The 55,378-nt window shown below is 69.9% G+C and carries 53 protein-coding genes and 4 pseudogenes (1 of these 57 cut by a window edge); 34 read left to right on the top strand and 23 right to left on the bottom strand.

All coding sequences use genetic code 11. The features are described from left to right. Positions 1-25: 25 nt before the first annotated feature. Complete coding sequence (locus tag AC07EJ_RS11345) at positions 26-1,903, top strand: ABC transporter ATP-binding protein (RefSeq protein WP_389476932.1); 1,878 nt, start codon at positions 26-28, stop codon at positions 1,901-1,903. An 80-nt stretch (positions 1,904-1,983) separates the two neighbouring features. Here AC07EJ_RS11345 and argG read toward each other — a convergent pair whose 3' ends face one another. Next, entirely contained in the window at positions 1,984-3,432 is a 1,449-nt protein-coding gene (argG, locus tag AC07EJ_RS11340; RefSeq protein WP_389489848.1) for an argininosuccinate synthase, read from the bottom strand. A 124-nt stretch (positions 3,433-3,556) separates the two neighbouring features. After that, on the bottom strand, positions 3,557-4,141 hold the full coding sequence (locus AC07EJ_RS11335; protein WP_393581562.1) for a dihydrofolate reductase family protein: 585 nt from the start codon (positions 4,139-4,141) through the stop codon (positions 3,557-3,559). 316 nt (positions 4,142-4,457) lie between these two features. Between AC07EJ_RS11335 and AC07EJ_RS11330 the strand changes: the two genes are divergently transcribed. Beyond that, on the top strand, positions 4,458-5,699 hold the full coding sequence (locus AC07EJ_RS11330; RefSeq protein ID WP_478884260.1) for an MFS transporter: 1,242 nt from the start codon (positions 4,458-4,460) through the stop codon (positions 5,697-5,699). 88 nt (positions 5,700-5,787) lie between these two features. Here the strand turns inward: AC07EJ_RS11330 and AC07EJ_RS11325 are convergent, their stop codons facing one another. Further along, entirely contained in the window at positions 5,788-8,505 is a 2,718-nt protein-coding gene (locus tag AC07EJ_RS11325; protein ID WP_478884102.1) for a molybdopterin-dependent oxidoreductase, read from the bottom strand. A 6-nt stretch (positions 8,506-8,511) separates the two neighbouring features. Then, positions 8,512-9,330, bottom strand: a complete 819-nt coding sequence (locus AC07EJ_RS11320; protein WP_389489840.1) for an FAD binding domain-containing protein — start codon at positions 9,328-9,330, stop codon at positions 8,512-8,514. Between the two features lie 154 nt (positions 9,331-9,484). On the opposite strand from AC07EJ_RS11320, the gene AC07EJ_RS11315 reads away from it, so the two are divergent. Then, positions 9,485-10,447 carry an antibiotic biosynthesis monooxygenase gene (locus AC07EJ_RS11315; protein WP_478884101.1) on the top strand — a complete coding sequence of 321 codons (963 nt, stop codon included), beginning with the start codon at positions 9,485-9,487 and terminating at the stop codon, positions 10,445-10,447. Positions 10,448-10,724: 277 nt separating this feature from the next. Here the strand turns inward: AC07EJ_RS11315 and AC07EJ_RS11310 are convergent, their stop codons facing one another. Then, positions 10,725-11,174: a hypothetical protein gene (locus AC07EJ_RS11310; RefSeq protein ID WP_393581558.1), complete on the bottom strand. Its 450-nt coding sequence runs from the start codon at positions 11,172-11,174 to the stop codon at positions 10,725-10,727. 277 nt (positions 11,175-11,451) lie between these two features. Here AC07EJ_RS11310 and AC07EJ_RS11305 point away from each other — a divergent pair, with 277 nt between their 5' ends. The 4 genes from AC07EJ_RS11305 (at position 11,452) to AC07EJ_RS11290 (ending at position 14,197) form a co-directional block, all read left to right on the top strand. After that, the gene (locus tag AC07EJ_RS11305; RefSeq protein ID WP_389489833.1) at positions 11,452-11,754 is read left to right on the top strand and encodes a WXG100 family type VII secretion target; all 303 of its coding nucleotides are present in this window, start codon (positions 11,452-11,454) and stop codon (positions 11,752-11,754) included. A gap of 90 nt (positions 11,755-11,844) precedes the next feature. Beyond that, positions 11,845-12,138 (top strand): hypothetical protein, encoded by a 294-nt coding sequence (locus AC07EJ_RS11300; protein WP_389489831.1) that lies wholly within the window; start codon positions 11,845-11,847, stop codon positions 12,136-12,138. Between the two features lie 12 nt (positions 12,139-12,150). Then, positions 12,151-12,789: a hypothetical protein gene (locus tag AC07EJ_RS11295; RefSeq protein WP_393581557.1), complete on the top strand. Its 639-nt coding sequence runs from the start codon at positions 12,151-12,153 to the stop codon at positions 12,787-12,789. 43 nt (positions 12,790-12,832) lie between these two features. Next, positions 12,833-14,197: a putative T7SS-secreted protein gene (locus AC07EJ_RS11290; RefSeq protein WP_393581556.1), complete on the top strand. Its 1,365-nt coding sequence runs from the start codon at positions 12,833-12,835 to the stop codon at positions 14,195-14,197. A 71-nt stretch (positions 14,198-14,268) separates the two neighbouring features. Here AC07EJ_RS11290 and AC07EJ_RS11285 read toward each other — a convergent pair whose 3' ends face one another. Next, positions 14,269-18,672, bottom strand: coding sequence for an FtsK/SpoIIIE domain-containing protein (locus AC07EJ_RS11285; protein WP_478884100.1), 4,404 nt, complete (start codon positions 18,670-18,672; stop codon positions 14,269-14,271). A gap of 296 nt (positions 18,673-18,968) precedes the next feature. Between AC07EJ_RS11285 and AC07EJ_RS11280 the strand changes: the two genes are divergently transcribed. Then, complete coding sequence (locus AC07EJ_RS11280; protein ID WP_393581554.1) at positions 18,969-19,919, top strand: hypothetical protein; 951 nt, start codon at positions 18,969-18,971, stop codon at positions 19,917-19,919. 40 nt (positions 19,920-19,959) lie between these two features. On the opposite strand, the gene AC07EJ_RS11275 is transcribed toward AC07EJ_RS11280, so the two are convergent. Together AC07EJ_RS11275 and AC07EJ_RS11270 are read right to left on the bottom strand one after the other, a co-directional pair. Continuing rightward, entirely contained in the window at positions 19,960-20,613 is a 654-nt protein-coding gene (locus AC07EJ_RS11275; protein ID WP_478884099.1) for a sigma-70 family RNA polymerase sigma factor, read from the bottom strand. Positions 20,614-20,983: 370 nt separating this feature from the next. Next, a complete protein-coding gene (locus AC07EJ_RS11270) occupies positions 20,984-21,763 on the bottom strand; it encodes a LamG domain-containing protein (protein WP_389489819.1) in 780 nt (259 codons plus the stop codon). Between the two features lie 224 nt (positions 21,764-21,987). On the opposite strand from AC07EJ_RS11270, the gene AC07EJ_RS11265 reads away from it, so the two are divergent. The 3 genes from AC07EJ_RS11265 to AC07EJ_RS11255 all read left to right on the top strand — a co-directional run bounded on the left by AC07EJ_RS11265 (position 21,988) and on the right by AC07EJ_RS11255 (position 24,426). Beyond that, on the top strand, positions 21,988-22,749 hold the full coding sequence (locus AC07EJ_RS11265) for a DeoR/GlpR family DNA-binding transcription regulator (RefSeq protein ID WP_393581552.1): 762 nt from the start codon (positions 21,988-21,990) through the stop codon (positions 22,747-22,749). 111 nt (positions 22,750-22,860) lie between these two features. Beyond that, positions 22,861-23,157 (top strand): hypothetical protein, encoded by a 297-nt coding sequence (locus tag AC07EJ_RS11260; protein WP_478884098.1) that lies wholly within the window; start codon positions 22,861-22,863, stop codon positions 23,155-23,157. Between the two features lie 162 nt (positions 23,158-23,319). Beyond that, entirely contained in the window at positions 23,320-24,426 is a 1,107-nt protein-coding gene (locus AC07EJ_RS11255; RefSeq protein WP_478884097.1) for a hypothetical protein, read from the top strand. Here AC07EJ_RS11255 and AC07EJ_RS11250 read toward each other — a convergent pair. Further along, positions 24,392-25,165 (bottom strand): GNAT family N-acetyltransferase, encoded by a 774-nt coding sequence (locus AC07EJ_RS11250; protein WP_389489811.1) that lies wholly within the window; start codon positions 25,163-25,165, stop codon positions 24,392-24,394. The genes AC07EJ_RS11255 and AC07EJ_RS11250 overlap by 35 nt on opposite strands. 91 nt (positions 25,166-25,256) lie before the next feature. Beyond that, positions 25,257-26,102 carry a class I SAM-dependent methyltransferase gene (locus tag AC07EJ_RS11245; RefSeq protein WP_389489809.1) on the bottom strand — a complete coding sequence of 282 codons (846 nt, stop codon included), beginning with the start codon at positions 26,100-26,102 and terminating at the stop codon, positions 25,257-25,259. A 234-nt stretch (positions 26,103-26,336) separates the two neighbouring features. On the opposite strand from AC07EJ_RS11245, the gene AC07EJ_RS11240 reads away from it, so the two are divergent. Continuing rightward, positions 26,337-27,809, top strand: a complete 1,473-nt coding sequence (locus AC07EJ_RS11240; protein WP_478884096.1) for a N,N-dimethylformamidase beta subunit family domain-containing protein — start codon at positions 26,337-26,339, stop codon at positions 27,807-27,809. On the opposite strand, the gene AC07EJ_RS11235 is transcribed toward AC07EJ_RS11240, so the two are convergent. Continuing rightward, complete coding sequence (locus tag AC07EJ_RS11235) at positions 27,757-28,515, bottom strand: HAD family hydrolase (RefSeq protein ID WP_478884095.1); 759 nt, start codon at positions 28,513-28,515, stop codon at positions 27,757-27,759. The two genes, AC07EJ_RS11240 and AC07EJ_RS11235, sit on opposite strands and share 53 nt — an antisense overlap. Position 28,516: 1 nt before the next feature. Further along, positions 28,517-29,680 (bottom strand): serine/threonine protein kinase, encoded by a 1,164-nt coding sequence (locus AC07EJ_RS11230; RefSeq protein WP_393581548.1) that lies wholly within the window; start codon positions 29,678-29,680, stop codon positions 28,517-28,519. A 320-nt stretch (positions 29,681-30,000) separates the two neighbouring features. Between AC07EJ_RS11230 and AC07EJ_RS11225 the strand changes: the two genes are divergently transcribed. The 4 genes from AC07EJ_RS11225 (at position 30,001) to AC07EJ_RS11210 (ending at position 34,311) form a co-directional block, all read left to right on the top strand. Continuing rightward, positions 30,001-31,302: an extracellular solute-binding protein gene (locus tag AC07EJ_RS11225; RefSeq protein WP_389489803.1), complete on the top strand. Its 1,302-nt coding sequence runs from the start codon at positions 30,001-30,003 to the stop codon at positions 31,300-31,302. Further along, positions 31,292-32,278, top strand: coding sequence for a carbohydrate ABC transporter permease (locus AC07EJ_RS11220; protein WP_389489801.1), 987 nt, complete (start codon positions 31,292-31,294; stop codon positions 32,276-32,278). Before AC07EJ_RS11225 ends, AC07EJ_RS11220 begins: the two co-directional genes overlap by 11 nt. Continuing rightward, entirely contained in the window at positions 32,275-33,141 is an 867-nt protein-coding gene (locus AC07EJ_RS11215) for a carbohydrate ABC transporter permease (RefSeq protein WP_478884094.1), read from the top strand. Before AC07EJ_RS11220 ends, AC07EJ_RS11215 begins: the two co-directional genes overlap by 4 nt. Positions 33,142-33,213: 72 nt before the next feature. Continuing rightward, on the top strand, positions 33,214-34,311 hold the full coding sequence (locus AC07EJ_RS11210) for a radical SAM protein (RefSeq protein ID WP_478884093.1): 1,098 nt from the start codon (positions 33,214-33,216) through the stop codon (positions 34,309-34,311). Positions 34,312-34,361: 50 nt separating this feature from the next. On the opposite strand, the gene AC07EJ_RS11205 is transcribed toward AC07EJ_RS11210, so the two are convergent. The 3 genes from AC07EJ_RS11205 to AC07EJ_RS11195 are packed head-to-tail and all read right to left on the bottom strand — an operon-like array spanning position 34,362 to position 37,023. Then, positions 34,362-35,366 carry a mevalonate kinase family protein gene (locus AC07EJ_RS11205; protein ID WP_389489793.1) on the bottom strand — a complete coding sequence of 335 codons (1,005 nt, stop codon included), beginning with the start codon at positions 35,364-35,366 and terminating at the stop codon, positions 34,362-34,364. Continuing rightward, the gene (locus AC07EJ_RS11200; protein ID WP_389489790.1) at positions 35,363-35,857 is read right to left on the bottom strand and encodes an NUDIX domain-containing protein; all 495 of its coding nucleotides are present in this window, start codon (positions 35,855-35,857) and stop codon (positions 35,363-35,365) included. Before AC07EJ_RS11200 ends, AC07EJ_RS11205 begins: the two co-directional genes overlap by 4 nt. Positions 35,858-35,907: 50 nt before the next feature. Further along, complete coding sequence (locus AC07EJ_RS11195) at positions 35,908-37,023, bottom strand: NAD-dependent epimerase/dehydratase family protein (RefSeq protein WP_389489787.1); 1,116 nt, start codon at positions 37,021-37,023, stop codon at positions 35,908-35,910. A gap of 227 nt (positions 37,024-37,250) precedes the next feature. On the opposite strand from AC07EJ_RS11195, the gene AC07EJ_RS11190 reads away from it, so the two are divergent. The 5 genes from AC07EJ_RS11190 to AC07EJ_RS11170 all read left to right on the top strand — a co-directional run bounded on the left by AC07EJ_RS11190 (position 37,251) and on the right by AC07EJ_RS11170 (position 42,107). Next, positions 37,251-38,990 (top strand): hypothetical protein, encoded by a 1,740-nt coding sequence (locus AC07EJ_RS11190; protein WP_389489784.1) that lies wholly within the window; start codon positions 37,251-37,253, stop codon positions 38,988-38,990. 188 nt (positions 38,991-39,178) lie between these two features. Beyond that, positions 39,179-39,550: a hypothetical protein gene (locus AC07EJ_RS11185; RefSeq protein ID WP_389489782.1), complete on the top strand. Its 372-nt coding sequence runs from the start codon at positions 39,179-39,181 to the stop codon at positions 39,548-39,550. 11 nt (positions 39,551-39,561) lie between these two features. Continuing rightward, on the top strand, positions 39,562-41,145 hold the full coding sequence (locus tag AC07EJ_RS11180; protein ID WP_389489780.1) for a peptidoglycan-binding protein: 1,584 nt from the start codon (positions 39,562-39,564) through the stop codon (positions 41,143-41,145). Next, a complete protein-coding gene (locus AC07EJ_RS11175) occupies positions 41,105-41,647 on the top strand; it encodes a protease inhibitor I42 family protein (RefSeq protein WP_389489778.1) in 543 nt (180 codons plus the stop codon). Before AC07EJ_RS11180 ends, AC07EJ_RS11175 begins: the two co-directional genes overlap by 41 nt. A gap of 46 nt (positions 41,648-41,693) precedes the next feature. Further along, the gene (locus tag AC07EJ_RS11170; protein ID WP_478884092.1) at positions 41,694-42,107 is read left to right on the top strand and encodes a hypothetical protein; all 414 of its coding nucleotides are present in this window, start codon (positions 41,694-41,696) and stop codon (positions 42,105-42,107) included. 153 nt (positions 42,108-42,260) lie between these two features. On the opposite strand, the gene AC07EJ_RS11165 is transcribed toward AC07EJ_RS11170, so the two are convergent. The 4 genes and pseudogenes from AC07EJ_RS11165 to AC07EJ_RS11150 all read right to left on the bottom strand — a co-directional run. Continuing rightward, positions 42,261-42,878: a hypothetical protein gene (locus AC07EJ_RS11165; RefSeq protein WP_478884091.1), complete on the bottom strand. Its 618-nt coding sequence runs from the start codon at positions 42,876-42,878 to the stop codon at positions 42,261-42,263. Positions 42,879-43,040: 162 nt separating this feature from the next. Continuing rightward, the gene (locus AC07EJ_RS11160; protein WP_389489771.1) at positions 43,041-43,364 is read right to left on the bottom strand and encodes a lactococcin 972 family bacteriocin; all 324 of its coding nucleotides are present in this window, start codon (positions 43,362-43,364) and stop codon (positions 43,041-43,043) included. Beyond that, complete coding sequence (locus AC07EJ_RS11155) at positions 43,348-43,857, bottom strand: transposase (protein WP_389489769.1); 510 nt, start codon at positions 43,855-43,857, stop codon at positions 43,348-43,350. The genes AC07EJ_RS11160 and AC07EJ_RS11155 overlap by 17 nt, the downstream gene beginning before the upstream one ends. A gap of 67 nt (positions 43,858-43,924) precedes the next feature. After that, positions 43,925-44,119: pseudogene (locus AC07EJ_RS11150) on the bottom strand (transposase); the annotation flags it as partial. Between AC07EJ_RS11150 and AC07EJ_RS11145 the strand changes: the two are divergent. After that, positions 44,065-44,469: a DUF6000 family protein gene (locus AC07EJ_RS11145; RefSeq protein WP_389489767.1), complete on the top strand. Its 405-nt coding sequence runs from the start codon at positions 44,065-44,067 to the stop codon at positions 44,467-44,469. The pseudogene AC07EJ_RS11150 and the gene AC07EJ_RS11145 sit on opposite strands and share 55 nt — an antisense overlap. A 58-nt stretch (positions 44,470-44,527) precedes the next feature. Then, on the top strand, positions 44,528-44,803 hold the full coding sequence (locus tag AC07EJ_RS11140) for a hypothetical protein (protein WP_389489765.1): 276 nt from the start codon (positions 44,528-44,530) through the stop codon (positions 44,801-44,803). 334 nt (positions 44,804-45,137) lie between these two features. On the opposite strand, the pseudogene AC07EJ_RS11135 reads toward AC07EJ_RS11140, so the two are convergent. Then, a pseudogene (locus AC07EJ_RS11135) lies at positions 45,138-45,266 on the bottom strand (IS5/IS1182 family transposase); the annotation flags it as partial. Positions 45,267-45,375: 109 nt separating this feature from the next. Here AC07EJ_RS11135 and AC07EJ_RS11130 point away from each other — a divergent pair. The 5 genes and pseudogenes from AC07EJ_RS11130 (at position 45,376) to AC07EJ_RS11110 (ending at position 47,207) form a co-directional block, all read left to right on the top strand. Then, positions 45,376-45,720, top strand: a complete 345-nt coding sequence (locus AC07EJ_RS11130) for a VOC family protein (protein ID WP_478884090.1) — start codon at positions 45,376-45,378, stop codon at positions 45,718-45,720. Positions 45,721-45,971: 251 nt separating this feature from the next. Then, a pseudogene (locus AC07EJ_RS11125) lies at positions 45,972-46,229 on the top strand (transposase family protein); the annotation flags it as partial. Between the two features lie 76 nt (positions 46,230-46,305). Then, a complete protein-coding gene (locus AC07EJ_RS11120) occupies positions 46,306-46,707 on the top strand; it encodes a VOC family protein (RefSeq protein ID WP_389491647.1) in 402 nt (133 codons plus the stop codon). Then, positions 46,708-47,001 (top strand): annotated as a pseudogene (locus AC07EJ_RS11115) (mycothiol transferase); the annotation flags it as partial. Further along, positions 46,950-47,207 (top strand): mycothiol transferase, encoded by a 258-nt coding sequence (locus tag AC07EJ_RS11110; RefSeq protein WP_389491646.1) that lies wholly within the window; start codon positions 46,950-46,952, stop codon positions 47,205-47,207. The pseudogene AC07EJ_RS11115 and the gene AC07EJ_RS11110, both read left to right, overlap by 52 nt. 59 nt (positions 47,208-47,266) lie before the next feature. Here the strand turns inward: AC07EJ_RS11110 and AC07EJ_RS11105 are convergent, their stop codons facing one another. Continuing rightward, entirely contained in the window at positions 47,267-47,518 is a 252-nt protein-coding gene (locus tag AC07EJ_RS11105; RefSeq protein WP_389484437.1) for a hypothetical protein, read from the bottom strand. A gap of 340 nt (positions 47,519-47,858) precedes the next feature. Here AC07EJ_RS11105 and panD point away from each other — a divergent pair, with 340 nt between their 5' ends. From panD to AC07EJ_RS11085, 4 genes are read left to right on the top strand one after another with little or no spacing between them, the layout of a single operon-like run. Next, a complete protein-coding gene (panD, locus tag AC07EJ_RS11100; RefSeq protein WP_389484439.1) occupies positions 47,859-48,287 on the top strand; it encodes an aspartate 1-decarboxylase in 429 nt (142 codons plus the stop codon). Positions 48,288-48,316: 29 nt separating this feature from the next. Then, a complete protein-coding gene (locus AC07EJ_RS11095) occupies positions 48,317-48,673 on the top strand; it encodes a GNAT family N-acetyltransferase (protein WP_389484442.1) in 357 nt (118 codons plus the stop codon). Between the two features lie 4 nt (positions 48,674-48,677). After that, on the top strand, positions 48,678-49,328 hold the full coding sequence (locus AC07EJ_RS11090) for an aspartate/glutamate racemase family protein (protein WP_389484444.1): 651 nt from the start codon (positions 48,678-48,680) through the stop codon (positions 49,326-49,328). Between the two features lie 49 nt (positions 49,329-49,377). Beyond that, positions 49,378-49,836, top strand: a complete 459-nt coding sequence (locus AC07EJ_RS11085) for a nitroreductase family deazaflavin-dependent oxidoreductase (protein ID WP_389484447.1) — start codon at positions 49,378-49,380, stop codon at positions 49,834-49,836. A gap of 833 nt (positions 49,837-50,669) precedes the next feature. Here AC07EJ_RS11085 and gndA read toward each other — a convergent pair. Next, a complete protein-coding gene (gndA, locus tag AC07EJ_RS11080) occupies positions 50,670-52,109 on the bottom strand; it encodes an NADP-dependent phosphogluconate dehydrogenase (protein ID WP_389484449.1) in 1,440 nt (479 codons plus the stop codon). Positions 52,110-52,278: 169 nt separating this feature from the next. On the opposite strand from gndA, the gene AC07EJ_RS11075 reads away from it, so the two are divergent. Together AC07EJ_RS11075 and AC07EJ_RS11070 are read left to right on the top strand one after the other, a co-directional pair. Beyond that, entirely contained in the window at positions 52,279-53,250 is a 972-nt protein-coding gene (locus AC07EJ_RS11075; RefSeq protein ID WP_389484451.1) for an acetylxylan esterase, read from the top strand. Between the two features lie 131 nt (positions 53,251-53,381). Beyond that, positions 53,382-54,602 (top strand): transglycosylase family protein, encoded by a 1,221-nt coding sequence (locus tag AC07EJ_RS11070; RefSeq protein WP_478884089.1) that lies wholly within the window; start codon positions 53,382-53,384, stop codon positions 54,600-54,602. On the opposite strand, the gene AC07EJ_RS11065 is transcribed toward AC07EJ_RS11070, so the two are convergent. After that, on the bottom strand, positions 54,592-55,378 hold the 3' portion of the coding sequence (locus AC07EJ_RS11065) for a DMT family transporter (protein WP_478884088.1). 266 nt of this gene lie beyond the right edge of the window; 787 of the gene's 1,053 nt are visible here — the last part of the coding sequence; its start codon lies off the right edge, out of view; its stop codon occupies positions 54,592-54,594. The two genes, AC07EJ_RS11070 and AC07EJ_RS11065, sit on opposite strands and share 11 nt — an antisense overlap.

The following is a 55,378-nucleotide window of genomic DNA, read 5'->3' as shown; positions in this document are numbered from 1 at the left end:
AGGTCTTACCGTCTACTCCATGAGCATGGAGACCACGGCGTGGACGCAGCTGCACAGCGTCATGAACGCCCAGCAGGACACCCGACCTTTCGCCCGCGCCACCCTCAGCCGCATCGCCGCCTTCGCGCGTCCGCACCGGCGCCGGATCACCCAGTTCGTCGTCCTGAGCGTGGTCACCGCACTGACCGCCGTGGCGACCCCCCTGCTCGCGGGGCACGTAGTCGACGCCATCGTCGTCGGCAAGCACGAGGGCACCGTCATCCGCCTCGCCCTCCTCATCGCCGTGATCGCGCTCGCGGAGGCGGGCCTCGGCCTCGTCGCCCGCTGGCTCTCGGCCAATCTCGGCGAGGGCCTGATCCTCGACCTGCGCACGGCCGTCTTCGACCACGTGCAGCGCATGCCCGTCGCCTTCTTCACCCGGACGCGCACCGGCGCCCTGGTCAGCCGCCTCAACAACGATGTGATCGGCGCGCAGAGAGCGTTCAGCAACACGCTCTCCGGCGTGGTCGGCAACGTCGTGACCCTGCTCCTCACCCTCGCCGTCATGCTCACGCTCTCCTGGCAGATCACGCTCCTCGCCCTGGTGCTCCTGCCGGTGTTCGTGGTGCCCGCGCGGCGCATGGGTACACGGATGGCCCGCCTCCAGCGCGAGGCGGCCGCGCACAACGCGGCCATGGGAACCCGGATGACCGAGCGGTTCTCGGCGCCCGGCGCCACGCTGATCAAGCTGTTCGGCCGGCCCGGCGACGAGTCCGCCGAGTTCGCCGCCCGCGCCCGCCGCGTACGGGACATCGGCGTACGTACGGCCATGGCGCAGTCCGCGTTCATCACCGCGCTCACCCTCGTCTCGGCCCTCGCCCTCGCGCTCGTCTACGGCCTGGGCGGCTACTTCGCCATCGAGGGCACCCTCGAAGCGGGCACCGTCGTCACCCTCGCCCTGCTCCTCACCCGCCTCTACGCGCCGCTGACCTCCCTGGCCGGGGCACGCGTCGAGGTCATGAGCGCGCTCGTCAGCTTCGAGCGCGTCTTCGAGGTCCTCGACCTGAAGCCGCTGATCGACGAGAAGCCGGACGCCCGTGAGGTGCCCGAGGGCCCGGTCGCCGTGGAGTTCGACGACGTCCGCTTCGGCTACCCGTCCGCCGACAAGGTCTCCCTCGCCTCCCTCGAAGAGGTCGCCTCGCTCGACACCCGCGGGGGCGCCGAGGTCCTGCACGGCATCTCGTTCCGCGCCGAACCCGGCCAGACCGTCGCCCTCGTCGGAACCTCCGGCGCGGGCAAGTCGACCGTCGCCCAGCTCATGCCGCGTCTCTACGACACCGACGAGGGCGCCGTGCGCATCGGCGGGGTCGACGTCCGCGACCTGACCGCTGTCTCCCTGCGCGAGACCCTCGGCATGGTCACCCAGGACGGCCACCTCTTCCACGACACCGTCCGCGCCAACCTCCTGCTGGCCAGGCCCGGAGCGAGCGAGGAGGACCTGTGGGACGTGCTGCGCCGCTCCCGCCTGGAAGCCCTGGTCCGGTCCCTGCCCGACGGCCTCGACACCGTCGTCGGCGAGCGCGGCTACCGCCTCTCCGGCGGCGAACGCCAGCGCATGACGATCGCCCGCCTCCTCCTCGCCCGCCAGCGCGTCGTCATCCTCGACGAGGCGACCGCCCACCTGGACAACACGTCCGAGGCGGCCGTCCAGGAAGCGCTCGCGGAGGCACTCGAAGGCCGTACCGCCGTCGTGATCGCCCACCGCCTGTCCACGATCAGGTCCGCCGACCAGATCCTGGTGGTCGAGGACGGCCACATCGTGGAACGCGGCACCCACGAGACGCTCCTCGCCGAGGAGGGCCGGTACGCGGAGCTGTACCGGACGCAGTTCGCGAACCCGACGGACGTGGTGGAAGCCGCGTAGCCGCCTGGGCAGAAGCGAAGAGGAGGAGGGGGTGGCCACTGCGGCCACCCCCTCCTCCTCTTCGCTTCTGCCCGTCGGGGCTAGTCCGTGCCGGACTCCATCGCGGCGCGGTCCAGGAGCTCGTCGTCCTCGGAGACCTCGCCACGGGAGGCGATGACCTCGGCGCCACCCTCCGGCATCGCGCCGATCAGGCCCGTCGCCGCCGCCTGCGCGGCGCCGATCAGCTCGGGGTGCGTCGTGCCGACGATGCCGAGGCCCGCGTACTGCTCGAGCCGGGCGCGCGAGTCGGCGATGTCGAGGTTGCGCATGGTGAGCTGGCCGATCCGGTCCACCGGGCCGAACGCCGAGTCCTCGGTGCGCTCCATCGACAGCTTGTCCGGGTGGTAGCTGAACGCCGGGCCCGTGGTGTTGAGGATCGAGTAGTCCTCACCGCGCCGGAGCCGCAGCGTCACCTCGCCGGTGACCGCCGAGCCGACCCAGCGCTGCAGCGACTCGCGGACCATCAGCGCCTGCGGGTCCAGCCAGCGGCCCTCGTACATGAGCCGCCCGAGGCGCCGGCCCTCGTTGTGGTACTGAGCGAGGGTGTCCTCGTTGTGGATCGCGTTCACGAGACGCTCGTACGCGGCGTGCAGCAGCGCCATGCCCGGGGCCTCGTAGATGCCGCGGCTCTTCGCCTCGATGATCCGGTTCTCGATCTGGTCCGACATGCCCATGCCGTGGCGGCCGCCGATCGCGTTCGCCTCCATGACCAGGTCGACCGCGGAGGCGAAGGCCTTGCCGTTGATCGTGACCGGGCGGCCCTGGTCGAAGCCGATCGTCACGTCCTCGGCGGCGATCTCCACCGACGGGTCCCAGAACCGCACGCCCATGATCGGCTGGACGGTCTCCACGCCGGTGTCGAGGTGCTCCAGCGTCTTGGCCTCGTGCGTGGCGCCCCAGATGTTGGCGTCGGTCGAGTACGCCTTCTCGGTGCTGTCGCGGTACGGCAGGTCATGGGCGACCAGCCACTCCGACATCTCCTTGCGGCCGCCCAGCTCCGTCACGAAGTCGGCGTCGAGCCACGGCTTGTAAATGCGCAGGTGCGGGTTGGCCAGCAGGCCGTAACGGTAGAACCGCTCGATGTCGTTGCCCTTGAACGTCGAGCCGTCGCCCCAGATCTGGACGTTGTCCTCGAGCATCGCCCGGACCAGCAGGGTGCCAGTGACGGCACGGCCCAGCGGCGTCGTGTTGAAGTAGGCACGGCCGCCCGAGCGGATGTGGAACGCGCCGCACGCGAGCGCGGCCAGGCCCTCCTCCACCAGTGCCGCACGGCAGTCGACCAGGCGCGCGATCTCGGCACCGTAGGCCTTGGCGCGGCCGGGCACCGACGCGATGTCGGGCTCGTCGTACTGGCCGATGTCGGCGGTGTAGGTGCACGGGACGGCACCCTTGTCGCGCATCCACGCGACCGCGACGGAGGTGTCGAGGCCGCCCGAGAAGGCGATGCCGACGCGCTCGCCGGCGGGCAGGGAGGTAAGAACCTTAGACATGGGAAGAGTATGCATCCTAGAGAATGATTATGCAAAGGGGGGGGGTGTCCCTTTGTGACGCCTCCCTCATCGTGATCGCGGAGGAGGTGCGCCGCACCACGGGGCCCGCGACGAACCGCCCTCCCTATCCCTGGGAGTCCCGGACGATCTCGTAGGTGAGCGCCGCGAGGCCGTCGCCGACGGTACGGGTGTCCAGGAGGCTCAGAGACAGCTCGTCGCCGGTCTCACCGAAGAGACGCTCACCGGCTCCGAGCACAACCGGGTGGACGATCAGCCGCAGCTCGTCGGCCAGGCCGTGCGCGAGCAGCGTGCGCACCAGCCGGCGGCTGGCATAGACGACGATGTCCCCGGCCAGCTCCTGCTTCAGCTTCGAGACCGCGGCGACCACCTCGCCGTCGAGGACCGTCGAGTTGTTCCACTCGGGGTCGACGAGGGTCGAGGACACGACGTACTTGGGCAGGGTGTTCAGCCGCTCCGCCCACGCGCCGCTCCGGGACGGCCACCGCGCCGCGAACCACTCGTAGCTCCGCCGGCCGAGCAGCAGCGCCTGAGTGCCGAGCGCCTCGTCGAACTCGACCTTGGTCCACTCCAGCCGGTCCCTGTCCGCCATCCGGTCGAACCAGCCACCGTGCGAGAACCCCTCCTCGCCGGTCGGGTCCTGGACGACTCCGTCGAGCGAGACGTTCTCGCTGATGACGATTTTTCCCATGTCGGTCTCCTTCGGTACGGGCTAGTGTCGGGGCGGCGAGTGACCCTGCGAGGAGTGAGAGATGCCCGGTCGTACGAGCACGCTGTGACGCCTGAGGCCGTGACCGGCCCGTCATCGCGTGCTGCCCTTGTCGCGTGGCACAGCGAGCCCTCTCCTGCCTGAACCGCCGGTGCGCCTTCTGCTTGACCGGCGGCGGGCCTCGTCGTCTGCACCGCAAGGGATCCCAGTGCCCTCCGCGTCCTCTGCTTCCGCTGCGTCCTCTGATTCCTCCGCTTCCTCCGCCGGATCCGCTTCCGGCCGACCTGCTTCCCCAAGCCTGTGGCGGGACCGCGACTTCCGCCGACTCTGGGTGGGCCAGACGGTCTCCCAACTCGGCGAGCACACAACTCTGGTGGTACTGCCGCTCTGCGCCGTCCTGACACTCGACGCCGACGCCGGTGAGCTGGGTGTCCTGCGCGCGGTGGGGCAGGCGCCGATCCTGTTGCTCTCGCTCCTCGCCGGCGCGTGGGTGGACCGGTGGCGGACCCGCACAGTGATGGTGCGGGCGGACATGGGCCGGGCGCTGGCCCTGGGCGCCGCCGCCGCGGCGGGGCTCCTCGGCGCGCTCGGCCTGCCCGCGCTGCTCGTGACCGCCTTCGCCGTCGGCGCCCTCTCCGTGTTCTTCGACGTGGCCTACCAGGCGTCTCTCGTACGGCTGGTGAAACGCGACCAGCTGGTGCGGGGCAACAGCGCGCTGGAGGGCAGCCGCTCAGCCGCCCAGATCGCGGGCCCCGCACTCGGCGGCGTGCTGGTCTCCCTCCTGACGGCGCCGATCGCCGCCGCGTCCTGCGCGCTGCTCTTCGCGCTGTCGTTGCTGTCGATACGGCGGATGCGCCGCCGCGAGTCGATCCCGAAGGTCTCGCCACGTCCCCCGCGGGTGCGGCGGCGGATCCTTACGGGCCTCCGCTTCGTCGCCGGCGACTCCGCCCTGCGGGCCGTGTGCCTGGCCTCAGCCGCTTTCCAGTTCTCGCTGGCGGCCATGATGACCGTCTATCTGCTCTTCCTGCCGAGGGAACTGCACCTGTCCGGCCCCGAGGTCGGCCTCGCGCTCGCGGCCACGGGACCGGGCGCACTCCTGGGCTCGCTGCTGGCCGCCCGCCTGCCGGGCCGCTTCGGTCACGGCGTGGTGCTCGTCGCCGCCGCGGCACTCGGCGACGGCGCGTTCCTGGTCGTGCCCGCGCTGCACGGCTCCACCGCGGCGACGGTTCTCGCCCTCGTCGCGGTCAGTCTCGTTTTCGGGACCTTCGGGCAACTGGTGAACGTCACGGTGATGGGCGTACGGCAGGCCCTCACCCCGTACGGGATGCAGGGCCGCGTGGCTGCGACGATCACGTTCGCCGGCATGGGGCTGACCCCGGTCGGCTCGCTGCTCGGCGGTTTCCTCGCGGACCTGTGGGGCCTGCGCGTCAGCCTCGCGGTGACGGCGGCGGGGATGCTGCTGTCCCCGTCGCTGATGGCGCTGTCCCCGCTGGCAAGCCTGGGACGGACGCTTCCGGCCCGCGGGGACCTCATGGACTGATGCGGCCGCCCGGTTCCCTACTGACTGATGTGGCCGCCAGGTTCCCTACGGGCGGGTGCTGACCCCGAATCCTCGATGCGGGCGGGCCTCAGGCGGTCCGTATCGACCGGTTGTCCCTGAGCCGGTGGTAGATGCGTTCCGGAGTCAGGGGCAGCGCGCGGTAGCGGACGCCCGTGGCGTCGTGGAGCGCGTTCGCCAGCGCGGGAGCCACCGGGTTGATGCAGCATTCCGCCATCCCCTTCGACCCCATGGGCCCGAAGGAATCCGCCGAACTCACCAGGAGCAGTTCGGTCCGGGGGATGTCGGCGAAGGTGGGGATGCGGTAGTTGCGCAGGTTCGGGTTGACCATGGCTCCGCCCGCGTCGAGCTGATGGTTCTCGGTGAGGGTGAAGCCGATGCCCTGCGCGACCCCGCCTTCCACCTGACCCCGGACCTGCGCGGGGTTGACGACGACGGCCGCGTCCGTGGCGTGAACGCTGTAGAGGATGCGGATCTCGCCCGTCACCTGATGGACGGCGATCTTGAATCCCTGCGTGTTGGACACGACGCTTCGGGGCGATCCGTAGGCCTTGCGCGCGGCGGTGAACCGTATTCCGCGCGCCCGGGCCAGCGCGACGAGTCCGGCCAGCGGCACGTGCTGGTCCCCGCAGACGACTTCCCCGTCGCCCATCGAGCACATGACCACGTGGACACCCGTGTGCGCGGCGGCGAATTCCAGGATGCGGTCGCGCACGGCGTTGGCCGCTCGGAGCACGGCGTTGCCCGCCACGAAGAGGCCCGCGCTCGCGAAGGCGCCGGTGTCGAATCCCGTGCGGTCCGTGTCCGACTGCACCAGGCGAATGCGTGAGGGCGTCGTACCCAGCTGGTTGGCCGCGATCTGGACGTGCGCGGTCGACGTGCCTTCGCCGAACTCGACGGTACCGACGGCCAGTTCGTACACGAGGTCGTCGCCGAGCGTGACCCATGCCTCGGAGACGTGCTCGGTCGGCGGCGCGGTCTCGTGCAGGGAACTCGCGACCCCGGACCCCACGAGCCAGCCGGCGCCGGGCGGCGGCTCGTCGACCGCACGGGCCATGGCGTGCTCCACGAGATCGATGCACTTGCCGAGCCCGTCCTCGTTGAACACCACGTCGTCGGGGCCGTCGTGCGTGGCGACGAGCGGCTCGCCCGGCCGCACGATGTTGCGCCGTCGCAGTTCGAGCGGGTCGAGGTGCAGGGCGCGGGCCAGTTCGTCCATCGCCGATTCCACGGCGAACGCCGGCTGCGTCATCCCGTATCCGCGCAGCGCCCCGCTCGGAACGGTGTTCGTGTAGACGGAGAACCCGTCGTACTTCTTGTTGGGGCAGCGATAGATCATGACGGCCGCGCCGCCCGCGTACAGGGTCTCGCCACCGTGATTGCCGTAGGCGCCCGTGTTCGACACATTGCGGACCTGGAACGCCGTCAGCGTGCCGTCCGCCTTGGCGCCGAGCTTCACCGTCAGCGTCATCGGATGCCGCGGCGAAGCCGTGGTGAACTCCTCCTCGCGGGTGTACTCGAAGCAGACGGGCCGCCCGGTGTCCAGGGCGGCGAGCGCGGCCAGATCCTCCGAGATCACCTCCTGCTTGCCGCCGAAGCCGCCACCCACCCGTTTGCAGAACACCCGGAGCTGGTCCGGGCGCAGTGCGAAGAGATGGGCGAGCTTGACCTTCGCGATCGACGGCGACTGCGAACTGGTCCGCACGTTCAACCGGCCGTTCTCGACCCAGGCGATGGAGCCGTGGGTCTCGAGGTGCGCGTGCTGCACCCGGGGCGACGAGTACGTTCCTTCATGGATCACGTCCGCCTCGGCGAACCCCGCGTCGACATCGCCGACATGGGAATGGATCTCGAGCAAGGTGTTGTGGACGGCATCGCGGACGAACGGGTCGTCCGTACAGTGCAGTTGTGGAGCACCGTCGGCCATCGCGGCCTCGGGGTCGAACACCGCCGGCAGCTCCTCGTACTCCACGTCGACCCTGCGGCAGCCCTCCTCCGCCGCGCCCACCGTGTCGGCCACGACCGCGGCGACGCGCTGGCCGACGAAGCGGACCGTGTCGTCGAGGATGTACGTGTCGTCCGGGTCGACGAGGTGGTCCGTGTGGATCGCCGTGGAGTACCGCCTGCGCGGCACGTCCTGCCAGGTGTAGACCCGATGCACGCCGGGCACCGCCAGCGCGGCGGTCTTGTCGATCGACACGATCCGGGAGTGCGCGTGCGGCGAGTGCACGACCTTGAGGTGCAGCAGGCCTTCGATGTCGGTGTCCATCGTGAACTCGGCGCGCCCGGTGACCACTTCGGCGCCCGCCGGTGCGCCGACGCTCGTCCCGACGGCCCTTCCCGGCGCGGCCGTCTCGACTCCTACGACGCCGTTCACGGCGTCCTCGATGGCCCGATAGCCGGTGCAGCGGCAGAGGTTGCCCTTGAGCGCGCGAGGCAGGTCCGCCTTCTGCGCCTCGGTGAAGGTGGCCGACGTCATGATCATCCCTGGGGTGCAGAAACCGCACTGGAACCCCGGGGCATCGTGGAACTGCCGCTGCATCGGATGCAGTTGACCGGGCGATCCGAGCCCCTCGATCGTGGTCACCTCATGGCCCTCCGCGCGGAATGCGGGGGTGATGCAGCTGTGCACCGGACTGCCGTCCAGCCACACCGTGCACGCGCCGCAATCGCCCGCGTCGCACCCCTTCTTGACGCCGTGATGGCCGAGCGACCGCAGGAAAGTCCGCAGACACTGACCGGGGCCCGGCTCTTTGTCGAAACTCTTGCCGTTCACGATGTACGTCATGGCCCGTCACCGGCCCCACAGTTCGCGACGGATCTCTTCGGCGAAGTGCTTCGTCAGATGGCGACGGTGATCGGGGGTCCCATTGGGGTCCGCGAACCAGAGACCGGCGGGGACGGCTTCGATGCTCTGCCGCAGAGTCGAGGCATCCGGCAGGGTGTCGAAGGCAAGGCGCAGGGGCCGTGCGGTCCCGGCGGTGAGGGTGAGCAACAGGTCGCTCGTGCCTGGAGTTCGAGTGCCGACGACGAAGACCGTGGAACGGCCGAGACGGGTCAGTGCGAAACGGCGGTGCGCGGTGCGTTTCCTCAGGGCGTGGGCCGGAATGTCGATGCGCCGCAGAATCTCCCCGGGGCCGAGAGTGTTCAGATGGTCGCCCGTCACGAAGTCGAGGGCATCGACGGTGCGCGTGGACCCGTCGGGAGCCCACAGCTCGTACTGCGCCTCCAGCGCTACCGTCAGCGTGATCATGGGGCCGGCCGGCAAGGACAGACAGATGTTGCCGCCCACGGTCGCCGCATTCCACACCTTGAACGAGGACAAGAAGGCCTCGCAGCTTTTCGCGAGAAGACTGCCGGCGATCCAGTCATCCGGAAAGGCAAAGGAATGCAGATCGTGAATGGTGCACGTGGCACCGATTTCGAGGCCGGCGCGGCTCGGAACGAGCGGATCCCAGCGCAACGCCGTCAGGTCGACCAGCCGGCGCAGGCTCGGCTGCTCCACGGAGAACAGCCACGTACCACCCGCGAGCCACGCGTCGCCGTCGCGCCAGTCCGCGCCGGGCGGATCGAGCGGGTGCCGGACGACTTCCGTGACGGTGTTGAGGTCCATGGAGGCTGATCTCTCGCGCGATATTTCGTGCGGCGAATATTCCCCGAGCGTTCCGAGTCCTGTGGATTCGAGTGTCCTGTGAATTCTGGCTTCTATGTATTCTGCTCTGTGATTCGAGTGTCGCAGGAATTCCCTGTGAACTAGACTACGCCGTATGGGTATCCGTGCAAGCGGCAGTGCGACCGTGGTGACCTCCCAGAGGGTGCGGGAAGGGTTCGACGAGGAGTACGACCGCTGGCAGGGGAAGGTGAACCGGGTCGTTCGGGGCTTCGACGGATTCAAGGGCACGGAGACCTATCCCCCCGGATCCGGCGAGGAACGCGAATGGATCGTGGTGTTCCGCTTCGCCGGCACGGACCAGCTCACCGCGTGGCTGGACTCGACCGCCCGCCAGGAACTACTGGCCGAGGGCCGTCGGCTGCTGGACGGCGCCCCGACGCAGGAGGTTCTCGCCGGCGGCCACATCGACGAGCCCGACCGGGAGGGGGCCACGGCCGTCATCTCGCACGTCGTGCGGCCGGGCAGGGAAGAGGAATTCGAGCACTGGCAGGAAAAGGTTCTGAAAGAGCAGGAGAAATTCCCTGGCTTCATGGGGACGGAATTCTTCCGGCCCGTTGAGGGAATCCAGGAGAATTGGGTGGTCGTCTTCCGGTACGACACCCATGAACATCTCGATGCCTGGCTGGAGTCCAGCAGAAGGGAGCACCTCCTCAGGAAAGGGCGGGACTATTTCGCGTCCTACGACGTCCGCAAGGTGGGGACGGCGTTCAGCGGCTGGTTCCGGTTCGGTTCGGGCGAGGGTGAGGAGGCCCCGCCCAACTGGAAACAGGCCATGACCGTCGTGCTGGCGCTCTATCCCACCGTCATGGTCCTGAATCTGACCGTGGGTCATGAATTCGAAGTCCTGGGCGTCCCCGTATACCTCGGCCTCTTCTTCGGCAACGTACTGAGTGTCAGCATTCTGACCTGGCTGCTCATGCCTCTCGTGAACCGCGCCCTGGCCTTCTGGCTACGGTCCGGCCGGCCCCGCACCGTACGAGTCGACGTGGCGGGCGCGGCGCTCGTGGCGCTGTGCTGGGCGCTCACCGTCCTCATCTTCGCCCTGACCACGGGCTGACCTGGGAAAGACGGGCCGACCTAGGAAACACGTCCCGGGCACGCGATCGTTGGGCCGTCTGGGATCCGCCCTTGACCTGCTGTAACGCAGCCGTCTACGTCTCCCGTCCGGCTGTCGTGGCCATGGTGATCGCCCAGGCGGCGCAGGGGCTCAACGGTCAGGCGTAGCTCCCATCCGTGACCGCCAAGACCATCAACTGACCACCTCTGCCACAACAGCCCCGGCCGCCGTCACGACGACGGCCGGGGCACTTCACGTGGCTATGAGGAGGAACGCGCTATTCGGACCGGCGACGGACCGAGGAAAGCAGGCGGCGCATGCCGACCGCGTGTCCGCCCGTTCCGATGACGAGCCGTCGGTAGAGACCACCGGCCAGGCCCGGGAACGTCGCCCGGCTTTCGGCGGTCAGCCGTGACCGGTCCGGGGCGACGTGCTCGATGCGGAAGGTCAAGGCGTAGGTCGAGAAGCGATGACTGCCTCGGAGGACCAGCTCGCGTCGCGGGACCGCGGAGACCACCCGGAAACCGGGCAGCGTCGAACCCTCGGTGAGGGGCCGTGGCCCGGATTCCCTGCGGTCGGCGGAACCGATCAGCCGCGCGTAGCCGGCCATGCCGAATGGGGAGAACGCTCCGTCCAAGGCTTCACTCAGACCGCGCCAGACGTCGTCGGCCCCCGCCGCGACAACGATCGCGTGCTCATCCACCAACGGCAGCGCAGCGATCTCCATCAAGGCCCTCTCTCAGAGGCGGACTGCTCTTCCGAATCTTCCGAAGCCTGTCGATCAGCAACTCCGTCATCGCCTCCACCGGCAGCACAGAAGCCAGATGGCAGATGCAGGAGGCAGATGGCAGATGGCAGATGGCGCCACAGGGCCAGTACAGCACGGCTCTCACTTCGTGACCTGGCCCTCTGCGTCCCGTGAACCCTTTTCGACGAAGGCGCGTAGGAACGCGTGCGGCGGCGCGGACGTCCGCCGCGCTCCCGGTACGGCGAAAGGAACAGCAATGGCGGGCACCGGAAACATCAAGGTCTCTCCCGATGAAATGCGGGAGGCGGCGACCTGGATGGACAACCAGCGGCAGCGCATGCAGGACGCCATCAGGGAAGCGAAGAACAAGATCGACCACGTCGTCGACAACTCTTATGACACGCCGCAGTCGAAGGCCAAGTTCCAGCCCATGTGGGACAACTACCAAAAGCAGCTGGAGCAGGGCGTCGACGAGATGCAGCAGATCGGCGACTACCTGAAGAAGACCGCCGACGCCTTCGTCAGCACCGACGACCAGACCGGCGGCGGGATCGGCTGACGCCGTACTTACCGGCCGGGCCCCGGTCTCCCTTGGAGGGGAGCCGGGTCCCGGCCGGACCGGCGCAGGGCCGACCAGGAGAGGGACGACATGTCATCCCCGATCGAAATCCCTATCGACGAGCTGAAGAACGTCATCAAGCTGCTCGACGACATCAAGTCCCGTATCGCGGACAAGACCGGCCTCGAACGGGTCGGTGTCGAGAGCGACGTGGGCGACCCCAAGCTGATCGACGCCGTGAGCGGCTTCGACGACGCCTGGAAGGGCGGGCACGAGCGCGTCCAGGACAACGTGGACGAGTTCCAGAAGGCCAACCAAGGAATCATCGACAACTTCGAGCAGACGGACCGTGAGACCACGGACGCGCTCGACGGCGACAACTAGGGAGCGAGTGTCATGGCTCAGACGGTCGACGCGACATCCACCGTGACGGCTCCCCGGCAATTCACCCTGAGTTACCCGCAGACCTGGTGGAAGCTCGATCTCGACGCACAGACCAGGGACGCGTCCATCCGTCGCGTCGTCGAGGCCCAGGTGCAGGGCGACGACATCGACCGCGAACTGCTCGACGCGCTGATCCGCAGCACGCGGACCACCGCACGCGAGGCACACGCGCAGGGCGCCCTGCAGGTGGCGGGAATGATCCAATTCACCGACGCCGGGGCGGTGTTGAGCGCGACGACACTCGTGATGCGGGTGACGCCCCCCGAGGACAGCTCCGCCGACCTCGCCGAACTGCTCATCCCGGTGGCCCTGAAGAACGCCGACAACCCGATGGGCCGGGGCACCCGGGCCAACCGGGTGGAGATGATCCAGATCGACGAGATCGGCCCCGCGGGACGCGCCACCGCGATCGAGGACATCGACTACTGGGGGCGCGGCACCGTCCGCACGGCGACGATGCACACCATCGTGCCGGTGCCGCACAGCCGCGACTTCCTGGTCGTCTCCAGCCTGACCCCCAACCTGAGCCTGACGGAGGCGTTCTTCGACCTGTTCGACGCCGTCGCCGGCACGCTCCGGTTCCTGCCCTGACGATCCCTGACCATCCTGAGCAACGGAAAGTGAGGTCGGCGCGATGGCACGCCCCGACGTGGCCGAATGGGCGGTGCTCGGCCTCTCCGAGGACCCGACACCGGGCGAACCCGAGATCCTCAAGGAACTCGCCAAGGACTACCGGACGGTGTCCGACGACGCCCATGACGCCTTCGACACCTTCGACCGCATCAAGAACCAGGACCTGGGCAAGGGCAAGTCGATGGAGGCCCTCAAGAAGGTCCTCGAGGAACTGCCCAACCAGGTGGCCGCCCTGCGGGACTCGTACGACATCGCGGCCAAGGCCATCGACGCGTACACGCCCCAGCTGTCGAGTCATCAGGACAAGGCGGCGCAGGCCCTCAGGGACGGTCAGGCAGCGCGGGTCAGCCTCGACTCGGCGATCGCGACCGCCACCGCGGCGGCGCTCCAGGTGACCACCCTGGACAACGCCCCGCCACCGCCCGACAACGACGACGCCCGGCGTTCCGCGCGCGAGGCGATGGACAAGGCCAGGGACGCCCGCTCCCAGGCCGACAACGCCGTGAACCTGGCGCAGAGCGAGCTCGATGCCGCGAAGAACCTGGCCCTGGAGGCCCAGGGGCTGCGTGAGCAGGACGCCTCCGTCGCCGCGACCTCGATGGGCGACGCCCAGGACAAGGCCGTCAAGAAGAAGAACTTCTGGGACAAGCTCTGGGACACCATCGGTTCGATCTTCGGCATCATCAGCGCCGTGCTCGGCGTGATCGCCTTCTTCATCCCGGGACTCGGTGCGGTCGGCCTCGTCCTGGGCGCCGTCAGCCTGGTCCTCGGTCTGGTGCCGCTAGGTATCAATATCGCCAGAGGCGTGGTCACCGGGGACTGGGACATCGCGGGGATCGTGCTCGGTGTCGCCGGCGCCGCGTTCGGCGGGTTCGCCGTGGTCAAGGGAATCGCGGCGGGCTGGGGCGGTATCGGCAAAGGCGTGTTGAACAACTTCAAGGGCATCAAGGGCGGCCCGGTGCCGCCGCCGCGCGGCGGCGGTGGGGATATTCCGCTGCGCAACCTGCCGCCCGTACCGCCGCCCCGTTCGGTCCCGAACTACTCCAGGCCGTTCGGACCGGGCAACATGCCGCCGCCCCGTCCGGTCCCGAACTACTCCAGGCCCTTCGGGCCCGGAAACATGCCGCCAACACCGCTGCCGCGTCCTGTCCCGCCGGCACCGCTCCCGAACAACCCGAGCGCGATCACCCAGTATTTCCAGGACATCAAGAACAACGTCTGGGGCTGGGACAAGGTCCCCGGCAACATCGGCACCAGCACCGCCTTCGGCGGCACCATCTACGCGCCGGGTGCGACGGACGGTGCGTGGAGCAGCATCGTGCACACCAAGCCGCTGGTGGGCAACACGAACGACGACGGCACCTGACCACCGGTCCACCGCACGGCATGCGAGAAGGGCTCCCGCGCCAGGCGCGGGAGCCCTTCTCCGTACCTCGTTCAGGACGCGGCCGGTGCCTCCGGCTCGGGCAGCGCCACCTCCGGGATCTGCACCGTACGCAGCACCCCGTCCCCGAGATGCATCATCGCCCGCCCCGCCTTGGCCGTGCCGAGCCGGCCGCGCGGGATCTTCGCGCCGATCAGATCGCCGTCACCGACGTTCTGCGGACTGAGCAGCAGCCCCTGCCGGTTGCGCCGCATGTCCGCGCTCCAGCCGGAGTACGCCGATGCGATGCGGTCCAACTGGCCCGAGGCGATGAGCCCTTGACCGATCTCGGCGCCGGTCCGCGCGATGCGGTTGAGCACCTCCTCGGCCTGGGTCTGCAACAGCAGGTCCGCGTCGTCGAGGATCACCACGACGCCGCCCGGAGCCTGGCCCAGCGCCTCCTCCAGGGCGTCCGGCTCGATGTCGGCGCCGTCGAACACGGCGAGCACCCCGGGCCGCCCTGCCAGGCCCCGCAACGGGGAGCGGCGCGGCGCCCCGACGACGACCGCCGTGCCGGCGTCGAGCAGCGACAGCGCCATGGTCAGCAGTGCCGTACTGCGGCCCGACCGGGACGGGCCGGCCACCAGGAAGGTGGGTGTCAGCGTCAAGTCCGGTCCCAGTGCGCCGAGTTGGTCGCCGCCGACCGCCGCCATCGCCCACATCGGGCCCGGCCGCTGCGCGGGAAGATATCCGGCCGCCTGCTCGTAGTCGAGCCGGTCCGGCAGCACGTCCACCCTGAACGGCCTTGCGGAGGAGGGCACTTGGGCGTCCCGCTCCTGGCAGTCCGCGCCGATCCGCTGCAGTTCGGCGGCCTGTGCCTGTCCGCTGCCGTCCGGGCCGAGCAGCGCGATCTGCACCTCGGCCTTGTCCGCGCCACGCAGTGCGCGGCCGGAGGGGATGTCGTCGGGCACCGAGCGCTGGTTGACGCCGATGTTGGCGTACTCCGACTTCTCGTTGAGGCGCAGCACCAGCTTGTCGTCGGTGGTCGAGCTGATCCGGCTGGTGAACAGCGACCGGTCGCCCGCGAGCACCACATGGATGCCGACGCTCGCGCCGTCCCGCAGCAGCCCCATCACCGCGTCCTGCAGGCTGCCGCCGTCGAACTCGCCGAGGGTCTTCTCGAACACCTCCCAGCGGTCGAGCAGCAGCAGGATGTGGGCCGGCCGCTCCTCGGGCGGCAGGGCCCGGCGCAGCTCCGGCAGATCGGCCGCGCCCCTTGCCGCGAGCAGTCCTTGACGGTGCGCCACCTCGCGGACGAGCCGGGACAGCAGCCGCGCGACCCGCTCGGGCTGGGTGCGCTGCACGACGGCGCCGCAATGCGGCAGCGACTCCAGGGCGAGCAGCGCGCCGTTGCCGCAGTCGATGCCGTAGATGTGCAGATCGGCCGAGGAGTACGCACGGGCCGCCGACCCCGCGAGGGTGCGCAGTGTCTGTGAACGGCCGGCCCGCGGGGAGCCGATGATGTGCAGATGCCCGAGCGTGGCAGGGTCGAGGACCAGCGGATTCTGCGCTTGATCCTCGGGCCGGTCCACGATGCCGTACGCGACCGGCTGCAGCGCGTAGGAACCGCTCTCGGTGACCGGCGGGAGGTCGTCCGGAACGAGGGTGGACGGCAGCGCGGGCAGCCACGGGCTGTGCTGCGGCGCGATGTTCATGTCCCGGTTCGCGACGCGGATCGCCTCGACGAGGTCGGCGAGGTCGGTGATCGCGTCGTCGGACTGCTGCCGGGTGGCGCGCGGCCGTCCGGGCAGCGGCTGGCCGAGCTGGCTCCAGCCGATCGGCACCACCCATGGGGCGGGCGCCGTGTCCTGCGCGGTGCCGGGGCGCCGCCCGCCGACCCGCCCGGCCTGGAACGGCACGAGCGAGTTCTGGCCCAGGCGGACATAGGCCCGGCCAGGCGTGCTCTTCGCGATCGAGGCGGCCTCCGGGGAGGTCAGCACGTCCTGGCTCTCCGCGCTGTCGGTCACGCGCAGCGCGATCCGCAGGTTGGTGTTGGCGCGGATCTCGGGGGAGACGACGCCGCTGGGGCGCTGGGTCGCCAGGATCAGGTGGATACCGAGGGAGCGGCCCCGCTGGGCGATGTTGACCAGGCCCTTCACGAAGTCGGGCAGATCACGCACCATCGAGGCGAACTCGTCGATGACGATGAGCAGTCGGGGCATCGGCGTACGTCCCGGCTCGCGCACCAGCAGATCGACGTAGTCCTCGATGTCCTTGGCGCCTGCCTCGGCGAGGATGTGCTCGCGCCGCCGCAGCTCCGCCGAGAGCGAGGTCAGCGCCCGCTCGACGAGATGGGCGTCGAGGTCGGTGACCATGCCCACGGTGTGCGGCAGCAGCGTGCAGTCCTTGAACGCGGAGCCGCCCTTGTAGTCGACCAGCACGAACGTCATGGCGTCGGGACGGTTGGCCACCGCCAGCGACGCGACGATCGTCTGCAGCAGTTCGGACTTGCCGGAGCCGGTGGTCCCGGCGACCAGGCCGTGCGGCCCGTCCCTCTTGAGGTCCAGGGCGAACGCGCCGTCGAGCGAGATGCCGACCACCGCCGACGTGGTGCGGCCGCCGGTCTTCCACCGTGCGCTGATCTGCTCGGGAGTGGGGGAGTCCAGGGCCAGTACGTCCAGGAGGCGGGCGGCGCCGGGCAGCACCGCGCCCTCGTCCTCGGCGCCGCCGCTGTCGCGCAGCGGGCCGAGCGCGCGGGCGATGGAGCGGCACCAGTGCGCGGACACCACGTCGGCCCGGACCCCGGGCACGGTGGCAGAGCCGGACGTGCCGACCCTGAGGGTTCCGTCCCGCTCCTCGACCACCACGGCCTGGCACTCTTCGGGCAGCAGTCGCTCCTCGGTGTCCAGGCATACGGTGTGCACCCCGACCGCGGGGCCGTCGCGCAGGATCTGCACCACACCGGGCAGCGAGCGCAGCCGGCGGGCGCCGTCCAGGACGACGAGGATGTCGGGCTCTCGGGTGACGGCACCGCGCGAGTCACGGGCGGCGGCGGTGCGCGCCGCGATGAGTGCGGTGAGTTCGGCGACCCGGCGGGCCGAGGTCTCCGTGTCGGTGCCGACGGTGGCCGGCACCTCGCTCGACTGGTGGCGCACGTGCGGCAGCCAGCGGATCCAGGACCACACCTGCTCCCCGTCCTGGCCGCTCGTCAGGATGTAGATCCGCAGGTCCTTGGGGCTGTGCAGCACGGCGGCCTGGGCCGTGACCCAGCGGGCGAGAGCCCGCGCGGCCGGGCCGTCACCTGAGATGCCGAGCACCTTGTGCTCGCGCAGCGCCACCGTGACCGGCACGTCGAGCGCCGTCCAGGACACCTTGCGCCGGTGCTCGTCCTGAGTGGGGTCGGTCAGCACGACGGCGGACGGCTGATCGGCGGTACCCACCCGCAGTTCGAGGAAGTCCGCGTCGGAGGTGCGCCGCTCCCACAGCCTGCGGCGCGGTCCGACCGCGGTGAGCAGCACGCTCGCCGGATCGGGGAAACCCCGTCGGCGCGAGGTGCGCTCGGTGACCAGCGCCTCCTGCGCCTCGGTCTCGATGCGCTCCTTCTTCTCGTTGTACTCGGCGAGCGTCTCGGCGTACGTCTGCTTGCCGCTGCGCTTGTTCACGTAGTGGTTGGCGACGATGGAGATCGGCGAGAGCAGGCCGAACAGCAGCGCGTACAGGCGGCCGAAGATCAGCACGGCGGCGACGGCCATCACGACCGGCAGGATCGCCGTGATGTACGGCAACGGGCGCTTGGCCGGCTGGGTCGGCGGGGACGGGAGGGTGAACTGGGTCTTCGGCACCGGCGGGCGCAGCCGCGGTGGCCGGTTGTAGTCCCAGCCCGTGCCGTCCTCGGAGCGCTGCACCGCCGCGTCGGGCCGCTCCGGCACGACGAGTTCGAGCAGGCTGTCGCCCACCCGGAGCTGGGCGCCGACCGGCCAGGGCTTCTCCTTGTCGAGCGCCTCGCGGTCCAGCTCCAGCTTTCCGTCCGACTTCTGCGGTGAGAGGCGGCAGCGCCCGCCGGGGCCGACGCGCAGCCCCGCGAACATCAGGTCGGGGACGCTCCGCTGGATCTGCGGGGTGCCGTCGGTCGCGAGGCCGATCCGGTAGTCGCCCATGTCGAGCCGGTGCACGGCGCCGGCGCCGGGGCCGCTCACGACCCGCGCCTCGATCAGGCCGCTCGGCTCGTCGGGGTCGGCGCCGCCCTGGTGGCCGAGGCCGACGATCGCGGCGTCCCGCAACGGCGAGTCCCGCAGGGGGAGTTCGGGCGGCAGCTCGCCGCCGTCGATATGGATCCCGGAGCCGGTGGGCGGCAGCGGCCGGCCGCCGGCCTCGGCGAGCGCCTGCGCGATGGCGCCGACCGGAGTGTCGGGGTCGGCGTCCAGATGGACATCGAAGGCGTCGCCGGTGTCGTCGACGACGGTGAAGATCAGGGACACGGGGGACTCCTCCTGAGAGGCCGGAACCGATGGAGAGGGAAGGGAGAGAGGAGGGGAGGGGGAGGGATGTGAGAGGGAAGGGGAAAACGCTGAGAACAGGGGTTGGCCGTCGCGGGGGGGCGTCGGCAACGGGCCCTACGGCCGTGGCCGCGAGGTGGTTCACGAAGGAGCGCCGGACCGGCCGCGCCACGGGTCACGCCACCGGTCAGGGGGCCCGGTGAACCATCCCGGTGCAGGCCGCGTAGCCACCGGTCGACGCTCCCCGCACCGCACTTGACGTGATGAAGGTGGTTGCCATGAACCTGCTTGTCGTCCTGGCCGTCGTGCTCGTCCTGGCCCTGATCGCTGCCATCTCGGTGCTGGTCCGCACCGAGCTGAAGGCGAAGAGGCCGGTGTCGGCCGCGCCGCGGGCCGAGGTCACCGGACGGGAGGCGCTGGACGCCATCGACCTCGGCCTGCGCCGGCTCGCGGCCGACTGCCGGCGCTCCGGCCGCTCGCTGCCCGATGTCTACGCCCTCGGCTACACCGGCGCCGAACTCGCCCTGCGGCTCACCGACCCCGACGCGCACGCGCCCGCCCCGTGGACCTCCGACGAGGAGGGTGAGGAATGGCGGGCGCAGACAACCGAGTTGAGCGACGCCGGGGTCGACGTCTCGGCTACGCAGCCTTACCCGCTCGCGGTGACGGTCGGAATCCACAAGGGCGAGCGGGTGCTCGTCGACCTGTCGCGGGCCTCCGCGCCGATCTCGGTGACCGGGGACGGCGAAGCCGTACGGCAGTTGGTGCGGGCCCTGGTGACCGAGCTGATCACCGGCCCCGTGGGGCGGCGCGCGGAGGTGACCCTCGTGGGGTCGGCCGCGACGGCCGAGATGACCGTCGGGCTCGGCCTGATGTCTGCGCGCCTGCACACCGTCGCCACCCTCGACGAGGGCCTGACCGATGGCGCGGACCAGACCTCGGGCCGTGAGCGGACCGGCTCGACCACCGCGGTGACCCAGGTCTTCCGGCTGATCGAGGGCGGCGGTCCGGTCGGGGTGCAGGGCCGGGCGCCCCGGCTCTTCGTGCTGCACGCGGCCCAGTTCGTGGAGGAGCGCGCCGCCATGACGAATCTGCACACCGCCGACGCGCTTCTCGTTCTTGGGGAGGCCCCGGACTTCGCGTGGCGCTTCCACGTGAGCGCCGACGGCTCGCTCGACACCGGGCCGCTCGGCCTGTGGATCAGCACGCACGCCGGCCGACTGGCATGACTCCCTGTCATATGTGATGTGTGCATGACAACTCCAATGCTTAAGCGGCCGTCAGACCACGGCTGTTGAGCCCGTCGCGCAGGGCACGCATCGCATAGTGCGTGCGCGACTTGACCGTCCCGGGCGGTACGCCCAGCACGCGTGCAGTCTGGTTCACGCTGCGCCCCATGTAGTAGACGTGGAGCAGGACCTCGCGCTGGAACGGCGCGAGGTCGCGCAGCGCGTCGACCACGATCTGGACCGTGAGCGCGTCGTCCACCCCGTCGGCCACGGGCAGTTGGGCCATGTCCGGGCCCTCCTCCTCGGGCGGCCGCGCCTGTCGTCCCCGGTACCCGTCGATCACCAGGTTGCGTACGACATGGAAGAGCCACGGGCGTATCGCCTCGGCGGTCGGGTCGAGTTCGGCGGCGTGCTGCCAGGCGCGTATCGCCGCCTCCTGCAGCACGTCCTCGGCGCGATGCCAGTCGCCGCCGAGCAGCCGGGCCGCGAACCGGAGCAGTACGGCTCCGTGGCGTTCGTACACCGCGCGCAGGAACACTTCGGCGGACGCGCCGTCGGCGGCCACTGCGTCGGCGGACGCGGCCTGGGCAGACGCGGCCAGAGCGGACGCGGCTTGGGCGGACGAGGCTTGGGCGGATACGGCCTCGGCGGGCGTCGCGTCACGGGCGGTCGTGGGGGGAGAGGAAACCAGCATGGTTGTTTGCCTCCGGGCACTCCGAGTGCACCTTTGCACTTCTGAAGTCGGACGTCGCCGGTAACAGACAGGTCCCATCCGTCACTTGGAGCGACTGCAGCAGTTTTACGGTGATGCGGGCAACAAGGACGGGCCCGTTCCGTCACGGATGCCGACCGACTGTGACCGGTCGGTTCGTGGTGGTCGGGGCGGCGACGTGCGGTCTCTTCGCCCGAGTCGCGTGTCCGGATGCCCGCTCTGCCCGAAGTCGGGCCCGCTTGCGGTCCGTCGACCCTTCGGTCGCGGTCCGAAGCGGGCCCGGATCCGGGCAATCAGACCTGAGTTCTGTCGTTCGGATCAGGCTGTCTGCCGCGCGGCGTGACCTACTGACCTACTGTGCGCCGTCTTCCTGCGCGAGCCGGCGCACCTCGGCCGGGCCGAGCGCGCGGGCGAAGACCCGTACGTTGCCGATGGCGCCCGGCCAGAAGTCGGCCCCCTTGCCCTTGGACTTGCCACGCCCGATCACGAGATGGCCCGTGGGGTGCTCGGGGTTCTGCGCCGTGATCTTCCCGGCCGCCTTGCCGTCCACATAGATCCGCAGCTGGCTGTCGGCGTGGCTGTAGGTGCCGGTGAGGTGGTACCAGCGGCCGAACTCCGGGGCCGGTACGCCCTTGGCCAGGGCACGCTTGTCGGCGAAGCTGAACGCGAAGCGCTTGCCCTCCGGGACGTACTGGAGATAAAAGACGCTCGCGTCCTTGCCGTCGAGCGAGACGGCCGTGCGGAACCCGTCGGCGTCGAGCCGCACCAGGGCCGACACCGTGTAGTCGTCGTTCACGGTGTCGAGGATCTGGGCTCCGGTGTCCGCGGACCCGGTCCGCCCGTCGAAGAGCAGGGCCGAGCCGTGCGGGCCCTGTGCCCAGCCGGCCCCGCCGATGAGCGTCGCGCCGTGCCCGCCGACCGGGTCGGCGACCGTCTGGCCCTGCTTCTCACGCGCGGGCCACCAGCCGACGCCTTTCAGTGCGGCGTCCGAACTCACCTGTTCTGAGGGTGACTTGGGCTTGGCCTCGGCCGAACCGCCGCCCTCGATGTTCAAGGTGACGAAGGTGAGAGCTACGGCGAGTACGGCGATCACGCCGATCAGGGACCACCGGATGGTCTGCCGCTGATTCATGGGAGGAACCTCTCCTGAGCTGCGAGGGGGCGGTGTCTGCTCGTTGGCTGACGGACCGCGTCCGGAACTGGTTCACCGGCCGGCGCAGCAGGCAAACGGGCGGATGCGGGCAGCACCCGATGCGGAACGGGTGGGTGTCGACTCGCGGGGCGGAGGTATAAACACTCATCCGGGCCTGTTCGGGCCCGCATGCCCGAACACCCAAGCGGCATCAGGGAGTTGACATGCGGTCAGAGGAACGGCACCACCGGCTGCTGATCCTGGCGCGACGGCGGGGCCGGGTCGAGGTCGCCGACCTTGCCGCCGACTTCGGGGTCGCGCCCGAGACCATCCGCCGGGACCTCGGCGAACTGGAGCGGCGTGGCCTGGTGCGCCGTACCCACGGGGGCGCGTACCCGGTGGAGAGCGCCGGGTTCGAGACGGACCTCGCACAGCGGGTGACGCTCCACGTGGAGAACAAGCGGCGGATCGCGGCGCAGGGCGCGCGGCTGCTCGGCGACGCCGAGACCGTGTTCGTGGACGAGGGCTACACGCCCCAGATCCTCGCCTCGCTGCTGCCGGCCGACCGGCCCTTGACGCTGGTGACCGCGTCGCTGCCGACCGCCGCGGCGGCCGTGGAATCTCCGCACCTCACGGTGCTGCTGCTGGGCGGCCGCGTCCGTGCCCGGACGCTCGCGAACGTAGGCTCCTGGGCCTGCGCCATGCTCTCCGGACTGGTCATCGATCTCGCCTACCTCGGATCGAACGGAATCTCACGGGAGTTCGGGCTGACCACCCCCGACCCGGTCGTTGCGGATGTGAAGGCCAAGGCCCTCGAGGTGTCGCGGCGGCGCGTCTTCCTGGGGCATCACGGGAAGTTCGGCGCCAGCAGCTTCTGCCGCTTCGCCGATGTCGGCGACTTCGAGACGATCGTCACCGACACCGGTCTGCCCGCGGCCGAGGCCCGCCGCTACTCCCTACTGGGCCCACAGATCATTCGGGTCTGATCATGTGCCATTCCGAGCGGGTTGGTTCCGCCCGCCGATGTGTGGCAGCGTGGCTGCGACTCGCACCGGCTCACCGGCTGCTTTCGATACCGCCCCAGCTGTGAGGTGCACATGGGACGACCAAGCCGGGGCCTGTTACTCGTGCTTGCTCTGGTCCTCGCCGTGACGGCGGTTCACGGGATCCTCGACGCCACGTTCGTGGTGAAGTTGGTCGCCGACGCGCTTGTGGGGCTCTGCTGGCTGTTCGCCGCTCCGTTTCTCCTCCTGCGACTCGCACCTGACGCCGAAGGTGGGTCCGATGCCGCCGTTCCGGACGCCGGTGGGGAGTCCCCCCTGCAGCACACCGCCGTGCGGTTCCGTGTCGACGAGGACTCCCGCGCGAGATCCCATTGGCGCTACGGACCGTAGCCCCGACGGTACGCCTTGCGTCATGTTCGTGCCGGATCCGGCCATTTGACCTTGGCCGTCACGGGTTCGGCGGCGCCTCTGCCAGCATGAACGGCCAGAGGCGGGCGGGGGTGAGTGCCACCCCGTGGGCCTGCCGCAGCCGAGACACCCAGGAGCGCCGTGGTGACCGCAGTACGCATCAGCTCGGCCGTCATGACCCACCCCGTGCGCAAGGCGCAGGCCGAGGAGCTGGCCGAGCGGCTGGGGCTGGGCGGGCTGGCCCTGGACCCCGATCCGGACGGGCCGCCTTCGGCGTTGCGTACCGCACTCGTGGCATGGGCCGCCGCGGCCCCGTACGCGAGCCACCATCTGGTGGTCCAGGACGATGTGTCGGGCCCCGACTTCCTGCTGGACCTTGTCAGCAAAGCCGTGAGCCGGTTCCCCGACGAGGCCTTGGTCTTCTACACCAACTGGCATGCCCGCAACGGCTCCGCGTCCCGCCTCGCCGCCCTCGCCGGAGCTGCCTGGGTCCGGGCTGTGCCCGACGAGTTCACACCGTCGCTGGGTGTCTGCCTGCCCGTCGGCGTTGCCGCCGAATTCCGGGAGTACGCCCGCGACAGCGTGGAACGGCACGACGACGAGCTGCTGACGCGCTTCTTCCGCTCCCGCGGGCGGATGGGCCTGCTCGCCGTCCCCAATGTCCTCGAGCACATCGGCACCAGCAGCATCAACGGGCATGCCACCCAGGGCATCCGGCTCGCGGTCTGCCCCACGGACGCCGAAGACGCCGAGCCGCTGCTGCGCGACGGCTGGGTTCTGGAAGACCTCGACTGGCTCCCCTACATGCGGTACGGGGAGGGCTATGTGCGCCTCGCCGGCCAGGAGAACGATCCGGGCGGCGGGCGCGGACACCACCGCTGGCAGGACGCCCTGCCGAGGATCGGTCTGACCGAGGAGCGGGTCCGTGACACGGTCGCCGAGCGCATGCCCGTGGATCTGGCCGCCGATGTGGCCCGCGTCTTCGGCGCGGGCTTCGCACAGGAGCTGTGGATCCACTGCCTCATGCTCGGCCGCCAGGCCACGGTCGCCCTCGACAGACATGCCCCGGACGGTGCCCGTTCGACGACTGCCCCCGCTCACGGCCGGCTGATGGAGGCCGCCGTGTCCACTGTCGGACCCGCCGGTCTGCCGCCCGAGCGCCGGCCCGAGGCGGGGCCGGCGCAGAAGCGGCTGATGACCGAATTCGCCTGGAGCGCTATTCGTTGCGGGAAGCTGCTGCTCGACCGGTGACCGGGTGCGTGATCCATACGCCGGGTTCCCAGTAGGCGCCGAGATCGCCGGCCCGGTCGACGACCAGCGGCGCGAGACCACCGGGGAAGACGTACTCCCCGTCGTCCGGGAAGGCCATCCCCGTCCAGCTCTCCCACTCACCGACGGTGCCCGTGATGCGTGACGAGCGCTCCGAGGCGGCGGCGACGGTGCCTCCGGCCGCGACCTGGGTACGGATCCAGGGGTCGAAGGGAGCACCGTCGTCGCGCGTCCAGGCGGCGTAGCGCTCGATCGGGACGAGCGGATAACGGTCTTTCCACGTCGGCCGTACGGGCACGAGCACCGTGCCGAGACCGGCGGAGCGCGCGGTCCGCGCCATCTGGTCCAGCAGTACCTTCGACAGGCCCCTGCCCTGATGGGAGGCCGCGACCTCGATCCCCAGGGCGCACAGCGCGCCGGGGGCACGCCCGGCGTCATGGTCCGCGAAGGCCCGCGCGATGGAGTCGTCCAGGCCGGGGCCGAGCCCTTGCGCGGTGCCGTCCCAGCTGCGGGGCAGCGAGCGGCCGGTGCCGGCGATCTCGTCGTGCTCGTCGTCGTACAGAAGGAACTGGTAGGCGGGAAAGTCGTCGAACAGGCGATTCCAGTAGTCGCCGTTGATGTCTCCGTGCAGGTTGTACTCCGGCACGATCCCGGCGAACTGCTCGGGGATCCGGTCCCACAGTTCCGGTCGCTCCGAGTGACGTACCACCGTCAGGGCCATCGGGTCGGCCTCCTCTCTCTGTGGCCTCCACCTTCGATGCGGCCTTCCCGTTCTCTCCCGTCTTCGCGGGCCGCTTCCCGTTCAGGCTTGCTCACGCGGGGACTTCCAGGTCCCAGACGATGACCAGCGGCAGTCCGTCCCAGGCGGCACGGGCCGCGTCCGCGATGAACTCCTCGTAGCCGCCCGGCGCGAGCCGGCCGTTGAAGAGGGGTTCGTGGCAACCGCGGACGGTCAGCCCGGTCTGCCGGAACGCCTCCAGATAGCGGCTGGGCAGGTGCACGTGGTTGCGGACGAACGCCAGGCTCTCGGAGCCGTGGACGAAGAGGCACTGCCCCTGGAGCGAGATGACGAAGGGGTGCATGTCCGAGACGATGATCCGTCCCCCCGGCCGCACGACGCGCGCCAGCTCGGCCAGGCCCTTTGAGGGTTCCGCGAGATGGGTCATGGCCAGGGAGCAGACGGCCAGGTCGACCGAGTCGTCGTCGAGGGGGAGGCGCTCCAGGTTCCCCACCCGGAACTCGGCGTCGGGAGCGTGCGCGGCCGCCTTCTCCAGCATCTGCGGTGACTGGTCCACCCCGACGGTGCGGTGACCGCGCGACGTCAACGCCCGTGTCTGGCGGCCGGTGCCGCAGGCGGCGTCGAGCGCCGTGCCCGCCGGCATGCCGTCGAGCAGAGCGTGCACCACCGGTTCCTCGACTTCGATGTACGAACTGGGGAGGGAGTCGTAGACGGTGGACCAGGCCGCGTAGCCGTCCGCCGCGTCGAGTTCGCTGACCGCCGCGCCGCCGTCGGGCAGGGGCTCCTCGCCGAGGGCGAACCGGCGGATTTCCTCGACGCGTTCGCGCAGAAACTTCTCGTCGCCGTCGAGGGCATGGCGCAGCAACGCCAGCCCTTCGATTCCCAGAACCAGCTCACGCACCCGGAATTCACTGCTCATTCGGCTGCCCCTCACAGGTCGGTGGACAGTGCTGTTGTCGAATGCCGCTCTACCCCGGTGTTCCGGAGAAGAGTCGGCACACCGGCTTTGTGTCCAGAAGGGCGCTACGAGTGGCCGGTTCACAACAGGCTCTTGTCGGGCTCTCCGTTCTTTCCTAGCATGACCGACCGTTGATCCGAACTCATCGCCGATGTATTCACGTTCGAGTCGGGAGACAGTGTGATAGAAGGTTATGTGGGTCGCGAAAGCGTCGTCGTGGGCGGGATTCTGACACTTCATGTGTCGACGGACGCTCGCCGTTTCCGAATGCGCTTCTATCGGCTGGGCGAGAAATTAGGCCTGGTCGCGGAAACGTCATGGCAGCCGGGCGCGCTTCACGGGCCGCCGGACCATCCGTCCGGCATCAGTGGAAGCGCCTGCCCCGCCACCGACTGGAACTGGCCACCGACGGAGTTTCCCGTGCCGGACGACTGGAACCCCGGTATTTATCTGGTGCAGTTCATCGAGGACAGGGCGGACCCTGATGGCCCGGCCCGGGACAAGGGCGTACCCCTTCTCGACGACGAGACCATCGAAGGGTACGAACGGGAATTCTTCGTCGTCCGGCCGCGTCGCCCCGGCCTCCGGTCACGCATCCTCTACAAGAAGTCCACCTTCACCCGCCACGCCTACAACCGATCGGACCGCCCCGGCCAGGAACGCGCCGCCAGCCTCTACGACCAACCGGTCCACCAACAGGGCGTCGACGGCACGGTTCGGGGTCACAAGGTCAGCCTGCACCGCCCCGGCGGCGTGATCGACCTCGCGTACTGGGACGCCCCGTTCGTCTCCTGGCTGGAACGCAACGGCTATCCCGTCGAATACTGCACCGATCTGGATCTGCATGAGGACCGGACACTTCTCGACGCGTACGACCTCTTGCTCAGCGTCGGCCACGACGAGTATTGGAGCTCCGCCATGCGGGCCCATGTGGAGCGGTTCGTACGCGAACGAGGCAATGTCGCCTTTCTGAGCGCCAACACGTGTTGGTGGCGCATTCATCTGACGGACCGCAATACCGCGTTCGTCTCGGACACGGACCATCACGTGGGCGATGAATATCCGCATCTCCCGGCCACCGACCAGTGGTGGCGACCCGAGCCCGACGGAGTCGGAGCCCCGGAGAACACCCTCACCGGAGTGAGTTTCCGAAACGGCGGAATGTGGGCCGCCGCTGCCGAATGGCCGGGGGACCGCCCGCGCGCCGGGTACACCGTTCAGCACGCCAACCACTGGATCTACGAGGGGACAGGGCTGCGGGACGGGGCCGACGGGTGCGTTCCGGACAGACTCGGAGCCGGAACTCCCCTCATCGGATACGAATGCGACGGCGCCGCCTATGCCTTCGACACGGGCGGAGTCGCCCGCGCCACGGGAATCGACGGCACCCCGGAATCCTTTCTCATTCTGGGTATTCACGTCCTCGAACCCGTCCACGAGGACTTCCACCACTTCAAATGGGGCCACTGGAACGGGCCCGTGCGCGAGGCGGCGATCACCAGTCCGCGCGCCGCCACCATGGGCATGTACACCGCCGGCGGCACGGTATTCACCGCCGGTACGACCGACTGGCCCGTCGTCTGCGGCCGGGAACAGGACGCCCACGTCGTCCAGGTCACCCGCAACCTTCTGAACCGGCTGCGGCACCGGACTCCAGCAGAGCACTGAGCTCCCGCAGCCCGGCGATCCGCGCCGCTCCCCGGGGGAGGGGCGGCGCGATCCCGTCGACCGCCCGGTCCGGCCGCCACAGGTGCACGGCCCGCATCCCGGCCGCGAGCGGACCCGCCACGTCCGGCTCCCACATGTCGCCGACGAACAGGGCCTCTCGCGGACGCAGGCCGCATCGGCCGAGGACGCTCCGATAGACGAGGGGGTGCGGCTTGCGGGCACCGGCACGGGCGGAACTGACCACCACATCGACCGGCCCGCCCAGTCCCACCCCGTCGACGGCCCGGTCCAGATCCCAGAACCAGTTCGAGCAGACGGCGACCCGCAGCCCCCGAGCGCGGAGCGCGGCCAGCACCTCGCGGACATCGTCGAAGAGCTCCAGACGGATCGCCTTCATCGCCCGGTCGAGCTCCAGGACCAGCCCCGCCAGCTCTTCCTCGGGCACCCCGCACGTACGCGCCCGCAGCCGAAGGCGCTCCCGTTCCCAGGCGGTGTACGCCCCCTCGCTCACGGAGTGCGCCCGGTGCTCCTCGCCCTCGCGAGGACCCACCGTCCACTGGTCCCCCCACCGCGCGCCCTGTTCCGCCAGACCACGGCGGGCGAAGATCGCCTGATGGCTGGGCGGCAGCGGAGGGACCATGCGGACCAGCGTCCCGTAGAAGTCGAGGATCACGCCCCGGACGGTCTCCGGCTCCTCACCGGTCACCTCAGAACCGGCCGTACCTGCGCGGGAAGTAGTCCTGCATGCTTCCCTCCCGGTCGATGTCGACGGTCGAGCAGTGCAGGCCGCCGCCGAAGGGGCCCACCGCGCGGAACGGCACCGGCACGATCTCGAAGCCGTAGGACGAGAGCTGCTCGGAGAGGCGCACCTCGTTCTCCTCCACGCACAGGGTGTTCTCGTCGAGGTTGAGCATGTTCGCCGCCAGCCACGGGCTGCAGAAGGAGAGCTTCGGCGGATGGTCCCAGCTCGCGGGCTGCACCGCCTCGACGATCTCCCAGTCGTTGAGCTTGAAGAACTCCATCAGCTCGGCGTCGGCGAGCCGCTCGCCGCAGTGCAGCACCAGTCCGGGCCGCAACGGCACCCACGTGGAGTCGATGTGCAGCGGATGCGTGTTGGTGGACGTCACCGCGTGCACCCGATGGTCCGGGAAGTGGCGCTTGAGCCACTGGTAGCCACTCTTGTTGGTGACGAAGGACAGCTGAACGAACAGGTCCTTGCCGAAGCGGGCCACGTCGGCGGCATCGAACAGCGGCTCGGCCTCGGTGAGCACCAGGTCGTAGTCGCGTACCCGGGCGAGCTGCTCCTCGGTCGTCAGTCCGTTGAAGATGTCCCAGAAGCCGGGCTTGTACGAGGCGTCGGTCAGCCGGGGCTTGGGCGCGGCCTCCCAGCGCATCTTCTCGTCGCCGTCGAAGAGCCGCTGGAGAACCGGCCGGTAGCAGAGGTACTCGAACCAGCGGCTGCGATACGACATCGTCGCTTCCAGGACTTCGTTGCCCACGGTCAGCAGCAGGTCCCGTGGTGGCATACAGCCGAACATCGACTCGTGCGTCCACTCGGGTGTGGAGACCGGCCGGTTGAAGTCGAGGGGGGCGGGGCGGTCCACGCGGATGCCGCGGCGCTCCAGCAGCGCCGCGAAGTTGTCGAGCTGCTCGTCGGCCTCGGCCACCATGTCGGCCGGCATCGGGCCGAAGGTGCCCAGCGGGAAGCCGTCGTCGGGATAGTCCCGTCGCACCGCGTGCTCTGGGGCCTGGACCACGGTGCCCTCGGCCCGGCCGACGATGACATGCCGCAGGGGGTCCCAGCCGTTCCATGAGTTGACGCGTAAGGGACCGGTGGCGCCATCCGTGGTGGTCGTCCTCTGCTCGGTCACGTACTCACCCTTCGATAGGAGGCTTCGACAGGAGGTTCCGACAGGAGGGAGGAACAGGTGCCAAAACTGCGGCAGACCGTCGTCACCGTCAAGGACGCCTCCGTCACTCACCGCAGCGAACGCGTCAAAGGTGGCGAGGCGCCCGGGAAGCGGTCGTGACCCCCCGGCGGCTTCCGGGCAGGACAGCGCGGGTGGCCCCGCGAGCGTCGTGGGACGCGCACCGGTGGCTTCCGGCCGAAACATCCTGCGGCCGCGAAGTGACCGATCCAGCGGGGTAGTGAGAGACGGTCGGCACGCCGGAAGCCCCCAGGAGGAAATGCATGGCATCGCACAAGCGTCGCTGGCCCGCGGTCCTGGTGGCCCTGGTGCTGGCATCCGCGGGCTGTTCGTCCGGCGACCGCGGTTCTTCCGGCGCAGGCCGGGGGCGCGGGCACGAGGGGGAGCTGACGGTGTGGCTCACCGTGGATGCCCGGGAGAGCTGGCCCGAGCTGGTGGCGTCGGCCAACGCGCGTTTCGCCGAGAAGTACCCGAAGGTCGATGTGGAGGTGCAGTACCAGCAGTGGACCAGCAAGAACCAGAAGCTGGACGCGGTACTCGCCGGACGCGACGTGCCCGACGTGGTGGAGATGGGCAACAGCGAGACCACCAACTACATCGTCAACGGCGCCTTCGCCTCCGTCGATCCGAAGAGGTTCGACCGGTCGGACCGGTGGCTTCCCGCGCTCGCGGACGCCTGCCGGATGGACGGCGAGACGTACTGCGTGCCCTACTACGCGGGCGCCCGGGTCGGTATCTACCGCACCGACTACCTCGCCAAGGCCGGTGTCTCCTCCGCCCCCCGCACCTACCCCGAACTCATCACCGCCCTCGACAGGCTGAAGAAGAAGTTCGGCACGAAGGACCCGAACTTCTCCGCCTTCTACATGCCCGGCCGTTACTGGTACGCGGCGATGGCCTTCGTCAAGGACGCCGGGGGCGAGATGGCCGTCGAGCGCGGCGGACGGTGGCGCGGCGCCCTGTCCTCTCCCCGGTCCGTCGAGGCGCTCACCACCTGGAAGAAGCTCATCGACGCCTACTACACCGGCGATCGCGCCAAGGACAACGGAGACCAGCCGGCCGTCGTCGGACAGGGCCGTGTCGGCGTCTTCTACGGCAACACCTGGGAGGCCCAGGCCGCCACCGACGCCCGGTCCGGTGGTAATCCCGCCCTCAAGGGCAAGTTCGCGACGTTCGTCTTCCCCGGCCCGTCAGGGAAGCCGCTGCCGCCGTTCCTCGGCGGCTCCACCCTCGCCGTTCCGGCCAAGTCGGGGAACAAGGACCTTGCCGCCGAATGGATCCGCATCTTCACGGACCGTACGTCGCAGCGGCAGTTGATCGCCGCGGACACGTTGCCGAACAACACGGTCCAACTGCGTGATGTCGCTGCCGGGGGCGCGAACGGCCCGGCCGCCAGAGCCGCCGAACGGGGCTGGGTCACTCCACTCGCCCCCGGATGGACCTCCGTCGAGAAGTCCAACATCCTCCCCGAGACGCTGGAACGGATCGCCACCGGCAAGGAGTCGGTCAAGAAGGCCGCCCAGGAGGCGGACCGCAGGATCGACGCGGTGATCAATGAGCGCTGACCGCGCGCCCCGAACCGACCCCCGACCCCGCACCAGCACCAACATCAGCACCGGACGCCGCCACTCCGGCGGCAGGCGCCCGACCCGGCTCCCGCACCTGCTGCCGTATCTGCTGATCGCACCCACCCTGATCGCCCTGGCACTCGTCCTCGGCTATCCGCTCGTCGACATGGTCACGCTGGCCTTCCGGAACATGACCCGCCGGGAACTGTTCAGCGGTGCGACGCCGCCATGGGTCGGACTCGACCAGTACCGCACCATCCTGAGCGACGGGTTCTTCTGGACGGTCGTCGCCCGCACCGCCCTGTTCACCGTCGTCAGCACGGCCCTGACCATGGGGGTCGGTCTGGGTACCGCCCTGCTGATGCGCCGGACATCACCTTGGGTGCGGGCCGTCATGGCCGCCGTGCTGATCGCCGTGTGGGCCATGCCCGTCATGGTGGCCTCCGCGATCTTCCGGTGGCTCTTCGACGCGGACTACGGCATCGTCAACTGGCTGCTGAGCACCCTGCCCGGAGCCGACTTCGCCAAGCACAACTGGTTCACCGACCCCTGGCAGGGCTTCGCCGTCATCACCGCCGTGGTCGTCTGGGGAGCCCTGCCGTTCGCGGCCATCACCCTCCACGCGGCGCTCGCGCAGCTTCCCGCCGAGCTGGAGGAGGCCGCCGTCCTCGACGGAGCGAGCCCCGCCCAGGTCTTCCGGCACATCACCTTCCCGGTCCTCAAACCGACCTTCGTGATGGTGACGACGCTGATGACCATCTGGAACTTCGGTGTCTTCAACCAGATCTGGCTGATGCGGGGCGGCCAGCCCGAGCGCGAGTACTACCTGCTCGGCGTCTACTCCTTCATCGAATCCTTCGCCGTCAACCGCTACAGCACCGGCGCCGCCATCGCCCTCGTCACGGTCGTGCTGCTGCTCGCCGGCTCCGTCGTCTACCTGCGTCAGATGCTCAGGACGGGGGAGGTGGAATGAGTCGCACGAGACGTCCACCGTCCCGGGGCGGTTCACCGGCCCGGCGCGGTCCACGGCTCCGGTACGACCTGCTCGGGCTGTGCGTGGCGGCCGTGGCGGGATTCCCCGTCTTCTGGATGGTGTTCACCGCGTTCCGGCCCGCCTCACAGATCCTGCGGACGCCGCCCGACTTCTGGCCGGGGGAGCTGACTCTCGACAACTTCGGCCGGGCCATGGGCACCGAGACGTTCTGGGCCAACGCCCGCTCCAGCGCCCTCATCGGCGTCGGCACCGTCGTCGTCTCCCTGGTCATCGGCACCCTCGCGGCCTTCGCGCTCGCCCGCTTCCGGTTCGCCGGCCGCAAGGCGTTCGTCCTCGTGATCCTCGGCATCCAGATGATCCCGCTCGCCGCCCTGATCATCCCCGTCTATCTGCTGCTCAACGAGGCCGGCCTGACCGACACCCTCAGCGGGGTGATCCTCACCTACCTCGTCTTCATGCTGCCCTTCACCATTTGGATGCTGCGCGGATTCATCGCCGCCGTCCCCGTGGAGCTGGAGGAGGCGGCGATGGTCGACGGCTGCGGCCGCCTCGGCGCGTTCCGCCGCATCGTCCTTCCCCTGCTCGCCCCGGGCCTGGTCGCCACGTCCGTCTTCGCCATGGTGCAGGCGTGGAACGAGTACGTCCTCGTCTACGTACTCCTGTCCAGCCCGGACAAACAGACCCTCAGCGTCTGGCTGGTCTCCTTCCAGACCGGCTTCGGCACGGACTACGGCGGGCTCATGGCGGGCGCGACCCTCACCGCCCTCCCCGTCGTGGTCTTCTTCCTGGTCGTCCAGCGCCGGATCACCGCCGGGCTGGCTTCCGGCGCCGTCAGGGGCTGAACGCGCGGGACCGGAAGCGGCGGCCGCACCCGCGGCCGCCGGACCTGCCCACAACTCAGAGGAGAGAGCACCGTGACGACAGACCGACTGGACCTGGTCTCCAAGCTGTACCAGCCCTCCGGCTGGCCCCGGATCCTGGAAGCCGCCTCCGGTGCCCCGTCCGGCGCGCCCCTCGTCGTGGACCTCGACCCCACCACCTTCTGCGACCTGGCGTGCCCCGAGTGCATCAGCGGCAAGCTCCTCAACCAGGGGCGCTTCACCCCGGAGCGGCTGGCCGCGCTGGCCGAGGAGCTGGTCGCCCTCTCCGTGCGGGCCGTCGTCCTCATCGGCGGCGGCGAACCGCTCGCCCATCGCGGCACGCGCGGGGTCTTACGCATCCTCGGCGAGGCCGGCCTCGCCGTCGGCGTGGTGACCAACGGCACCATGATCGAACAGAACCTCGACGAGCTGGCCCGCTACGCCAGTTGGGTACGCGTCTCCATCGACGCCGGAACCAGCGAGACGTACGGCGTCTTCCGCCCCGACCGCAAGGGGCGCAGCGCCTTCGACAAGGTGATCCGGAACATGCGGCTGCTGGCCGCGGCCAAGCGCGGCGCTCTCGGATACTCGTTTCTGGTGATGTCCCGTCAGGAACCCGACGGAAGGACCGTCACCAACCACCACGAGGTGCTGCGCGCCGCCGAACTCGCCCACGACATCGGCTGCGACTACTTCGAGACCAAGGCCATGTTCGACGACGACCACCACATCGTGCAGGTTCCGCACGAACTGCTGGACTCCGTCGACGGGCAACTGGCGGAGGCGGCCCGGCTGGAGAGCGACACGTTCCAGCTCGTCAACTCCTCCACCCTGACCGCCCTGCGCAACCACGTGGGCCCTGTCCAGCCCAAGGAATACCACCGCTGCCGCGTGGCCGAACTGCGCACCCTCGTCACCCCGTCCGGCGTCTACGTGTGCGCCTACCACCGGGGTAACCCGCTGGCGCGGATCGGTGACGCCGTGGTGGACGACCTGGCCACGATCTGGAAGGAATCGGACCGCGGCATCGTCGACCCGAGCAGGGACTGCCGGTTCCACTGCGCGCGCCACCGCTCCAACCTGGAGCTGGAGCAGATCGCGCGGGAAGCCGGCAGCCCCCCACTCACCGAGGACTACGACCCCTTCCTCTAGTCACCCGGTCCAAGGCCGGAGTCAGTCACCCGGTCCAAGGCCGGAGTCCTTCAGGTCCTGCTCGGATACGTGCTCCGGCCCACGGCCCCGGTGCGGCCGGCCGTCCCCCGCCGCACCCCCGCCGAGGCCCTCGCGGGAATCACCCGGGCCCCGGGGTGGGTGCCGGCCAGGGCGCGCCGCAGGCGTTCCACCGTCTCCCGCTCCTCGGCCACCGGGCACACACCGACCAGCGCGCCCCCGCCCCCGGCCCCGCTCAGCTTCAGCGGAAGCCCGACGGAGCGCCGGGCCAGGCCGCGCAGCTCCTCGAGCAACGGCGTCGACATCCGCTGGCAGTCCCGCATGGCCTCGTGCGCCCGGCTCATGGCCGCGCCCAGCGCCTCGTGGTCGTGTGCCCGCAGCGCCTCCCACGCCGCCTCCGACGCCGCGTCCGTCCGCGCACGGTAGTCGGTCAACGCCGGGTCCCGGGTGGCCAGTTGAGCCCGGACGGAGCGGATGTGGTCACCGGTGTCCTTGCGGGTGCCGGAGTCCACCACGACCAGCGCCCAGTCCTCGGGGAACTCCAGGCGGTCCCGTACGGATGGCAGGCCGCTGGTGCGGCCCTGGAGCAGCAGCGCTCCGCCCTCCACGACGGCCAGATGGTCCATCCCGCCACCGTTGAAGACCGCGAACTCGAATTCGTACGCCCACTGGGCCAGCTGCTGTTCCGGCACTTCGGCGTCCGGCGCACCCACGTCGGCGAACGCCCGGAACAGCGCCACGATCAGCGCCGTCGACGACGACAGACCGCTGGCGCCGGGTGCGTCGCTGCGCACGGTCACGGCCGGCGGGCGTGGCGCGAGCGCGGGCAGCCGCTCGCGCAAGAATGCCCAGACCTCCTCCCGCCAGCCGCCCGCACCCCCGTCCTCGCCGGCCCGCGGGCCGGGCGGTCCGATCTCCACCGTGGTCATCAGGTCGAGCGCCACGCTCACCGACCGGCCGCCCAGCCAGTCCAGGTCCTCGCCGGACAGACACGCCCGGCAGGGCACCGACACCCGTACCGCCTCGCTGTCGCTCACCGGGCCTGGAACCTTCCCCCGGCACGGAACGCCTCGTACATGGACAGCACCACCCCGGTCGGCGGATGCAGCGGATGCGGAGGGTCCGTCAGTTCCCGGAACTGCGCGCGGAGTACCTCGTCGGGCCCGGGGGACAGGTCGCCCGACCACCGCCGTGTCACGAAGCAGAGCGCGAAGCAGTGGGTGATGTCTCCGTTGGGGTAGGTGAGCGTGTGCACCTCGGGATCGGAGAGGGAACCGAAGGCCACCAGGTCCGCGCGGTCGACGCGCAGTCCGGTCTCCTCCGCCACCTCCCGTACGGCCGCGTCCGCGAAGTCGCCGTCCGGCTCGCAGGCGCCGGCCGGCAGCTCCCACACCCCCGAGTCGGCCCGCTGCTGGAACAGTCCGCGCCCGGCCTCGTCGAGCAGCAGGACCTGCGCCCCGGGGACGAGCAGTGGCCTGCTCCCCACCAGCTGGCGCAGCGACCAGAGATGGGACCCGATGTAGCTCACGCGTGTGCCGCCTTCCGCGGTACCGAGAACGCCCGTCGCACGGAAGGCTGTCACGCGGCTGCCTCCGCGAGCCAACGCGGAACCGCGTGCGGCGTGGCGAGCAGCCACCGTACGTACCGGTCGACGCCCTCGGGGACACTGATCCGGGCCTGCCACCGCAGCAGTTCCCGGGCGCGCTCCACGCAGGCGTAACCGCCGAGGGGATCCCCTTCGGGCCGCGGCGTGGTCACACAGCGGGACTCCGGGAAGTACGGGGCGATCAGCTCGGCCACCTCGCGCACCGAAGTCGGCACGCCCGTACCCACGTTGACGGTCTGCTCGGCCATCTGCTCCTCGATCAGGGCGAGGGCCGTGGCCTCGGCGACATCGTCGACGTGGACCAGGTCGCGGACCTGGACGCCGCCGCCGTTGAGGTGCATCGGCTTGCCCAGCCGGGCATGGATCGCGAGCCAGGGCACCATCCACGAGTGGCTGCCGGGCTTGGGGATCTGGGGGTCGCCGTAGACGGAGAAGTACCGCACCACCGCGTACTCGGTCCCGGACGAGGCGGCGAGCATCAGCCTGGTCTGGTGCTCAGCCCACAGCTTGGAGTTCGCGTACACCGACAGCGGGAACAGGCTCTGGTCCTCGAGGAACCGCTGCGGCCCCTCGGCATCGGGCACGCCGTCGCCGTACACCGACGCCGACGACACCAGCACCAGCCGGCGCACCCGGGACGCGGCTGCCTGCTCCAGCACCACTTGGGTGCCCTCCACGTTGGCCCGGAAGGCGATGTCGGGGTGGCGCGTGCATGCGGCGACGTCGGCGTAGGCGGCGGCGTGCACCACGTAGTCGGCGTCCTTCAGGAGTCCGCCGACCACGGCACGGTCGCGGATGTCACCGACCACCAGGCGCGCACCGGTCTTCGCGACACCGAACAGCTCGTGGGCGGCCTCCGGGTAGGCGTCCATGCGGTCGAGGGCGGTGACGTGCGCCCCCGCCCGGTGCAGCAGGGCCACCAGCCGGCTGCCCACCAGACCCCCGCCACCTGTGACGACGACGACCGCGTCACGCAGCTTCGCGAGCCGGGACAGGATGGTCTCCTCGGCGACGGTTCCTGCTCCGTTCGTCACGTTCGTCACGTTAGGGACGTTCGGGACGGTCGGCAGGTTGGATAACTCGGGCATGCGTACCTCTTCCGGGTTCAGTGACATTCGGATGGGTGACGTGTGCTCAGGTGTGTGAGGAAAGCATCGGGGCCTTCCGGCCACCGGTGCCAGAGTGCCTTTTTGGCACTCTTGCGGCCCCCCGACGCCCGCCGTACTGTCCGGATCCGGCCGCCGCACACCGGTGCGCGGCGGATCCCGGACCAGGCGGAGGACGAGTGACGCGTTACCGGTTGAGCGGTGTCGTGATGACCCACCCGAAGCGCCTGGAAGCCGCGGAGAGACTGGCCGCGACAGCGCCCCCGGGCGCGTTACGGGTCGTCATGGACCCAGACCCCACAGGCACCCCTTCCGCGCTGCGGACCGCACTGGCTGCCTGGTCCTCGATCGAGGACGGGGCCACTCACCAGCTGGTCGTACAGGACGACATGGTGCTGTCCGAATCCTTCTTCCGGCGGGCGGGGCTCGCCATCGAGGAGATGCCGGACGCGGCACTCGCACTGTTCGCTCTCTGGGACTCGCGCAACGGATCCGCGGTCCGCTTCGGCGCCCTGACAGGAGCGCGCTGGGTCGGGGCCGTCAACGAGCACTTCCCGTGCGTGGCCATCATCCTGCCCCGACGGGTCGCCGAAGGTTTCGTGGAGTACGGCCGGAACCGCCTGGGTGGCTGGCCCGACGACATCCTGATGCAGCGGTATCTGACAGACCGTGGCGTCGCTCGCTACGTGTCCGTGCCGAGCCTCGCCGAACACGCGGACCGCGGCAGCATCTCCGGCAACTCCTTCCGAGGACCGCGCAGATCCGTGTGCTTCCTGCCGTCGGACCCGGCCGGTGACGAGGGTGCGCGGCTGACCGCGCCGGATGTGATCCCGTTCTTCAAAAGGGGCGTCGCGCAGTGCGCGGTACGCGTCAGTGGGCCGGGACCGCGGCGCTGGCTGCACCTCGGCTGCGAGCAGTACCTCGAAGGCGCCGGGGTACCGGCCGCGTGGCTCCGGCAGGCGCCGCCGAGCACGGCCGGTGGCGCGGAACAGGAGGCCGTGCGCGGCACCTGGCTCACGGCCTTCGCCATGGGACTGGTGCAGCGGAAGGCCGCACTTGGCCACGACCCGGACCGCCCCGGCGGCACACCCGACCCGGCCGTGGTGGCGGAGGCCCTGGCGACCATCGGTCCGGGCGGCATCAGCCACACGAGCACCGAGGCGCAGATCGAGGAGCGCCGGGCCGAGCTCGCCCGCATCGCCCGTGCGGGCATCGAGGCCGGCCGGGAAGCTGCCGAGCGTCTCTCCCGACCGTCGGCACGCCGTCCCCCGGACCGGGTCCGGCGGCGCGTCGCAGTGCGGGGAGCGGCGACGCCCCTGGGCGAGCACGTGCTGCGCGGTCTGGCCGACCGGGGCCATCACGTGACGCAGGCCGGGCCACTCAGGGTTGACGACACCCGCTTCGATGCCGTGGTGGACCTGAGCAGCCTCAGCCGGAGCGCGGAGGGGGAGTACGCGCACTTGTCCGTGTGCGTGCGGACGGCCGGTGACGGTACGCCGCTGCCGGCCGCCGCCACGTACACCGTGTGGGCGGGCGACCTGTACGGCCCCGGCTGCTCCAGGCACACGCCGATCGGCCGCATGGTGTGGAGCGCGCTGCGCAGCCACCATGTAGTCGTCGCCGACGGCCCGGAGTCTTCGCTCCACCCGCTCCATGTGAACGACCTCGTCGACGCCCTGTCGCTGGTGCTGACCACACCACCGCCCGCGCACGTCATCGCTCTGCCGGATCCGGAGCCCCGCACGGCCGACGACATGGCACGGGCCGTGTGCCAAGCCGTGCGGCCCGTACCGGTCGAGACTCCGGCCACGGCGACCGCCGTGCCGCGCCGGCCGTTGCCTCCGGGCGTGCGTCCGGCCGGATGGTCGCCCGCGACCGGCCTCGACCGCGGACTGCACGGCTTCGCCCAGTGGCTGGCCTACGAGGGGATCCTGCTCCAGGAGATCTGAGCCCCCTGTGCTTCGCGGCCCGCTACGGCGAGTTGCCACCGATCGCCTGGGCCGGGCCGAGCGCCCAGGCGTGCCGTGGGCGGGTGATGTGGAGGAGGTGTGCATGGCGGACGACGCGTGATTCTTCATATATGCGGTGCGTGTTAGCCTGCCCGCGGTCGCGATCGCATGCATACGGGGGAGGCGCGATGGGCTCGGATGGCTACCAGGTCAAGGCAGGTATGACCGGCCAGGCCCAGCAACTCGACGACGCCGGCACGGAGATGGACGGCGTCAGCTCGGCCGTCAAGTCCCGCACGAGTTATTCGTACGGCGATGTCGGCGGCGATGACGCCGCGTCGGCGCTGAACGCGTTCGTCAAGGCGTGGGAGGCGGAGGCCAAGACACTGGCGTCGGCGTTGCACGAGCTGGGTGGCAAGGTGCAGTTGGCCAAGAAGACCTACCACGGCACCGACGGCCTGGTGAAGACGCACGCGGACAGCGTCCCCGTCACAGGCTCGAGCAGCCTCACCGACACATCGACGCAGGGCGGGCGCACCTCGGCCCTGTCGGGCTACTGAGGAACGGGCCGGTGTCTTTCTTCTTCTCTCCCCTCAACTCCCCTTCCTTCCGCCTCGCGTGGCTCGCCGGGCTGTCCAAGAAGATGCTCGGTGCCGGAAGCAAGAACGAGGTCCTCGACCTGATCGACGACGCCCTCTCGGTGCCCGAACCGGGCGGCGACCAGGGCGTGTTGGAAGGCCTGGCAAGTCTCTACCGCGGCCAGCTCGACCCGGTCGGCGATGTCTTCGACCGGGTCGACCGGGTGGGCCGCAAGGGTCTTCCGGAGGTGTGGGTCGGCGACACGAGCGTCCTCGCCTCGGACGTGGTGAACGCCGCCGGGCGGTCCGCGACCCAGATGAGCGAGGCGTTCCAGGGTTGCGCGACGGTGCTCCTGACGCTGGCCGACGCGATCGGCGCCGCGCAGCGCAAGGACGAGCAGGGCCGCGGTCAGCTGCTGGAGCAGAAGAAGACGCTCGGCGGCAAGGACGGCTTCTTCGACGACCTGCACGAGAACGACGAGGAGGAGTGGGACCGCAAGAACGCCGCCCACTTCGGCTCCTACGCGGTCGACCTGATGCACGCCGCCGTCTCCGACGCGCAGGAGGCCACCCGCGTCGCGGCCCGGGACCTGAACAAGTGGGCCGCCGAGGCACGGGCCGGGAAGATGCAGACCAGCGAACTCACCGCCGTCGACAAGCTGATGCTCGCCGACACCGGAGTCGCGGGCGCCGACACCGAGCTGAACGAGATCCTCACGCCCAGCGACCTGGCGCGCGCGTCGACGCGGATGGACCTGCTGAATCTCGACGACGAGACGGCCATGGAGCGGATGCTGTCGAAGTCGGACACCCCGCAGGAACGCGCCTACCTGATGAAGGCCTTGGCCGCCGGCCACAGCGTCGCCGAGATCGAGACGTTCCAGAACAAGATCCACGGCAAGGACGCCGGCTGGATGCGCCGGCACCTCACTCCGGTGGTCACCGCCACGGACAGCATGGACGACGAGGGCCTGGCGTCGGACGGGTCGAACAACAACAAGGACTACGCCACGTTCGACGGCCAGCTGTGGATCCAGGGCGGCGACGGCTCCGAGGGCACCTGCGTGGCCTCCTCCACCGTCACCTCCCGCGCCGTGGTCGACCCGATGTACGCGCTCGACCTCACCGGCGGCCCCGACGGGCAGCAGGACGACCCCGAGGCCTTCAAGCAGCGCCTGGTGGCCGAACAGCACCGGCTGCACACCGAAGGCGACGGCGGCAAGAACTGGGGTGGCATGGGGCAGGAGGGGCAGGAACGGATCAACGACACCGCCGTCGGCAGTGCCACCGGCAACGACTACCAGCGCCAGGACCTGAACAGCGCCGACGACCGCAGGGCGGTCCTCACCGAAGTCGAGAAATCGGTGGCGGAGGGACGGCCGGTGCCTGTCGACGTCTCGGGCAAGGAGGGCGCTCACGCGATGACCATCATCGCCCAGGAAGGTGACAAGCTTCAGGTGTACAACCCCTGGGGCTCGACGACCTGGGTCAGCGAGGACGACTTCATCAACGGCCACATGGGCAAGGCATCCAGCAGTGATCTCCCCAACGCGTACAGCGTCTATCTTCCGCGGTAGCAGGGGCGGTGCCGCGATCGCGGCGGCCGCGCTCCTCGCTCTCGCCACGGGCTGCGGCTCGGGCACCGACGAACCGGCCGGCGGCTCCACGAGCACCGCGGGCCGCCCGACGAGCCACCCGGTGAAGGACACCAGCATCACCGCCGAGCCGGGCGAGCGCTTCACGCTCACCGTCGACCAGAACGCCTCCACTCGCGAGTATTGGTACCTGGTCGACCCCGAGCCCGACAGCTCGGTGCTGGTCAGCCGCGGCCAGGACACCGCGTCGGACTCCGGCGACACGCCTGTGCCCGGTGCCGGCGGCCGGCTCACCTTCACCTTCGAGGCCAAGGGCAAGGGGACCACCCGGTTCACGCTGCTGCACTGCACGTTCACCACCTGCCAGGGCAACACCTCCAGCCGGCCCCCCGAGACAACCGGACCCTCCGCCACCCCGACCACGGGGGCGGCCACTCCCTCCCCGGCCCCCGAGCGCATCACCTACACCGTCACCGTCGACTGAGCCGCAGTGGACCAGTCAGATGAGACGAGACACCCGAGGCCCCGACATGAACGATGACGCCCCGTACCCGCCCGACCGCACGGACGACGAGCTGGCCCAGCTCGACATCACCGTCCTGCTGCGTTACGGCCTCACCGCCGAGGCCGGCACCCGGCGCACCGCCCTGTTCGGCGACGGCGCCGCGGCCGCAGCCGTCATCCTCGACCGTCTCGGCACCGAGCCGCGCTCGGTCGCCTTCCTCGCCGACACCGTGCGCGCCGGCGGACTCGCCCGCGCCGCGGAGCTGCCCGAGCCCCTGCCCCGCCGGGAGGCGGCCGTCCTCGTACGGGAGTGGCTGCAGGCCGGCACCGAACTCGTGGGCGGGATCGCCGCCGACGACACCGCGGCCGCCTGGCTGCACGCCGTCGCGACCATCATCGAACTGAAGCAGCTGACCAGGGCGCGGGGCCGGACTACGTGATCTGAGTAGCCGAGAGGACAACCGGCAGCATCCCGGGCTCGTGGAACCCGGCGCACCCGCAGCGTCATGCGACGGCCCGCCTCACACGGCGTGGGGACATTGCGGGCGAACCGTCGAGCCGGTCAGCAGCCGAACCCCACTGAACTATCGAGGCTAGACGGGCTCGTTGGCGTCGATGGCATGATGCGTGTCGCCGCCCGCCGGCGTGCGGCGATTCCGCACGAAAGTCCGGACGGCGCGGCCGATAAGGGCCAGCACGATTGCGGCGGAGGCGTACTGGACGGTGGTCCAGGTGGCAATGACAACGGAGCCTTGCCCGTCTGCCTCGGCGCGGAGGCGCATGTTCGTCTCGAAGAAGGCGACCAAGGGGACGGAGATTCGGCACAGGAGGCCGAAGGTGTCAGGCCGTCGGGCAAGGTGGCCCACGAGGCCCATCGGCATGCCGAGAATCAAAGCGAAGAGCACCCAGAGAACAATGCCCGAGGAAAATCCTTCACCAACGGTGCCGTGAGTTCCCGGTGGAACGTTTGGGTAAAGGTGCTTGACTGTGTAATACGCCACGACGGCGACCGTTAGCCCCGCAAAGGACAGTAGGGCGGCCATTCTTTTGGCGCGGCAGAAATAGCCCACCAAGAATGCGTAGCAGGCCCAGGGCCATCCACCGGAGAAGATGAGGCTCAGGGCAACGCAGAAGCTGGTGTCTCCCTTGCCGGCGGCGGGGCCGATGAGGCCAAGGAGTAGCCCGGTCCCGAGAGATGCCGCGATCGGCATGACGCAGGTGCGCAGAAGGCTGGCGATTTCAGACCCTCATTCCGTGGGGGCTCGATACCGAGGAGCGCGACGCGCGGTCGCTCATGGGCCGTATCTCCACGGTCCATGCGCGACCACCCTTGATCCGGTCAACGGTCCCCGCTGGAACGGATCATTGAGCCACTAATACTTGGTGGCGTAGTACGTCTTGCAGGTGTACGCGGCGCCCGTGGTGCGGTGGGCGTTGGACGTCGAGCCCTTGGATACCCATCCACTGGAAACCGTCCCATTGGCGATGTTCACCGAAGACTTGTGGGTCTTCGTCTGGTGATCGTAGTTCGAGTAACAGTACTTGTCGGTTGCGGCAGCCCCGGTGAGGTACCAGCCGTAGCACCACTTGCCGCCACTGTCCGGGTTGGTGCACGCCTCGACCTGCGGGCGGATGACCGAGGGCCCCATCTCGAACTCCGCCACACCCCACTTCTCCGGCTCAGGCAGCTGACGCACGCATGAGCACGGCACGGCACGGCCCGGCCTGTAAAGCCATCGTGAGCGTCGTGCAACCGCCACCAACCGTAAGCGGATCCGCCCTCGGAGAGACCCGTCCGATCGTGTTGCTGACACGGACTCGGCGGCGCGACCCGAGGACGAGCTCCAGCCGTAAGAACCGGCTTGCACCGAGCGTTGTCAGAGGCATCGGGCACACTGCGCCCAGTTCACGGCGCACAGCGCATGAGTCGTACGCCTTGTCGCCCAGGACGGACTCGGGTCGCCTTCGTGGGTGGCCGGTCCGTCCGGCGACGGGTGGGATGTCGTCGACCAGGTTGAGGGTTTGGGTGATGTCATTGACGTCGGCGGCAGTTGTGATGACCCGGAGCGGGGTGGTGCCGCACCCGTCGCAGATCAAGTGGTGTTTGCTGCCGGTCTTCCGCCGGTCGACCGGCGGAAGACCGGTTGCGGCACCCCCTTTGTCGCGCGGACGCGAGAGCCGTCCACGCACGCGCGCGCGTCCAGTCGGGCTCGCCGGCCGTGTGCAGTTCGGCTGGCAGGAGGCGGTGCAGCTGCTCGAAGACTCCGGCCTTCTGCCAGCGGTCCAGGCGTCGCCAACAGGTCTGTCCGGAGCCGAACCCGAGTTCCAGCGGCAGGAGTTGCCAGGCGATGTCCTGAGACAAGACGTACAAGATGCCCTGCAGGCACAACCGGTCTGGTGCCGGTTTCGGCCCTGGTGACCGCTCGGGCCAGGGCGGTAGCAGCGGTTCGATCCGTGCCCAGAGGCGGAGGCCGCTACCGCGGGGCTTTCTGCATCGCTCTTGCCACCTTCGGCACCACCGCGGACGTCGATCTGGTCTGCAGATACCTTGATCGCTACTTGCCTCAACCCGACCTTGTCCGGGACCAGACCGAGGTTCTCAGCACACTGCTTCACCTCGATGCCGTCCTTGGGACCGAGCGAGCCCCATACCTTGCCGCCGGTGGCCTGTGGCAGCAGTGGACCGATGCCACGCCGAACATGGTGCGGGATCCGCAGGAGTACCGAAAGGTCGTGGACCAGCTCTGTTCCTTCGCGAGCGAGTGCGCTGAACTCCTTGCCAGAATGGAAACCAGGCGCTGAGCCTTCCGACCTGACCGCTGGACGCCGACAGCTTGGGCCTCCTCGGTAGAGTCTGGCAATGACTGGAAACCACGGCCGCTGGCCAACGACCGACCAGGATGGTGGCATCGAGGACGTGACACTCCTCATCCTGGAATGGCTGGGTGAGCAGGGCGTGAACGCCATGATCAGGGTGGACGCCGAGAGAGTGGCCGACAACGCGCCGGCGTGGACGTTCGCCGCCAGTGGGGGTCCCTTGGCGCATGGCATGCGCGCTGACGGGAGGACTGTGCAGCAATGCATGTCCACAGCCCTGTCCCAGCTGCGCGAGGCCGGGCTGTCGGTTCCGTTTTAATCTTCGTCTTCGCTCGCCTCTGGCTTCGATCATGACGTTGGTCTCGGCGTCCCAGCAGTTCCTCCGGACCGGCTGAAGCCCGGCATTCCGAGCTGGACCGCAGCCGGCTTTCTCTCGGCCAGTGCGTCGACCTGGGCGAGCTTGTCTTCGGTGCCGGCCAAGCTGACCCGGAGTCCTTCGACCTCGCCGAGCCGGCCCTCGTGTTCGGCTTCGGCGATGCGGGCGACGAGGTTGTCGCGGATCTCCTCCGACCGGCCGCGATGGGCCGGGTCCGGCCGGAGGAGCGAGCAACGAATGCAAGCGTGTTCATGAACACAAGGAGCCTTTTCCAATCTCAGTCTGAGCTGGCCAGATGGAGGGTGAGGACGGCATGGACGAGGCTCGTGATCCGGGTCGTCGAGCAGCGCAGTTTGCGCAGGAGCCGCCAGGAATTGAGGGTGGCGATGGCTTGTTCGACCAGCGCCAACGGCGCCTGGCCTCAACTTCACTGTGGAGAACCGGGCTATCTCCTCCGATGAGTTTCGGTCACGGGAGTGGTCCACCTTCCGAAACGACCCTGAGGAGTGATCCGAGTGGACCTGTACAGCGTCATGTGCGTGAGTGACCGGATCAAGGCACTGGAGTGGTTCGAGGTGTTCTTCGGGCACCCAGCGGACGAGATCATCGGCGAGGAGTACCTGTGGCGGGTCGGTGAGAACGCGTGGGTCGTCGTTGACGATCGAGACGTGCGCGCTGAGCGAGTAGGCGGAGCCATGATCACGCTCGGCGTGCACGACCTCGACGACATCCTGGCCCGACTCGCCGCACACGGGATCGACCACGAACCGGTCGAGACCTACAGCAACGGCGTACGCCACGTCGTCGTGCTGGATCCCGACGGGAACAGCCTCTCGCTCGCCGAGGCACCCACCCCATGAACCTCTTTCAACCTGCGCGGTGCTGGATCACACTGCATCTGACCTGCCCGAATTGAGGTTGGAAGACACTCAAGGGCTTGAAAGGCACGAGCGCAGGTGTCGATGGAGACCTTGCGCTTCTCGAAGTGCGCGAGGAAGGCGTCCCATTCCTCCTCGGTGGGCGTCCGATACTCATCGCTGGGGCGGGTGGCCCGGCGACGGGCGATGAAGGCGCGATGGGCCTCGATAGTCTCGGCCGGGTAGATCGCCGCAACACGATGACGATCGCCGACGGCGGCTACCCGGGAACCGGGCTCGTGATGCCTCACCGCCGCCGCAAGGGCGAGGAACTGCCCGACTGGAAACAAGCTCACAACAAGTCCCACAAGCAAGTCCGCGCCCGCGTCCAGCACTCCTTTGCGCGCATGAAGACCTACAAGATCCTGCGTGACTGCCGCCTGCGCGGTGACGGCGTCCACCACGCCATGCTCGGCATCGCACGCCTGCACCACCTCGCACTCGCCGGGTAGCACCATTCCCGTCGCGAGAAGATCGATCGATCCGACCTCTGTACGGAGCTCTCCCGCTCGTAGATCCTCTGTAGCTGTGACAGACACGACGAGCACCCCCTCATGGCCCACAGGCATCAGCGCGATCACCTTGTTCGTCGACGACTTGGACGCCACAAAACGGTTCTACCGGGAGGTCTTCGGACTGCCGGTGGCCTTCGAGAATGACAACTCGGCTGTCTTCGAATTCGGCAACACCATCATCAACCTGCTGAAGACCACCGCAGCGCCCGAGCTCATCGAACCCGCTCGCGTTGCCCAGGCTGACGCCGGTTCCCGCCTCCAACTCACCCTGCCCGTGGACGATGTGGACGCGATGTGCAAGGAACTGACCGCCCGCGGCGTGACACTGCTCAATGGCCCCGTGGACCGGCCCTGGGGAATACGGACCGCCAGCTTCCGCGATCCCGGCGGCCACATCTGGGAAATCGCCAAGTGACTGCGGTGCCGGACCTCAGAGATCCGGACACTCCTGTCGTTCCTGCACGGGCAGCGCCGCCACGTTCTCGGCATACTCGACGGTCTGGACGCGGATGCCCTGCGCCAGCTCGTGCTGCCATCGGGATGGAACTGCCTCGGCCTCGTCCAGCATCTCGTCCTCGACGTTGAGCAGTTCTGGTTCCGTGCGGTGGTAGTCGGCGAGGTAGATGTCATCAAGTCTCTGGGCGACGGCGGCGACGCATGGCAGGTGGGGCCAGATGCTCCGACCGCCGCGGTCCTCGACCGATACCGCGCGGAGACCGACCTCGCAGACACCATCACCGCGACCGCTGCGGACACTCCCTGGCCTGGTGGCCCCACCACCTCTTCGGCGAGCCACACCTGCACACCCTTCGAGACATCTTGCTGCACGTCATCACCGAGACTGCGTGCCATGCCGGCCAACTCGATGCGGCACGAGAACTCCTCGACGGCCGACGACGGATGGTCCTGACCTAAAGCAGCCCGGCAGGTGTGCCACCAAGGCCAGATGTAGATCACGAAGGGCCTGAACAGCCTTACGGGACAGCCCTTGGCAGGAGCCGTTCGCTGTCGGCCTTGGACGGGGCGACCTGCAGCAGTGGCACGACTTCGCCGGTGCTGGGGAGCCGGTATTCGGTAATGCTGTGGTGGGTCAGCTCCAGAAGCTCCTCGTTGCGAATGCCGGTCAGACGTAGGACCTCGATCGCGGCGAAGGCCCAGAAGGCTTCGGTCTCCTCGTAGGTGAGGTTCCGCCGCCGTCCGGTCGAGGTCTCCTCAGCCCAGGTCAAGTGCCCGGCGGCCTTTGGGCGCGACGGCTCTGCGCAGGCTCCGGCGGTGTCGGGGGGTTGAGCAGCGGCCCAGATCCGGCATCGCGGTGCAGGTCGTGAAACCTGCGACGTCCGTCGGAGGGTGCTGAGTAGGATTGTGCAGTCGTTGCGGTGGGTCCGGAGAGTGGGCGAAGCCCCTTGCGGTGACCTGGCGATGCGTCAGGGGAGTCGGCAATCAGTCAGCATGAATCCTGAAAAAACCTGGGGAACGCTGTTCGAACATGCGACTCGCTGTAGGGTATGAAAACAGCCCTTGACCTGCAAAAACGCAGGCAGGGAGCCTATGCCCAGGAGTATCCCGATGATGCGTACCATGTTCAAGTCCAAGATCCATCGCGCCACCGTCACCCAGGCCGACCTGCACTACGTCGGGTCCGTCACCATCGACCGTGACCTCCTCGACGCCGCCGATCTGCTGCCCGGCGAGCTCGTCCACATCGTCGACATCGACAACGGCGCCCGTCTCGAGACCTACGTCATCGAGGGGGAGCGGGGGAGCGGTGTCATCGGGATCAACGGGGCCGCGGCCCACCTCGTGCATCCCGGGGACCTCGTGATCATCATCAGTTACGCTCAGGTCGACGACGCCGAGGCGCGTGCGCTGCGGCCCAAGGTCGTGCACGTGGACCGGGAGAACCGGATCGTGGCCCTGGGCGCCGACCCGTCCGAGCCCGTTCCCGGCGGGGACACGGAGCGCAGCCCCCAGGCCGTGGCAGCCACCACCGGCTGACCGGCCGGCCGCAGACGCGAGGAGAGCCCATGAGCGACATCGAGATCCGCGACGAACGGGACAAGGGCCTCCTCGTGGCCCGCACGGTGGGAGAGCCCGAAGGCGCCGCCCTCGGGTACATCCAGTACTTCGTCATCGACGCGCCCGAGAGGGCCCTCGTGCCCGTGCACACCATCGTGGAGCCGGAGCACGAGGGCCGGGGCATCGCAGGATCCATGGCACGCGAGCTCTACGCCATCGCCGCCCGCGAAGGCATCGCCGTCGCGCCCCTGTGCCCGTTCGTCGTGCAGTGGGCCGCCCGCCACCCCGGAGAGGCGCCCGTCGCCCCGCCCGAGCTGATGGACGCCGCGGGGCGCGCGCTCGCCGACGCCCCGGCCAAGTGGTGACCGCGTGAACCTCGCTCTCCTGCACACCTCCCCGGTCCACGTCCCCGTCTTCGACGCCCTGCGCGACACCGACCACCCTGGCCTCGCCCTGCGCCACCTCGTGGACGAGAGCCTGCTCGAACGAGCCAGGACCGCCGGGCCCGAATCCGTCGCGGACGACGTGCGCGCGCTGCTCGCATCAGCCGTGGCCGACGGGGCGGGCGCCGTGCTCTGCACCTGCTCGACCATCGGCGGGGTCGCCGAGGCCCAGTCGGCCACCGTCGGCGTCCCCGTCCTGCGGGTGGACCGGCCGATGGCCGTCGCCGCGGTCGAAGCCGGGCGGGCCGTCGCCGTGGTCGCCGCCCTGGAGAGCACCCTCGCCCCGACCGTTGCCCTGGTCGAGGAGGAGGCCGCCCGCGCCGGCCGCGCCGTGGACGTGACCACGGTGCTGGTCGCCGGCGCCTGGGAGCGTTTCGAAGCCGGGGACCGGGACGGCTACCGGGACCTCGTCGCCGCCGCCGTGGACGGGCTCACCGACGCCGACGTCGTCGTGCTCGCCCAGGCCTCCATGGCGCCCGCAGCCGGCCGGACCACCACGACGGTTCCCGTCCTCTCCAGCCCTCGCCCCGGCCTGCGCGCGGCGGCGGACAACACGGCCTACGCTGAGCCGAGTTGAACCGCGTTGAACCGAGTGAGATCGGCTTGAGCTGAACGAGGAGAGCCAGATGCCCCAGGACGAGACCGGCACGGACGTCGTGATCAGCCCCACGGGATGGGTCGCCGAGCAGGCCCGCCTCTACGAGGAGTCCGGCGGCACGGAAGGCACCACGATTCCGGGCCCGATGAGCGCGCCCTGCCTGCTGCTCGACTACCAGGGGCGCCGCTCCGGGCAGTGGCGCCGCACGGTTCTGATCTACGACCGCGACGGCGACGACTACCTGATCGTCGCCTCGAAGGGCGGTGCCGACCAGCACCCCGAGTGGTACCTGAACCTGGAGGCCAACCCGGACGTGCGGCTGCGCGTCGGAACGGAGCGGTTCACGGCCCGCGCCGAGACGCTCTCCCCGGAGGAAAAGGCCAGGGTGTGGCCCCACCTCGTGGAGATCTTCGCCCCGTACGCGGACTACCAGAAGAAGACCGAGCGGGACATTCCCGTCGTACGCCTCACCCGTACCAAGGGCTGAGAGGCGGCCGGGGCGGTGTGTGGACCCGGCGCGCGTGGGCACGCGTGCCGGGAGACAGTGGCAGGGACCGGCTCACGCCCCGCCGGAGCGCGGCCGGCCTCCGACCCTCCTGGAGGAATCGATGACGCATCCCTTCCCCGATCCCGTCACCCCGCCCACCCCGGGGCCCGACGTCCCGGATCCCGGGCCGTTCCCGGCCCCGATCCCGACGCCTCCGTCACCCGGCCCAGGACCGGGTCCCACGCCGCAGCCCCCGCCTCCGCCGCCGACCCCGGGCCCGCCGAACCCCGACCCGCAGCCGACGCCGCCCGAGCCGGAGCCTTCACCCATGTAGCGGCACGGGCAGGCGCGCGCAGGTGCGCCGCGACCTGGACCCATGCGCGCGTGCCGTGACTTGCACCCATGCACGTGCCGGGAACCGGCGAGGGGGCCGTGTCCGGGTGTGCCCGACGCGCAGGCCTGCACGCTCCGGCGCCGCGATCTGCACCCATGTGTGCGTGCCGCGACTTGGCCCTATGTATGGGCCATGAACCGGCCACAGGCCCTTGCCCGTGCCCAGGTGCGCCCGTGCCCAGGTGCGCCCGTGCCCAGGTGCGCCCGACGCCCAGGTGCGCCCGACGCCCAGGTGCGCCCGACGCCCAGGTGCGCCCGACGCCCAGGTGCGCCCGACGCCCAGCCCCGCACGCCCCCCACGCAGGGCCGAGCGCCCAGCGACCCGGCCGCCCGCCAGGGGCTGTCCGGCGGGGCGGTGAGGTTGTCGTGCACCGTGGGCCTCGGTCGGTCGGTGCAGGCGTGCCAGGTCCCGCGACCGCGTCATGATGTGCCGGACAGGCCTACGCCGACACCTCGGACCGGTCGCCGCCCCACAGTGTGTGGAACGCCCCCTCGCGGTCCGTGCGGCGATACGTGTGGGCGCCGAAGAAGTCCCGCTGGCCCTGCGTGAGCGCGGCCGGCAGGCGGTCGGCGCGCAGTGCGTCGTAGTACGCGAGTGCGGCGGCGAAGCCGGGCGCCGGGACGCCCTCGACCGTCGCGGCGACCAGGACGGCGCGCCAGTCGTCCTGCGCCGCGCCGATCTCCTGCGCGAACTGCTTGTCCGCGAGGAGGCTCGGCAGGTCGGGCCGGGCGTCGTACGCGGCGGTGATCCGGTCCAGGAACGCGGCCCGGATGATGCAGCCGCCGCGCCAGATCGAGGCGACGGCGCCCAGGTCGATGTCCCAGCCGTACGCCTCGCTGCCCGCCGTGATCTCGTGGAAGCCCTGCGTGTACGACACGATCTTCGACGCGTACAGGGCCTGTTCGACCCGGTCGGCGAAGGCCGCGGCCTCCGGCTCGCTCAGCGCGGTCGGCGTCGGGCCCGCCAGGTCCTTGGAGGCGGCCCGCAGATCCGCGTGGCCGGACAGCGAGCGCGCGAAGACGGCCTCCGCGATGCCCGACACCGGGACGCCCAGGTCGAGGGCGATCTGCACGGTCCAGCGCCCCGTGCCCTTCTGCTCCGCCTCGTCGACGACGACGTCCACGAAGGGCTTGCCCGTCGCCGCGTCCACGTGTGACAGGACCTCGGCCGTGATCTCGATCAGATACGAGTCGAGCCGGCCGGTGTTCCACTTGCGGAAGATGTCGGCGATCTGGGCGGGGGAGTAGCCCGCCACGTCACGCAGGAGCTGGTAGGCCTCGCCGATGAGCTGCATGTCGGCGTACTCGATGCCGTTGTGGACCATCTTCACGAAGTGGCCGGCGCCGTCCGGGCCGACGTGGGTCACGCACGGGGCGCCGTCCTTGGCCTTCGCCGAGACCTTCTCCAGCATCGGGCCGAGCGCCGCGTACGACTCCTTGCTGCCGCCCGGCATGATGCTCGGCCCGTTCAGGGCGCCCTCCTCGCCGCCGGAGACGCCCGTGCCGACGAAGTGGATGCCGCGCTCGCGCAGTTCGCGCTCGCGGCGCCGGGTGTCCGCGAAGTGCGCGTTGCCGCCGTCGACGATCATGTCGCCGGGCTCCAGGAGCGGCGCGAACTCCTGGATCACCGCGTCTGTGGGGTCCCCGGCCTTCACCATGATCACCAGGCGGCGCGGCCGTTCGAGCGCGGCCACGAACTCCTCCGCCGTGTCGGTGGGGACGAACTCGCCCTCCGCGCCGAACTCCGCGACGAGGTCGTGCGTGCGGGACGCGGTGCGGTTGTGCAGGGCGACCGTGTAGCCGTTCCGGGCGAAGTTCCGGGCGAGGTTGCGCCCCATGACAGCGAGCCCCGTGACACCGATCTGGGCTGACTTGCTCATGCCTGTCACTCCTGAAGTAGGGAGGTGATCGTTCTTGTTCATTTGTAGCGCGGCGAGGCGTACGGTGACGCTGCGACGCTCTCTTCGAGCCTGCGGACTCACTACGGACATCTCTACGGAAGTCTCTGCGGACGTCTCTACGGATGTCTCTACGGACAAGGAGTCGCCCGTGCCTCACTTCGACCTGCCGCTCGACGAACTGCGGTCCTACCGGCCGACGTTGACGCGGCCCGAGGACTTCGACGCTTTCTGGGAAAAGACCCTGGCCGAGGCGCGGGAGCACGACCTCGGCGCACACTTCGTGCCGGTCGACGTGCCGCTGGCCGCGGTCGACGTATTCGATGTTACGTACGCCGGGTTCGGCGGGCATCCGGTCAAGGGCTGGCTCGTGCTGCCGGCGGGGACGGCCGAGCCGCTGCCTGCCGTCGTCGAGTACATCGGCTACGGGGGCGGGCGCGGCCTGCCCCACACGAACCTGATGTGGGCCGCGGCCGGTTTCGCGCACTTCGTCATGGACACCCGTGGTCAGGGCTCGGGCGGCAGGGTGGGCGACACCCCCGACCCGGTCGGCAGCGGACCCGCGCACTCGGGCTTCATGACGCGTGGCATCGAGGAGCCGCACGAGTATTTCTACCGGCGCGTCTTCACCGACGCCGTGCGCGCGGTCGAGGCGGCCCGTTCGCACCCCCTGGTCGACGCGTCGCGCGTCGCCGCGCTCGGCGGCAGCCAGGGCGGCGGCATCACGATCGCGGTCGCCGGACTCGTGCCCGACCTCGTCGCCATCGCGCCCGACGTGCCGTTCCTGTGCCAGTTCCCCCGTGCGGCCACCCTCACCGATCGCCACCCGTACCGCGAGATAGCCCTGTATCTGAAGGCGCACATCGGTGCCGACGAGCAGGTCTTCCGTACGCTGTCGTACTTCGACGGCGTGCACTTCGCGGCACGCGGCACCGCGCCCGCCCTCTTCTCGGTGGCGCTGGAGGACGAGACCTGCCCGCCCTCCACGGTCTTCGCCGCGTTCAACTCCTATGCCGGGCAGGACAAGACGATCAAGGTGTACAGCTTCAACGACCACGAGGGCGGCGGGCCCTTCCAGCAGGCCGCCCAACTCGACTGGCTGCCGGGCAAGTTGCGCGGCTGATACGCGAACTACGCCTGGACAAAGCCCCCTTGACCCCTCTTGGCTCCTCGTGTCACCCCTGTGCGGGTCTTGTCATGAGTGTGTCGGAGCGGCAAACTTGCCGCTTCTGACGTGTGTCTGAGGGGGCTTCCATGGCCGTACGCGGTCGGCATCGCCGGTATCAGCCGAACCGGATCAACCGGGCGTCGCTCACCGTCACGGCGGGCAGCGCGGGCATCGCGATCCCTCTCATCGGCGCGGGCGTGGCGCACGCGGCCGACGCCGACACCTGGAGCAAGGTCGCGGCCTGCGAGTCGAGCGGCAACTGGAGCATCAACTCCGGCAACGGCTACTTCGGCGGCCTCCAGTTCACGCAGTCCACGTGGGAGGCCTACGGCGGCACCGCCTACGCCGCTCGCGCCGACCGCGCGACCAGGAGCCAGCAGATCGCCGTCGCCGAGAAGGTCCTCGACGGGCAGGGTCCCGGCGCCTGGCCGGCCTGCTCGGCCCGCGCCGGCCTCACCCGTGGCGCGGACACTCCGGGACCGCACACCGAAACCGTCGGGCAGAAGCCCCAGCGGACGGTCAAGGACGTCAAGCCCGAAGTCACGCCGCAGTCGACGGCGGGCACGGCCCGGATGTACACGGTGGTCGGCGGCGACACCCTCTCCGCCATCGCCGATGCCCGCGAAGTTCCGGGCGGCTGGCGGAAGTTGTACGAGACGAACCGCCGCACCATAGGCTCCGACCCCGACCTCATCCTGCCGGGGCAGCGCCTCGCCCTGCACCCGTCGGCGAAGCCGCGCGACCCGGTCGCCCCGCAGAAGCGCGAACGGCAGGCCGAGAAGCCCACCGAGAAGCACGAGAAGACCGACAGGAAGAGCGACCAGAAACGGGACACCGCCCCCGCGAAGAAGACCGGCACGGCCACCGCCGCCCGGCCGCGGACCGAGAGGCCGGCCGTCTCCCAGGACGTCATCGCCCCCGTCTCGGCGAGCCTCAGCACTCCGTACCGCGCGGCGGGATCCTCCTGGTCGAAGGGCTACCACACGGGCGTCGACTTCGCCGTGTCCACCGGCACGACCGTGAAGGCCATCGCCGCGGGGCACGTCGTCTCCGCGGGCTGGGGCGGCTCGTACGGGTACGAGGTCGTGATCCGGCACGCCGACGGCAAGTACAGCCAGTACGGCCATCTCTCGGCGCTCAGCGTGAAGGCGGGTCAGCGGGTCGTGGCCGGTCAGCGCATCGCGCGCTCCGGTTCCACGGGCAACAGCACGGGCCCGCATCTGCACTTCGAGGTGCGGACGGGGCCCGGCTTCGGTTCCGACGTGGACCCGCTGGCGTATCTGCGGGCGCACGGCGTCAGGATCTGATGCGCTCGTCGCGCTCGTCGCGCTCGTCGCGGGGGCTGTACCACTCGTCGTAGCGGCCGCCCTCGTCCTTCGCGGGGCCACGCGAGTCGGCGTCCCGCACGGGCGCCTCGACGCGCCGCGTCAGCGGCTCGCCGTCGGTGATCGCGCGCGGTGACGTGGGCACGGGCTGGGCGGGCAGCGCCGCGACGACCGGCTCGGCGGCCGCCTTGCGCGATCCGCTGATCCGCTCCGTCGTCAGCAGGATCAGGCCGCCCGCGGCGACGACACCGCACGCGAGGGCAAGGACGGTGCCCGCCGTGCCGTATCGGAACGTTTCGCCGAAGAGCGTGAGACCAACTGCCGCCGCGACCACCGGGTTCACGACGGTCACCGTGGCGAGCGGAGCCGCGAGGCCCGCGCCGCGGTACGAGGCCTGGGACAGGAGCATGCCGGAGGTGGCGAGCGCCGCTATCACCAGGAAGCTGGAGAACTCGGTGAGCGCCCCGTCCTCCGTCCACTCCACCGCCACGGACTTGGTGAACACGGAAGCGATGCCGAACGCGACCCCGGCCGCGCCCGCGAGCAGGACGCTGCGCACCACGGGGTGGCGGTGCACGGCGTGCGCGAGCGTCATCAGGGCGAGGACCGCACCGACCGTCACGAAGGCGACCATCAGCCGCTCCGTGCCTTCGAGGGACTGCTCGGACGCCGACCCCGTGAGGGAGAGCAGACCGGCGAGACCCACCGTGGCCATGATCGCGCCACGCCAGGCGGTGGCCCCGGCCTTGCGGTGCACG

Source organism: Streptomyces sp. NPDC045026, assembly GCF_056432625.1.
Note: the sequence above shows the minus strand (reverse complement) of the source record. Positions and strands in the feature narration are given on the sequence as shown.

Coding starts and splice junctions, on each gene's coding strand:
- AC07EJ_RS11335 (WP_393581562.1), bottom strand. CDS start 4,141: ATGGGAAAAATCGTCATCAGCGAGAACGTCTCGCTCGACGGAGTCGTC.
- AC07EJ_RS11280 (WP_393581554.1), top strand. CDS start 18,969: ATGAACCTGCTTGTCGTCCTGGCCGTCGTGCTCGTCCTGGCCCTGATC.
- AC07EJ_RS11305 (WP_389489833.1), top strand. CDS start 11,452: ATGGCGGGCACCGGAAACATCAAGGTCTCTCCCGATGAAATGCGGGAG.
- AC07EJ_RS11110 (WP_389491646.1), top strand. CDS start 46,950: ATGGCAGGTGGGGCCAGATGCTCCGACCGCCGCGGTCCTCGACCGATA.
- AC07EJ_RS11345 (WP_389476932.1), top strand. CDS start 26: ATGGAGACCACGGCGTGGACGCAGCTGCACAGCGTCATGAACGCCCAG.
- AC07EJ_RS11245 (WP_389489809.1), bottom strand. CDS start 26,102: ATGAGCAGTGAATTCCGGGTGCGTGAGCTGGTTCTGGGAATCGAAGGG.
- AC07EJ_RS11275 (WP_478884099.1), bottom strand. CDS start 20,613: ATGCTGGTTTCCTCTCCCCCCACGACCGCCCGTGACGCGACGCCCGCC.
- argG (WP_389489848.1), bottom strand. CDS start 3,432: ATGTCTAAGGTTCTTACCTCCCTGCCCGCCGGCGAGCGCGTCGGCATC.
- AC07EJ_RS11315 (WP_478884101.1), top strand. CDS start 9,485: ATGGGTATCCGTGCAAGCGGCAGTGCGACCGTGGTGACCTCCCAGAGG.
- AC07EJ_RS11320 (WP_389489840.1), bottom strand. CDS start 9,330: ATGGACCTCAACACCGTCACGGAAGTCGTCCGGCACCCGCTCGATCCG.
- gndA (WP_389484449.1), bottom strand. CDS start 52,109: ATGAGCAAGTCAGCCCAGATCGGTGTCACGGGGCTCGCTGTCATGGGG.
- AC07EJ_RS11195 (WP_389489787.1), bottom strand. CDS start 37,023: ATGCCCGAGTTATCCAACCTGCCGACCGTCCCGAACGTCCCTAACGTG.
- AC07EJ_RS11190 (WP_389489784.1), top strand. CDS start 37,251: ATGACCCACCCGAAGCGCCTGGAAGCCGCGGAGAGACTGGCCGCGACA.
- AC07EJ_RS11185 (WP_389489782.1), top strand. CDS start 39,179: ATGGGCTCGGATGGCTACCAGGTCAAGGCAGGTATGACCGGCCAGGCC.
- AC07EJ_RS11070 (WP_478884089.1), top strand. CDS start 53,382: ATGGCCGTACGCGGTCGGCATCGCCGGTATCAGCCGAACCGGATCAAC.
- AC07EJ_RS11250 (WP_389489811.1), bottom strand. CDS start 25,165: ATGGCCCTGACGGTGGTACGTCACTCGGAGCGACCGGAACTGTGGGAC.
- AC07EJ_RS11095 (WP_389484442.1), top strand. CDS start 48,317: ATGAGCGACATCGAGATCCGCGACGAACGGGACAAGGGCCTCCTCGTG.
- AC07EJ_RS11170 (WP_478884092.1), top strand. CDS start 41,694: ATGAACGATGACGCCCCGTACCCGCCCGACCGCACGGACGACGAGCTG.
- AC07EJ_RS11270 (WP_389489819.1), bottom strand. CDS start 21,763: ATGAATCAGCGGCAGACCATCCGGTGGTCCCTGATCGGCGTGATCGCC.
- AC07EJ_RS11295 (WP_393581557.1), top strand. CDS start 12,151: ATGGCTCAGACGGTCGACGCGACATCCACCGTGACGGCTCCCCGGCAA.
- AC07EJ_RS11215 (WP_478884094.1), top strand. CDS start 32,275: ATGAGTCGCACGAGACGTCCACCGTCCCGGGGCGGTTCACCGGCCCGG.
- AC07EJ_RS11300 (WP_389489831.1), top strand. CDS start 11,845: ATGTCATCCCCGATCGAAATCCCTATCGACGAGCTGAAGAACGTCATC.
- AC07EJ_RS11225 (WP_389489803.1), top strand. CDS start 30,001: ATGGCATCGCACAAGCGTCGCTGGCCCGCGGTCCTGGTGGCCCTGGTG.
- AC07EJ_RS11290 (WP_393581556.1), top strand. CDS start 12,833: ATGGCACGCCCCGACGTGGCCGAATGGGCGGTGCTCGGCCTCTCCGAG.
- AC07EJ_RS11310 (WP_393581558.1), bottom strand. CDS start 11,174: ATGGAGATCGCTGCGCTGCCGTTGGTGGATGAGCACGCGATCGTTGTC.
- AC07EJ_RS11165 (WP_478884091.1), bottom strand. CDS start 42,878: ATGCCGATCGCGGCATCTCTCGGGACCGGGCTACTCCTTGGCCTCATC.
- AC07EJ_RS11325 (WP_478884102.1), bottom strand. CDS start 8,505: ATGACGTACATCGTGAACGGCAAGAGTTTCGACAAAGAGCCGGGCCCC.
- panD (WP_389484439.1), top strand. CDS start 47,859: ATGATGCGTACCATGTTCAAGTCCAAGATCCATCGCGCCACCGTCACC.
- AC07EJ_RS11220 (WP_389489801.1), top strand. CDS start 31,292: ATGAGCGCTGACCGCGCGCCCCGAACCGACCCCCGACCCCGCACCAGC.
- AC07EJ_RS11260 (WP_478884098.1), top strand. CDS start 22,861: ATGGGACGACCAAGCCGGGGCCTGTTACTCGTGCTTGCTCTGGTCCTC.
- AC07EJ_RS11265 (WP_393581552.1), top strand. CDS start 21,988: ATGCGGTCAGAGGAACGGCACCACCGGCTGCTGATCCTGGCGCGACGG.
- AC07EJ_RS11140 (WP_389489765.1), top strand. CDS start 44,528: ATGACTGGAAACCACGGCCGCTGGCCAACGACCGACCAGGATGGTGGC.
- AC07EJ_RS11085 (WP_389484447.1), top strand. CDS start 49,378: ATGCCCCAGGACGAGACCGGCACGGACGTCGTGATCAGCCCCACGGGA.